This is a genomic window from Actinosynnema sp. NPDC037264 (assembly GCF_055603705.1).
Map to the genome: position 1 here is coordinate 1 of NZ_JBVJVK010000036.1, position 56,549 is coordinate 56,549.

Sequence of the window (56,549 nt, forward strand, 5' to 3'; positions counted from 1 at the left end):
GCTTTCGCTTTCCCAAACGAGGGGTTCGTGTCATCCCGCCGACCTGGCTTTGCCCTACCGCGCGTGTCAAGGGGGCTGTGCGTCCTTTGCCCGGTCGTTCACTGATGTCCGCCCCCTTGATACGTGTGGTAGCCCGGAGGGAGGTCGGTGGGATGACACGGAGCCCGGACCAACGACGGACCCGGAACAGGACCGCAAAACCAGGGGTCATCCTGCTGATCTGCCCGTCCGGCGAGGACGCTTTTAATCTTTTGAAGCATTCGCGCTCAGACGGATCAGACGGGTAGGACGAATCAGGTATCAGACGGTCAGCACCAGCTTGCCGAATACCGCACCGCCCTCCAAAGCCCGGTGGGCGTCGGCGGCACGGGCGATCGGCAGCACGTCGTGCACGACGGGCTTGACCTGGCCGGACGCGATCAGCGGCCACAAGTGCTCCCGCACCTCGGCCACCACGCGACCCTTCCCGCTCGGCCCGTCCACGGGCCGGAACCGCAGGCCCGTCGCGGTCACGCTGCCGCGCTTGGACAGCAGCTTGCCGATGTTCAGCTCGCCCTTCACCCCGCCCTGCATCCCGATGATCACCAGCCGGCCGTCCGGCGCGAGGACGTCCACGTTGCGGCCCAGGTAGGCCGCGCCCATGTTGTCCAGCACCACGTCCGCCCGACCGACCTCGGCCACGAAGTCCTGCTCGCGGTAGTCCACCAGGACGTCCGCGCCCAGCTCGGCGCACCGCCGCAACCGCTCCGCCGACCCCGCCGTGACGGCCACGCGCGCGCCGAGCGCCTTGGCGACCTGGATGGCGTGCGTGCCGATGCCACCCGCGCCACCGTGCACGAGGAACGTCTCACCGCCGCGCAGACCGGCGACCATCACCACGTTCGACCACACCGTGCACGCCACCTCCGGCAGCGACGCCGCCGTCACCAAGTCGACGCCCTCCGGCAGCGGCAGGAGCTGGGCGGCCGGGACGACGACCCGCTCCGCGTAGCCACCACCGGCCAGCAGCGCGCACACCTCGTCACCGACCCGCCAGCCCGTGACGCCGTCGCCGAGCGCCGCGACCGTGCCCGAGCACTCCAGCCCCAGCACGTCCGACGTGCCCTCCGGCGGCGGGTAGTGGCCCTGGCGTTGCAGCAGGTCGGCCCGGTTCACCGCGGTCGCGGCCACGTCCAGCAGCACCTCGCCGGGCCCCGGTGCGGGATCACGAACCTCCGCCCAATCCAGCACGTCCGGACCGCCTGGTTCACGAATGGTGATCGCGCGCATGGCCCGACGGTAATCCGGTCGCACGCCGGACGCGCGGTCGCCACCATCGACCGGCATGGACCACTGGCCGTTGCACGACCTGGTGCTGCGCACCCCGCGCCTCGAACTGCGCCCTGACGACGACGAGAGCCTGACCGAGCTCGTCGACCTGGCCCTCGACGGCGTCCACCCGCCCGACCGGATGCCGTTCGGCGTGGCGTGGACCGACGCCCCGCGCGAGCGGCTCGGCATCAACACCCTCCAGCACTACTGGCACGTGCGCTCCACGCTCTCGCCGCAGCGGTGGACGGTGAACTTCATCGTGCGCCTGGACGGCCGCGTGGTCGGCCAGCAGTCGCTCGGCGCCGACGACTTCCCGGTCCTGCGCGAGGTCACCAGCGGCTCGTGGGTCGGGTTGCGGCACCAAGGGCGCGGCATCGGCACGGAGATGCGCGCCGCCGTGCTGGCGTTCGCGTTCGACCACCTCGGCGCGGTGGCGGCGCGGTCGAGCGCGTTCGACGACAACCTCGCCTCGCACGGTGTGAGCCGCCGGCTCGGCTACCGGCCGGACGGCACGTTCGCCCAGGTCAGGCGCGGCGAACCGGCGCGGCAGACCCGCCTGCTGGTCACCCCGGGCACGTTCCGGCGACCCGACTGGGCCCTGGCGGTGACCGGCGTCACGCCGTGCTTGCCCCTGCTCACGGGCTGCGAACCCACCGAGTGACGGATTGCGCTCGTCGCGGCGGCTTGTGAGGGTTCGGCATCCGAGTGAAGGGGAACTCGATCATGTCAGCAAGAACCGGGATCCGACGCGCGGCGATCCTCGCGGCGTCCGCCTCCCTCGCACTGGTCGCCGTTCCGGCCGTCAACGCCGCGTCGGCTTCGACGCTCGACGGGCCGAGGTTGGCCGAGAACCTGACCAGGAACGTCACCGCGGAAGGGGTCAACCGCCACCTGATCGCCTTCCAGCGCATCGCCGACCGCAACGGCGGCAACCGCGCCGCGGGCACGTCCGGCTACGACGCCAGCGTCGACTACGTCGCGGGCAAGCTGCGCGGCGCGGGCTTCCACGTGACCACGCCGGAGTTCACCTACCCGGTGCAGATCACCGACGCCGCGATCGCGAAGGTCGGCTCGACCACCTACGAGAACATCCCGCTCGAGTTCTCGCCGCAGACGCCCGTCGGCGGCGTCACCGGCCCGCTGCGGGTCGTGCCCGAGGACGCGACCCCGGGCTGCGAGGCGAGCGACTTCGCCGGGCAGGACTTCACCGGCGGCATCGCCCTGATCCGCCGCGGCTCGTGCACGTTCGACGTCAAGCACCGCAACGCGGCCGCCGCGGGCGCCATCGCGGTGATCATCTCCAACAACCGCGAGGGCACGCTGGCGGGTGTCACGCTCGGCGCGCCGGGCGTCGTGCCCACCGGTGGCGTCACCCAGGCCGACGGCAACGCGCTGGCCCAGCTCGGCGGCCAGGCCGTGACCGTCGACCTGCGCTACCACGAGGAGGACCGCGTCTCGCGCAACGTGATCGCGCAGACGAAGACCGGCCGCACGGACAACGTCGTGATGGCGGGCGCCCACCTCGACAGCGTCGAGAACGGCGCGGGCATCAACGACAACGGCACCGGTTCCGCGGGCCTGCTGGAGACCGCGCTGAAGCTCGGCGGCTCGCCGAAGGTCAACAACGCCGTCCGGTTCGGCTGGTGGGGCGCGGAGGAGCTCGGCCTGGTCGGCTCGACGAAGTACGTGCAGTCGCTGACGTTCGAGCAGCAGCTCGACATCGCGCTGTACCTGAACTTCGACATGATCGGCTCGCCCAACGCGGCGTACTTCGTCTACGACGGCGACGACTCCGACGGCGTCGGCGCGGGCGCGGGCCCGTACGGCTCCGCGCAGATCGAGCAGGCGTTCGTGGAGTACCTGACGGTGGCGAAGGGCGTGCAGACCGAGGGCACCGACTTCACCGGCCGCTCGGACTACGGCGAGTTCATCCTCCAGGGCATCCCGGCCGGTGGTCTGTTCACCGGCGCCGAGGGCGTCAAGACCGAGGCGCAGGCGGCGAAGTGGGGTGGCACGGCCGGTGTCGCCTACGACCCGAACTACCACGGCTCCGGTGACACCCTGGGCAACGTGGACCGCGTCGCCCTCGACCGCAACTCCGACGCGTTGGCGTGGGTGACGGCCTCGTACGCGATCAGCACGGAGAGCGTGAACGGCGTGCCGGCGCGGTCGGAGCGCGCTGCGGCGCGTGCGGCGTCCACGCGTTCGCTGCACGTGGAGGAGCACCACCACTCGCACGCCGACGTGGCGTAGGTCACAGCCGAGCGGGTAACGGAGACCGGTCTCCCCCACGGGAGGCCGGTCTCTTCCCGTCCACCCGGGAGTGTCCACAAACGACGAACGGGTGCGTCGGTGATCGACGTCGGTTAGGTTGCGGCCACCCGAATCCACCACTCAGGGGGGCTGGTCTTGACTCTCTCGAAGCGCGTGGTCGCGCGAAGATCCCTTGCCTTCGTCGCGGCGCTCGCGGTCACCGCGACCCTGTCCGCCGCCGCCCGGGCCCAGGACCCCGGGACGTCGCCGGTCGCGGCCGAGCCCGTCCTCACGACCTCCAGCCCCGAAGCGCCACCGGTCCAGGCCCGGCCGGCCACCGCCCAGCCGACCGGATCGCAGCAAGCAGCCGCGCCCGCGGCCTCCTCTCCGACGGCCGCCGCCGCGAAGCTCGCCATCTCGGCCACCGTCGGCGCGGGCCCGTTCCTGGTCGGCGAGCAGATCCCGGTCGAGGTGACGCTCTCCAACACCGGTGACGCCGACGCCACCGGCGTGAAGGCCGACGGGTACTCGAGCTCCGGGTCCACCTTCTTCATCCAGTCCTCCGAGTGGGGCGACCTGGCCCTTTCCGGCCCCGGCGTCATCCTGCCCGCCGGGCGGCAGCGCGGCCTCACCGTCCGCGGCGAGGTCCAGGGCTGGAGCGGCGCGCCGGTGGCGAAGTTCTCGATCTGGCAGGGCAACGCCTCGGTCACCGAGGTCAAGCTGCCGCTCCCGGTCCGCGACCCGTCCTCCGCCGCGGACACCCTGGCCGGCCTCGTCTACGGCGACCGCAACGACAACGGCGCGCCGGACGCCGGCGAGGCCCTCCAGGGCGTCCGGGTGACCGCCACCACGAACGGCCCGCCGTGGACGAGGCTGGAAGCGACCACCGGCGCCGACGGCCGGTTCCGGTTCGCGGACCTCCCGGTGCAGGTCTACGGGCTGTACACGGACAACGCGCCGGACGGCTGGGTCATCGAGCAGCCGAACTCCTCCGTCGCGGTGGACGGGAGCGGTTCGGCCGCGAACCTGCTGCTGCGCGGTCAGCGCCCGCTGACCGACTACCTGTCCGCGGCCATGCGGTTCACGCAGGACGTCTACCGGGTCGGTGACCGGGCCGAGGTCGCGGTGACGCTGACCAACATCGGCACCGCGGACCTGACCGGGATCAAGGCCGACTGCCAGCGGGCCAACGACGGAGGGCCTGAGCTGCGCGACCTCACCTTCGGCGACCTGGCTCTGGGTGGGCCGGGCGTGACGGTGCCCGTGGGCCAGTCCCGGGCCTTCACCATCAGCGGCACCGTCTCCGAGGTGGCGGCCGAGTACGGCGCGGCGGACCACCTGTGCGAGTTCGGCCCCGGCGACGGCCGCCGCGAGGGTCTCCCGCGGGCCTACGCCGTGGCCAAGGTGCCCGGCCCGGCCGTGACGCTGCGCATGGCCTTCTTCGAGGACCGCGACGGCGACGGGATCGGCGAGACGGGCCGCATGCTCACCGGCGCGGCGATCATCCTGAGGGACGCGGTCACGGGCGAGGTCGCGGCCCAGGCCCGGACCGACGCGCAGGGGCGCGTGCGCTTCGAGAACCTGCCCTCCGGGCCGTACAAGGTGCGCGTCTACGGCGCCTGGAAGCAAGGCGGCTACGACGCTGTCGTGTTCGCGGGCACGTGCCGGAGCTGCCAGGAAGAGCTGTGGACGGGTGCCGTGCCCGCCCCGGACGTGACGAACACGCGTCGTACCGGCGGGTGACCCGGCGCACCGCCTGACCTGGTGATCCGACCCTTGTCCCGCCCGGCGGGACAGGGGTCGGGCAGCACGCGCGGTGACCGGGTCGACGGGGGTCAACCCCACGGTGGTGGTGTCAGGGGTCTCAGCGTCGGCTACCGTACGACCGTGGACAAGACTGACGGTCAGGACTACACCGACCGGCTCGCGCGCCTGCAGAACCTGCCCTGGAAGCGTGTCCTGAACGTCCAGGCCCCGTACCGGTGGAACGTGCGCCGCATCTTCGGCGAGCGGGAGGTGCTCGACGTCGGCTGCGGCATCGGGCGCAACCTCAAGCACCTGGAACCCAACGGCGTCGGCGTCGACCACAACCCCCACTCCGTGCAGACCTGCCGGGACATGGGGCTGACCGCGTTCACCACGGACGAGTTCTTCGAGACCGAGTACGCCAAGCCCGGCCGCTTCGGCGGCATCCTGGCCGCGCACCTGGTCGAGCACATGCCGCGCCCGGAAGCCGTGGAGATCCTGCGCGGCTACGTCGACTTCCTCGCGCCGGGCGGCCTGCTGGTGCTCATCTGCCCCCAGGAGCGCGGTTACGCGTCGGACCCCACCCACGTGGCGTTCACCGACCTCGACGGCCTCGCGGACGTGACCTCCCAGCTCGGGCTGGTCGAGCGCGACCGCATGTCCTTCCCGTTCCCCAGGGCTGCCGGGAAAGTGTTCACCTACAACGAATTCGTGCACGTCGCGGTGAAGCCGGAGAACTGAGAAGCCGACCGCATTTCACTTTCGGCTGTCGTACCCCTGAGGTAGTGTCCGGCCCGTTCGGTCGAGTCGGGGGCTCGTCCCACAGGGGGGTCGCGCTGTGCGCTGCCGACGTCCGCGTGTCTCTGTCACGGACTGGCTGGTAGACCGACGCCTTCCATTCGTCTTGCAGTCAGGAAAGAGGATCATGCGTCGTTCCGCAGCGCTGCTGGTCGCCACCGCGGCGACCGCCGCCGTGGTGGCGGTCGCGGCTCCGGCCACCGCCGAGCCCGCGTCCGTCCACAATGGAGACCAGGTCGCCCGGGCCGAGCTGTCGCTCGACCGCGCCGGCCGTTCCGCCCGCCCGTACGGCACGAAGGCGACCGAGGCCAACGGTCAGGAGGCCAACGGTCAGGAGGCCGGCGCCGAGGAGTACCTGGGCACGCGGTTCATCCCGTCCGCGCCCAGACGGATCCTGGACACCCGCAGCGGCCTCGGCCGCGGCGGCAGCACCGCGCCGGTCGGCCCGGGCGGCAGCATCGTGGTGCCCGTCACCGACGCCCCGGTGTACACCCTGGCGGTCGTGCTGAACGTGACCGGCACGTCACCGACCGGGAACACGTACGTGACCGTGTGGGAGGGTGGCGCCGACATCCCCCGGCCGGAGGTGTCGACCCTGAACCTGGTGCCCGGTGAGACCCGCGCCAACTCGGTCACCACCTGGGTGTCGATCGACAACACGATCAGCATCTACAACAACGCGGGCAGCACGCACCTGATCGCCGACATCGCGGGCTACTACGTCCACGACAACCCGGGCGTCGCGATCACCCCCGCTCGGTACTTCGCCACCGGCCCGACCCGCGTGTACGACTCGCGCAACACCGGCGGCGCGTTCTACGGCGGCGAGTCCCGCTCGGTCGACTTCAGCTCCTACGGCGTGCCGGCCGGCTCGACCGCGGTGGCGCTGAACGTCACCGGTGTCGACGCGACCGCGAGCACCTACGTGACCGCGTGGCCGTCCGGTTCGTCCAGGCCGACCGCGTCCAGCCTCAACGTCGTGCCCGGCGGTGCCACCCCCAACGGCGTGACCGTCGCGCTCGGCGCGGACCGCAAGGTCAACCTGTACAACAACGCCGGCTCCGTTCACCTGATCGTGGACATCACCGGGTACTACCTGCCCACCGACAACGGCGGCGCGGACTTCTACCCCGTCACCCCCGGTCGCGCGTACGACACCCGGTGGGAGGGCGAGCCCGGGCCGATCTGGCCGAGCCAGGCGATCACGCTGTACTTCGACGACCCGAACCTGTTCCCGGGCAACAGCCTGCTGCTGAACCTGACCGGCACCGAGCCGACCGACAACACCTACATCACGCCGTTCCCGGCGGGCCAGAGCCGGCCCGGCACCTCGGCGCTGAACCTGGCGCCCGGCCAGACCGCGCCGAACATGGCCACGGTCCGCCTCGGCAGCTTCGAGACGGGCGGCAGCGTCTACCCCGCGCACCAGTACTACAACAACTCCGGCTACACGCACCTGGTCATCGACGTGTTCGGCATCTTCGCCTGATCACGGCGCCCGCCGGGTGAGCACCCGGCACGGCGGCAGGACGTGCGGGGTCCCGACCACCGGGGCCTCGCACGTCCGTCTTCCAGGGGCCTTCCGGCGGCCGTGCCGCGGCGAGCGACCGCCCGCCGCCGACGCCCGTCGGCTAGGCTCCTGCACCGAGGTAGCGTGCCCGAGCGGCCTAAGGGACACGTCTTGAAAACGTGCGAGGGTTGATCCCCTCCGTGGGTTCAAATCCCACCGCTACCGCGCTCCACGCGCCCTCACGCCCCTCACCGGGCGTGGGGGCGCTGCCGCGTCACGCGCCGGTCACCCGTCCGCGTCCCGCAGGTGGGTGATGATCCGGTCGAACACCTTGGCCACCACCGCCTGCTCGTCGCGCGAGAGCAGGTCGATCATGTGCTCGCGCACGCCCTCGACGTGGGTCGGCGCGGACGTCTCCAGCAGCGCCATGCCCTCGTCGGTCAGCTCGGCGAACACGCCGCGACCGTCCTCGGGGCACTCCCGCCTGCTCAGCAGCCCTTCCCGCTCCATCCGCGCCACCTGGTGCGACACCCGGCTCTTGGACGACGCCACCTCGTCCGCGAGCTGCGACATCCGCATCCGCCGCCCCGGCCGCTCCGACAGGCGCACGAGCACCTCGTAGTCGGCCAACGACACGCCGTGCCCGTCCTGCAGCTCCCGGTGCAGGCGGTCGGCGAGCATCGAGGCCCCGACCACGTAGTTGCGCCAGGCGCGCATCTCCCCATCGTCGAGCCAACGCGGCTCCTGCTCAGTCACCCCACAAGGTTAGGCCGCACATATCCGTTAACGGACGATCCACCGACATGTCTGGTGCAGGTCAGCTCCGCCAGGCAAACTCCTGCGCCGTACCGCGCCCTCCTACCGGGGCGCCGCAGGGAGGAACCCACCCCATGACCTCGTTCAGACGCACCGCGCGGCGATCCGGCGCGCTCGCGGTCACCGCGGCGGCAGCGCTGGCGGTCACGCTGGCGCAGAGCCCCGCGACGGCCGACAAGGACGACCGCCCGGCGCGCACCGTCGACGTCCGCCTGATCGGCATCAACGACCTGCACGGCAACATCGAGCCGCCCTCGGGCTCCTCGGGCCGCGTCACGCTGTCGGACGGCACGCAGGTCGAAGCGGGTGGCGCCGCGTTCAACGCGACCCACATCCGCAACCTCCAGGCCGAGGTGCGCAACTCGGTGATCGTCGGCCAGGGCGACCTGATCGGCGCGTCCCCGATCGTGTCGGCGCTGTTCCACGACGAGCCGACGATCGAGGTCCTCAACCGGGTCGGCATGGACACGACCGCGGCGGGCAACCACGAGTTCGACGAGGGCTACCAGGAGCTGCTGCGCATGCAGCGCGGCGGGTGCCACCCGGTCGACGGCTGCCAGTTCCGCGAGACCTACGAGGGCGCGGACTTCCCGATCCTCGGCGCGAACGTGACGCTGGCGAAGAACGACCGGCCCGCGCTGCCGCCGTTCTGGGTGGAGTTCCGCGACGGCGTCCCGATCGGGTTCATCGGCATGCCGCTGAAGGACGTGCCGATCCTGGTCGACCCGAACGGGATCAAGGAGCTGGAGTTCGGCGACGAGGTCGCCGCCGCCAACCGGTACGCCGACCTGCTCAACTGGCTCGGCGTGAAGTCGATCGTGCTGCTGATCCACCAGGGCGACAACACCTCGGGCGGCGGCCCGGACGAGTGCCGCACGGTCGCGGGCGGCCCCGGCCGCAAGATCGCCGAGCAGGTCAGCCCGAAGATCGACGCGGTGTTCTCCGGCCACAGCCACCAGCACTACAACTGCACGGTCACCGACCCGGCGGGCAACCCGCGCCCGTTCATCGAGGGCCTGGCGTTCGGCCGCGAGCTGTCCGTGGTCGACCTCAAGATCGACAAGCGGACCCGCGAGGTCGTCCGCTCGGCCACCGTCGCCCGCAACCACGTGGTGACCAGGAACGTCACCCCGGACCCCGAGGTGCAGGCGATCATCGACCTGGCCAAGTCGAAGTCCGGCCCGATCGCCAACCGCCCGATCGGCACCATCGCCCAGGACATCCTGCGCGCGCAGAACCCGGCGGGCGAGTCCGCGCTCGGCAACCTGATCGCCGACTCCCAGCTGGCCGCCACCGCGGGCAACGGCGCGGTGCTCGCGCTGATGAACCCGGGCGGCGTGCGCGCCGACCTCACCCACGCCTCGTCGCCCGCGGGCGAGGGCAACGGCGTGGTGACCTACGGCGAGGCGTTCACCGTGCAGCCGTTCGGCAACATCCTGCAGACGGTCACGTTGACCGGCGCGCAGCTCAAGGCGGCGCTGGAGCAGCAGTGGCAGGTCGTCAACGGCCAGCAGCGGCAGATCGTGCTGCAGCCGTCCAAGGGCCTGACCTACACGTGGTCGGCGTCCGCGCCGATCGGGTCCAAGGTGTCGGACATCGTCCTCAACGGGACGCCGTTGGACCCGGCCGCGAGCTACCGGGTCACGATCAACAGCTTCCTGCAGGGCGGCGGTGACGGCTTCAGCGCGTTCACCGCGGGCACGGAGATCACCGGTGGCGGCATCGACCTGGACGGCTTCACGGCCTACCTGACCGCCAACCCGAACACCGTTCCGCCGGCCCTCGGCCGCATCACCACCACCCCGTGATGCACGCGCTGTGAGCGGGCACCCCGGCGCCCGCTCACAGCGCGCAACCACTGTCCCGCTGAGCCGGAAATCTCATTTCACCAGTTCAGGGGCTTCTCCTCGAGTTGTGCATCGGGCCGAAGAGGCGCATGCTCGACACAGGACCTGCCACCGGCGGAACCCGAGCTGACCCGCCGGCGGCACGCCCGGAAGGGGTAGGTGGTGCGGTGCAGGTAAGTCCTCGCGGTGACGAGCCGCGTTCGAGCCGCAACCCCGCGGGCGGAGCGGTCATGAGACCGGCCCGATCGCGAACGTGAGCGGCTCCGACGGGGTTTCGAGCGCACGGCGCCACCGGCGCCATCGCCGCGCTTGACGATGTTGACCCGGTAGGTCATCAGGGTGCCGTCTCCACCGTCGGCGCCGACCGCGGTCCACGCCGACCCCGTCACGCAGGTTTCGTCACTTCCACATGGGAAAACCCGGGTGCGGTGCCCCGACGTCGGGCTCCGCACCCGGGGCTTGTCTTGTCCGGGTCGGCTTCGGGTTTGTCTGGGAGGACGCGCGGTGCAGTTCAACGAGAACGCCGAGCTGGACACGTCACAGGTCTCCGACCAACGCGGTGTCGGCGGCCGGGTCGCCCTCGGTGGCGGCGGGCTGGGGATCGTCGGCTTGATCCTGTACTTCGTGCTGTCCCAGATCGGCGGCGGCGTGCAGCTGCCGTCCGGATCGGGGTTCTCCGACGTGGGCCAGGGGCAGCAGGTGGGCTCCGAGGCCATCAAGGAGAAGTGCCGGACCGGCGCGGACGCCAACCGCGAGTCCGACTGCCGCGCGGTCGCGTTCATCAACTCGATCCAGGCCTACTGGGGCGACCAGTTCGCCCGATCGGGTCGCACCTACCAGCCCGCGCAGACGAACTTCTTCTCCGGCGGGGTGTCGACCCGGTGCGGCAACGCCACGTCCGCCGTGGGGCCGTTCTACTGCCCGGCGGACGCGCAGGTGTACATCGACCTCGGGTTCTTCCAGGAGATGCAGCAGAAGTTCGGCGCCACGGGCGGTCCGTTCGTCGAGGCGTACATCCTGGCCCACGAGTACGGCCACCACGTCCAGCACCTGCTCGGCACGTCCGACCGGGTCGGCTCGGGGTCCGGGCCGACGTCCGGCTCGGTGCGGCTGGAGCTGCAGGCCGACTGCTACGCGGGCGCCTGGGCCAACCACGCGGAGACCGTGCCGACGGCCTCCGGTCAACCGCTGATCACCGGCGTCACGCAGGACGACGTGAACGCCGCGCTGGACGCCGCGGCCCGCATCGGCGACGACTTCATCCAGGGCGAGCTGGGCGGCGGCAAGGTCGACACGACCAAGTTCACCCACGGCACGTCGGCGCAGCGCCAGAAGTGGTACACGACGGGCTACGAGACCGGCGACCCGGCCCGCTGCAACACCTTCGACACCGACAACCTGGGCTGAAGCTGCGTTGGATTGCCCCTGCTCCGCAGATGGCGGCTCGGTCGCCGGGAAGTCGGCCGCTCGCGCCTGATTTCCCGACGATCGAAAAGCGTGATCGCCGGGAAATGAGTCGCGAACGACCGACGCGACCTCGCGGAGGGGTGTCAGGGTTGCCCGGCTAGGGCTAACGACCGACGCGACCTCGCGGAGGGTGTCAGGGTTGATCGGCTAGGGCTTTCGAGCACCGTGCCAGCAGGGCGCGGAGGGTTTCCCGCTCCGCCGCGCTGAACTCGTCGGCCAGTCGCCGCTCGACGGCGGACGCCCGCTCGTCGGCCACCTCGAACGCCGCGCGCCCCGCCTCGGTCAGCCGCGTCTCCAGCACGTTGCGGTGAACCTCGTGCGGCACCCGGGCGATCAGCTCGGCCGCCTCCAGGTTGCGCAGGATCGTGGTCATCGTCTGCGGCGTCACGCGGCAGCGCCGGGCCAGCTCGGCGGCCGACACGCCGGGGTGGTCGTTGAGCACCAGCAGCGCCGCGTACTGGGCCACGGTCAGCCCGGCCGGCCGCACGGCCTGCTGCTTCACCAGCATCAGCTCGTGCTCGACCCGCTTGATGTCGCCGCCAAGGCGCTCCTCGACCGGCATGCCCATGCCCCGATCGTAAAGTGCGTTGACGGATATCAGAGCTCTGATCTAACTTCGTGCACGTACTCACACAAGTGGACGGAGCATCATGCGTTTCCTGATGGTTCTCGTGCTGGTCGTCCTCACCGCCACCCCGGCCGCCGCCACGGCCGCGCCGGGCGTGATCACCGGCCGGTCCGCCGCGCTGCACCCCGAGGGCATCGCCTGGGACCCGCTGCGGCACACGTTCCTGCTCGGCTCGATCCGGCGCGGCACCGTCGAGGTCGTCCGCGACGGCACCACGAAGACCCTGATCAGCGACCCCCGGATGGTGTCGACGTTCGGCGTGCACGTGGTCGGCGACCGCGTCTACGTCGCGTACGGCGACATGGGCCTCGGCGCCCGGTCCACCCCGGACACCACCTACCGGGCCTCCGGGCTCGGCGTGTTCGACCTCGCCACGGGACGGCCGGTGCACGTGGTCGACCTGGCCATCGGCCCTGGCCGGCACAGCGCCAACGACGTCGCCGTCGACCACGCGGGCAACGCCTACGTCACCGACCCCGCCTCCGACGCGCTGTACCGGGTCGACCGCGACGGCCGCGCCGCGGTGTTCGCCCGGGACCCGCGGTTCGGCAGCGACACCATCGGCCTGAACGGGATCGTCTGGCACCCCAGGGGTTTCGCGCTCGCCGTCCGCTACGACACGGGCGCGTTGTTCAAAATCACCCGATCGGGTCGGGTCTCGGAGGTCGCCCTCGACCGGCCGCTGGTCGGCGGCGACGGCATGGACCTGCGCCCGGACGGCACGCTCGCCGTGGTCACCAACTCCCTCGGCGCGCCGGGCGAAGCGGCCGTCAGCGTGCTGCGGTCGGCCGACGACTGGGGCGCCGCCCGCACCGCCCACCGGGTCGCGCCGTGGGGCGACGACGAGCCGACCACGATCGCCCGTTCGCCGCACGGCAGCTACGTGGTCGACGGCGACCTCGGCGTGCTGGTCGGCGGCACGGGGCTGTCGGACGCGCACACCTTGCGGAAGTTCCGCGAAAGCCGGGCACGGCACGGCGGCGAAGCGGTAGCTTCCGGCCTGATCGTGTAAGGGCCCTGCCCGGCGGCGGCTCGGGGGACGTCGGCAACCCGCGGTGGGCAAGGACCTACTTACGGGGGACACCCGATGTCCGGCACCACCAGCACGGGGCGAATCGTGCGGGCGGTCACGGCGGGCGCGCTGGCGCTCGCCGTGGCGCTCGGCGGACCGGTCGCGTCAGCGCAGGAAACCACGACCACGGCACCCACCACCACCGCGCCGTCCGAGCCGCCGACGGAAACACCCGTCGAGCCGCCGACGACCACGACGACCACCACCGAGCCGCCGGTGGAGACCTCGTCGCCGCCCGCCGAGCCCGATCCCACCACCGCGCCGGCCGAACCCGAGCCGGCGCCACCGGCCGTGCCGCGGGCCGAAGCGGCGCCCGTGCCGCGGGCCGACCTGAAGGTCTCGCTGGCCTTCGACCGCGCCGAGTACCCGCCGGACTCCGACATCGGCCTCACCGTCACGGTCCGCAACGCCGGGGCCGCGCCCGCGGTCGACGTCCGGTTCACCCACGGGGGCGACCTGCGGATCACGACGGGCGCGACGGAGCTGCGCCGCGTCCCCGGCGCGACCATCGCGCCAGGCGAGGCGAAGACCTACCGGCTCGTCGGCCGCCAGCAGATCCCGCTCTACGACCGCGTCGAGTACTCGGTGACCGCGCACACGGGCCCGCAGACGCTGCCGGACATGGACCCGACGCCGGAGGACAACACCGGCCGGGCCGCCACCCGCGTGCCGCTGACCTGGGGTTCGGCCCGCGGCGTGCTCTACCGCGACGCCGACGGCGACGGCGCGTTCGACGAGGGCGAGGGCGTGGCGGACGCGCCGGTCTACGCCGACGGCGGCCTGCCCACGACGTGGCTGAGCGGCCGCACGGACGCCACCGGCCGGTTCACCTTCGGCGGCGAGGTGCCCACCGGCCGCTACCGCGCCTCCCTGATCGAGCACGGCAACCCGTTCGTCATCGCGCCGGGCCACGCCGAGTTCACCGTCGAGCAGGGCGTCACCACCGAACTCGCGCTGCCGATGACCTCACCGGTCCTGGAAGTGCTCCGGCCGAAGCTGGAGTTCGACCGCGAGTCCTACCGGCCCACCGACCCGGTCGGCATCGACGTGACCCTCACCAACACCGGCGCGACCGCGTTGACCGGGGTCGTCGCGGTGTGCGATGAGGAGCCGGACGAGGGTCGGCTGACCGGCAACGGCCCCGGGTGGGCCGCGCTGAGCCCGGACGGACCCGGCGTCACGCTCGCCGCCGGCGAGACGAAGGTGCTCAGGGTCACCGACACCGTGCCCGCGGACGCGGCGGCCGTCGGCCGGATCGGCGTCGCCTGCAACTTCGGCAACAGCGGTCGCAGCACCGCGGGTTACATCGGCTCGTCCGACTTCGCCGAGGTCGGCTCGTTCGGCGCGGTCGAGGGCACGCTGAGGCACGGCGACGGGCGACCGCTGGACGGCGTGCAGCTCGTGGCGCTGCAGCGCGGCGGCCTGCCGGTCGCCGAGGCCCGGTCGCACGACGGCGGCGCGTTCTCCTTCGCCAAGCTGCCGGCGGGCCGCACGGAGGTCCTGGTGCTCGGCGAGTACCGGGACGAGGCCACCGGCGAGGGCTGGTTCACCGTCGACGTGGTCGCCGACACGACCACGCGGGTGGAGTTCGTGGTGGTGGCCGGGCCCGAGGTCGTCGAACCGGTCGAGGTGGACCGGCTCGAGGTGACGGCGTCGTTCGACAAGGCGGCCTATGACATCGCCGAGCCCGTGACGGCCCGGATCAAGGTCACCAACACGGGCGTCGGGGCGAGCATCCCGGTCCGGTACGTGCCGGAGTGGGTGCCGTCCACGATGACCCACGACTTCGACCAGTGGGGCCCGCTGTACCCGTACGCGAACCCGACCAAGGGCCTGTACCTGTGGCCGGGCGAGTCCTACGAGGTCACGGTGGTCGGCGAGCCGCGGCCGTGGATCGGCGACCTGGTCTCGCTCAAGGGCCGGATCACCTTCGGCACGCGCGGCGCGTCCGTGCCGCTCGACCTGTCCGCTCCGGTGAGCCACGCCGCGGGCGGCGCCACCGTCCTGGTCTACGGCGACGCCAACGCCAACGGCGCGTTCGACCAGGGCGAGGCGCTGCCGAACCAGACCGTGACCGTCGAGGGCGGCATCCCCACGACGTTCCACGAAGGCATCACCGACGCCGCCGGCCGCTACCGGATCGAGGGCGCCCCGGCCGGCAACTACCGGGTCCGCGTCTGGCACTCCTCCCGCTGGGCGCCGCCGATCGACTTCTACGACCGGTTCACCGTCACCGGCGGCGGCGACACGACGTTCGAGGTCGGCCTGGTCCGGCCCGCGAACACGCTGACCGCCGTGATCGCCTGGGACAAGGCCGAGTACCGGCCCGACGAGCGGCCCAGGCTGAACGTCACGATCACCAACAACGGCCTGGCCGACCTCACCGTGCACGCGGTGTGCGGCGGCACCGGCACGCCGTACCAGATCGAGAACGGCGAGGAGTGGGGTCCGCTGAGCGAGCTCGGTTACGGCGTCCCGGTCGCCGCCCGCAGGTCGTGGTCGACCACGGTGGAGGAGACCATGCCCGTCGGGTCGCCCGACCACGGGCTGATCACGGCCACGTGCGCCTTCGGCACGCGTGACGCCGACGGCCGGTTCCGCGAGCTGGCGCCGATCGCCAGGGCGAAGGCCACGGTGCCGGGCGCGGTGTGGACCACGACCGGCCGGGTGGTCGAGTGCTGCGGGAGGCAGTGGGTCGGCGTGCCGGACGTGACCGTGGTCCTGCTCGACCCCGACACGAACGAGACCGCGGCCCGCGCCACGGCCGACGCCCACGGCATGCTCACGTTCCCCGACCTGGCCGTCGGCCACTACACGCCGGTGGTCCTCGGTCCGTGGCAGGTGGTCCCGTTCCACGAGGGCCCGCTGTTCGCGGCGGTCCGCGGTGCGACGGAACCCCAGCTGATCGCGGTCAAGCCGGGACCGGTCGTCGTCGACCCGGACGCCACCGCACCGGGTGACACCCCGGCCGGTGGCGGCGGTCCGCCCCGGGACGCCCTGGCGACCACCGGCGCGAGCGTGCTCGGGCTCGGGGTGGTCGGCTTGGTGCTGCTGGCGTTCGGCATCGGCGCCCGGGCGCTGGCGCGGCGCACGACGTAGCCCTCCCAAACCCCTGGCGGGCGGGGCGCCGTGTCGCGATCACCACACCGCGCCCCGCCGGACGCGGTGTTAGCGTCGCTGGCGAACCGCGAGAACCAGGGAGAGTGGCCGTGACGACGGTGGAGGCGATCGTCGTCGTCCTGGCCGGCGTGTTCGCCGGTGGGATCAACACGGTGGTGGGCTCCGGCACCCTGGTGACGTTCCCCGTGCTGCTGGCCGTCGGCTACCCGCCGGTGGTGGCCAACGTGTCCAACAGCCTCGGCCTGGTGCCCGGCTCGCTCAGCGGCGCGTGGGGCTACCGGCGCGAGCTGACCGGGCAGGCGGGCCGGGTGAAGCGGCTGCTGCCCGCCTCGGTGCTGGGCGCCGTGGTCGGCGCGATCCTGCTCGTGGTGCTGCCGGAGGACGCGTTCTCCGCGATCGTCCCGGTGCTGATCGCCATCGCGCTGGTGCTGGTGGTCGCCCAGCCGTGGCTCAACCGCAAGCTCGCCGAGCGGGAGCGGCACGAGCACGGCGGCGTGGCGCTGTGGATCGGCGTGTTCTTCGCGGGCATCTACGGCGGCTACTTCGGCGCGGCGCAGGGCGTGCTGGTGATGGGCCTGATGGGCGTGCTGATGAGCGAGCACATCCAGCGGATGAACGCGCTGAAGAACGTGCTGACCGCGTTCGTGAACCTGGTCGCGGGCGTGCTGTTCATCTTCATCGCCGACGTGGCGTGGCTCGCCGTGCTGCTGCTGGCGGTCGGCTCGGTCGTCGGCGGGCAGCTCGGCGCGAAGGTCGGCCGCCGACTCCCACCGACCGCGCTGCGCGCGGTGATCGTGGTGGTGGGAGTCGTGGCCATCGCTCAGATCCTCACCCGCTGAACGGCTCAGCCGGCGAAGGACCGGGCAGCCTTCAGGAACGCGTCGTTCTCCTCGGGCTCGCCGATCGTGACGCGCGCGCCGTCACCGACGAACGCCCGCACGACCACCTTGTGCGCCAGGCAGTGCTCGTTGAACGCCGCGGTCCGCTCGCCCAGCGGCAGCCACACGAAGTTCGCCTGCGACTCGGGCACCTCGAACCCGGCGGCCAGCAGCTCGCCGCGCACCCTGGCCCGCTCGGCCACGATCGCCCGGCACCGCGCCATCAGCTCGGCCTCGGCGTCCAGCGACGCCAGCGCCGCGACCTGGGCCAGGGCGTTCACGCTGAACGGCACGTAGACCTTGCGCAGCGTCTCGGCCACCGCGGGCGACGCCACCGCGTACCCGACGCGCAGCCCGGCCAGCCCGTACGCCTTGGAGAACGTGCGCAGCACCGCCACGTTGTCCCGGCCCGCGGCCCACTGCGCCTTGGCCAGCTCCACGCCGTCGGGCACGTCGGGGTCGTCGACGAACTCCTTGTACGCCTCGTCGACCACCACCAGCACGTCGGACGGCACCCGCTCGATGAACCGCTCGATCTCCGCCCTGCGCAACGCCGTCCCGGTCGGGTTGTTGGGGTTGCACACGAACACCAGGCGGGTCGCCGGGGTGATCGCGTCGGCCATCGCGTCGAGGTCGAGCCCGTGGCCCGGCGTCAGCGGCACCCGGGTCTGCCGCGCGCCGACGACCGCGGTGATGATCGGGTACGCCTCGAACGAGCGCCACGGGAACAGCGCCTCGTCGGCCTCGGTGCACGTCGCCTGCACCAGTTGCTGGCACAACGTCACCGAGCCGCAGCCGACGGCCACCTGCTCCGCGGGCACGCCGAGCTTGTCCGCCAGGCGCGCCACGAGCTCGGTCGCGGCGGTGTCCGGGTAGCGGTTCACGGCGGTGGCGGCGTCCGCGATCGCCCGCACCACGCTGGGCAGCGGTCCGGCCGAGACCTCGTTGCTGGCCAGCTTGATCGCGCCGGGGATCGTCTTGCCGGGCACGTATCCGGGCAGCGCAACGAGGTCGGCACGGGTTCGCACGGTCATCCAAGGACTCCCTTCGGGGTTCTGAGCCGGACGTTATCCGGTGAAAGACCCGGATGGGGCATACCTGCCGTACGGATGCTCACGTTGACTGCCGTTCACCCCCTCGTGGAAGGGTTGGGCCATGACTCCTACCCGCACCGAGACGCTCTCCCTCACCGACGGCCGCGAGCTGCGGCTGACCGTCGCCGAGCCGGAGAACGCCGTCCGCGGCGGCCTGGTCGTGCTGCACGAGGCGCGCGGCGTGACCGACACCGTCCGCGGGTTGGTGAGCGGACTCGCCGCCGAGGGGTGGTTGGCGGTCGCGCCCCACCTCTACGACGAGGTGTCCGGCGACGAGGCGCCGGCGATGGTGAGCGGGTTGTCCGGCGACGCCGTGCTGGCCGACACCGACGTCGCGTTCGTCTGGTTGGCCCAGCGGGGCGTCAGCCAGGACCGCATGGGCGTGATGGGCTTCGACCTGGGCGGATCGGTCGCGATGGTGGTTGCGGGAAGCCGAACCGTCGGCGCGGCGGTGACCGTCGGCGGTGGCGGGATCCTGGAACCGCTGGCCGCGGGGCTGCCGTCGCTGGTGGAGGTCGCGGAGGAGCTGACCTGCCCGTGGCTCGGCCTGTACGGCGATGACGACGACGAGATCCCGTTCAGCGACGTGGAGAAGTTGCGCGACGCGGCGGCGGCCGCGCCGGTGGCGACCGACGTGGTCCGGTTCGCCCACACCAGCCACCGGTTCGACACCACGCCGGAGGTCAGCGCCGAGGCGTGGCAGCGCGCGTTGAACTGGTTCGACTCACATCTTCGCTAAGCCTCTGGTCGGCGGCTTGGAACCGAACGGGCTTCCCGGTACATCTAAGGAAGGCGTCCGGAACGCCTGATTTCGGTCGTCGTGGGCTAACGCGCGGCGGGCCCGCGGCGAATCGCAGTGCAGGGGGTAGTGATGAGCGACGGGAACACGGTCCCACTCGCGGGTGCACAGACGGTGCAGATCCCGCCCGGCTTCACGCCGTCCGCGGCGGTCCAGCCCGCGGTCGTGGCGGACGCGCCGGTGGCCGTCGTGCCACCGGTTCCCACGTCGGCCGCTCCACCGGTGTCCGCTCCACCGACTTCCGCGCCACCGACCGCCGCTCCGCCGACCGCCGCGCCGGCCACCGACGCCACCGTGACCCTGCCCGCCGCGGCCTCGGCCCCGGCCGAGTCCGACGCGGTCAAACCCGTGGCGGAGAGCTTCGCGAAGGCCGCGCAGACCGACCTGGACAAGGCCACCACCGCGCTGGACGCGGTGGACAAGGGGTCCGTCCAGCTCGACCTGGACAAGCAGGGCGTCGACGACCTGCTCAAGCTGGTCACGCAGGCGCGCAACCTGGTCGACACCGTGCACGGCCGCGCGGTCGACAACCTCGACGTCGAGCTCAAGTTCGGCAACAACTGGGTGAGCGACGCGATCAGCAGGCGGCTGCGCGAGGTCGCCGTGGGCAACGAGGAGTCGGCGGTCAACGTGATCGGGGACTTCATGCAGGTGCTCTTCGAGGTCGAGGAGACCATCCGCGAAGCGGCGCGGAACCTGGAACGGGCCGACGACGAAGCGGCGGACGCGTTCGGTTCCGCCGGGGAGGCCAAGGGCTGATGGGCGACAACAAGCACGGCAGCGGTCAGGGCCACGGCCAGGGCGGCGGTCACAACGGCGGCGGCCACGGCGGCAACCACGGTGGCGGCCAGGGGCACGGCGGTGGTCACGGCCACGGCCACGACAAGCCCACCGACCTCGGCCAGAAGGTCGACTGGATGACCTACAGCCACCAGGAGCTGTGGGAGATGATCAACACCGGCGTCGACCTGAAGGCCGCGAGCAGCGCCCAGGCCGACTGGGCGGCCGTGAGCAAGGCCCTCGGCGAGGTGCAGGGGTTCCTGGCCAAGGCGATCGGCCAGTCCAGCCAGGCGTGGACGGGCGAGTCGGCCGAACGCGCCCGCGAGGCGCTGGAGTCGGTGGAGAAGTGGGCGCTGAACACCAGCGAGCACGCCGACAACGTGGCCAAGTGCATCGCCACCGAGATCGACCACGTGCAGACGGCGCGCGAGATGATGCCGCCGCCCGCGCCCGCGCCGCCGGTCGTCACCCCGGTCGCCAGCGTGTCCTCGACCCCGACCGCCACCCCGACCCCGATCGCCACGCCGCGGTCGCCGCTGGTCGACAACCGGCTGACGGAGGACGCCGGCTTCCGGTCGCCGACCCTCTCGTCGCACGACGGGCTGACCGCGGGCTCGACCTCGCCCGTCCGCACGCCCGGCGCGTTCACCGGCATCGACACCATCGCCGGGCCCGCGATCGACTCGGTCGTCACCGCGGACGCGACGCACCGCCAGGCCGCCGAGGTCATGGCGATGTTCCAGCAGAACTCCTACGAGGTCGACCGCACCGTGCCGTCGTTCAGCCCGCCGACCAACCCGGTCGCGCCGCCTCCTCCGCCGCCGGTGGTCGTCACGCCGAACCCGACCGTCCCCGACGGTGGCGGCACCGGCGGTGGCGGCGGCAGCCAGCCGGTGGTGGGCACCCCCGGCGGCGCGTCGAACCAGCGTCCCGGCGGCACGTCGCCCCAGTTCGGCCGCGGCGGCTTCGCCGGTGGCCGCGGCGGCTACGGCGGTCGCGGCGCCATGCCCACGCCCGTCGGCATGGGCGGTGGTGGCGGCGGTCCGGTGGCCGGTCCCGGCGGCGCGACGGGCGCGATCGCCGCCGACCGCGGTTCCGCCAACCCCGGCAGCGTGACCAGCCAGTTCCAGGCGCCCAAGTCGGTGACGCCGCAGTCCGGCATGATCGGCGCCGCGCCGATGGCCGCGCCGCCGCCCGTCGCCGGCGGCGGTGAGAAGGACCGCAACCGGCCCGGGTACCTGGAGGACGACGACAACGTCTTCGGCGTCGACCGCAAGGCCGCACCACCGGTGATCGGCCTGTGACCGAGCGCGTCTTCCGGCTCAGCGAACTGGAGTTCTTCCTGCTCTGGCAGGCGGTCCACCGCGACGCCCACCCGGTCCCGCTCGGCGTCCGGCACTTCGGGCACACCCAGCGGGAGCGGGACGCGTTGATCGAGAGCGCGTCCCGCGACCTGGCCGCCCGCGGTCTCGGCACCGTGCGGCGGCCGGACGAGGAGCTGTACGGGCTGCTGCGCGGCCTGGCCGAGTTCGAGATCGGCCTGGAGGTGTTCTTCACCGTGCGCGGCGCGCAGGCGCGCGGCCTGGCCACCGCGGCGTGGCACGGCGCGTTCGCGGGCAGGCTCGGCAACCAGGTGCAGGTGGCCGGGTTCCGGCCGACCGCGCTGGCCGCCACCACGGTCAACACGCTGCCCGCCGCGCCACCCGGCAGCGGCCGGTCGGTGAACGTGCGCTGGGACGACTACCTGGCCGCGGGCCGGGCGGGCGAGCACGACGGCAGCGAGGGGTTCCTCGACGCGCTGCGCGCCGTCGGCCTGCGCGAACCGGAGGCCAACACCCTGATGCGCGCCGTGACCACGCGCAGCGGCGGCGGCCAGGTCGGCGTGATCGCCCGCAACCGGGCCGGCTACCTGCACCCGACCGGCGCGGTCGTGTCGTGGCTGGACACCGCCGAGGGCCGGTACCTCGTGCGGCGGGACGACGGGTGGCTGGTCGTCGCGCCGGCGGACGCGCCGAGGCTGATCTCCGCGGTCGAGGGACTGGTGGCGAGCGCCGGCCGGAACTGATCCGGTGTGTGGGTGCCTGCTGTGGTTCCGGGCCGTCCGATCGGCTAGGAACTTCAGGTATGACCGAGATGCGTGCCGGCGCCGCCGCCGGCGAGGCGGAAGTCCTGTGGCGCCCCGACCCCGATCGGGTCGGCGACACCAGGATGGCCGCGTTCCGCTCCTGGCTCGCCTCGACCAAGGGCCTGGACCTCCCCGACTACGAGTCGCTGTGGGAGTGGTCCACCTCCGACCTGGAGGGGTTCTGGGGCGCGATCGCGGAGTTCTTCGAGGTGGTGTTCCACAGCCCGCCCACGCGCGTGCTGGAGGCGCCCGTGATGCCCGGGGCGGTCTGGTTCCCCGGTGCCACGCTCAACTACGCGGAGCACGCCCTGAAGGGCCCGGACGGCGACCTGGCGGTCGTGTTCCACCGCGAGGACGGGCTGTCGTCGCAACTCACGTACGGCGAGCTGCGCCGCCGGGTGGCCGCCGTGCGCGCCGGGTTCGTGGAGCTGGGCGTGCGGCCCGGCGACCGCGTGGTGGCGCTCGTGCCGAACTCGCCGGAGGCGCTGATCGCGTTCCTGGCGGCGGCGTCGCTCGGCGCGACCTGGTCGTCGTGCTCGCCGGACTTCGGCGCGCGGGCGATCACCGACCGGTTCGCCCAGATCTCGCCGACCGTGCTCGTGGCCGTCGACGGGTACCGGTACAACGGGCGGGCGTTCGACGTGCGGCCGACCGTGGAGCGGCTCAGGTCGGAGATCGGGTCGCTGCGCGCCACCGTGATGATCGACTACGTGGGCGGCACCCCGTTGCCCGGCGCGGTGACCTGGGACTCCCTGCTGTCCGCGCACGCCGACGCCGAGTTGGCCTTCGAGCCGGTGCCGTTCGACCACCCGCTGTGGGTGCTGTACTCGTCGGGCACCACGGGCCTGCCGAAGGGCATCGTCCAGGGCCACGGCGGGATCGTGGTCGAGCACCTGAAGATGTTGGCGCTGCACAGCGACCTCGGCCGGGGCGACCGGTTCTTCTGGTTCACCACCACCGGCTGGATGATGTGGAACTTCCTCGTCTCCGGCCTGCTGGTCGGGTCGACGGTCGTGCTGTTCGACGGCAGTCCCGCGCACCCCGACCTCGACGTCCTCTGGCACCTGGCCGAGCAGCACCGCGTCACGTACTTCGGCACGTCGGCGCCGTACATCCAGTCGTGCCTGAAGGAGGGCGTGCGCCCGGCGGAGCGCTACGACCTGACCGGGCTGCGCGTCGTCGGCTCCACCGGCGCGCCGCTGACCCCCGAGGGCTTCCGCTGGATCGCGTCGGCCGTGAGCCCGGACGTGCAGATCGCCTCGGTCTCCGGCGGCACCGACCTGTGCACCGCCTTCGTCGCCGCCGCACCCGACCGGCCCGTGTGGCTCGGCGAGCTCTCGTGCCGCGCCCTGGGCGCCGCCGTGGAGTCCTTCTCGGAGGCCGGCGAGCCCGTCGTCGACGAGGTCGGCGAACTGGTGATCACCAAGCCGATGCCGTCCATGCCGGTGTGGTTCTGGGGCGACGAGGACGGCACGAAGCTGCGTGAGGCGTACTTCGACACCTTCGAGGGCGTCTGGCGGCACGGCGACTGGATCAGGATCACCCCGCGCGGCTCGGCCGTCATCTACGGCCGCAGCGACTCCACCCTGAACCGCGGCGGCGTCCGCATGGGCACCAGCGAGTTCTACCGGGTGGTCGAAGGCATGCCGGGCGTCGCGGACTCGCTCGTGATCGACACCTCGGGCGCCGGCCAGACCGACGGCGAACTGCTGTGCTTCCTCGTCCTGGACGAGGGGGTCCACCTCGCCGACCTGGAGCCCCGCCTCCGCTCGGAGCTGCGCACCAACCTGTCCCCGCGCCACGTCCCGAACCGCTTCGTCGCCGTGGCCGAGATCCCGAGGACCCTCAACGGCAAGAAGTGCGAGGTCCCGGTGAAGAAGATCCTGGCCGGCACCCCACCCGAGCGGGCCGTCAGCCGGGACGCCCTGCGCAACCCGGCCTCACTGGACCCATTCCTCGCCCTGGCCCGAGACCTACCTCACGTCCCCACCGCCTGAGGCCGCTCCAGCGCCCCCCTCCACCCCCTCTGACCAGGTCGGATGCGGTAAAGAGGGGGGCGTTTTGCTAGAGCGGCGGGGGCATGTGTAATCTATGCGTCGTAGCCGAGGGCTCCGGGAGGCTTCGCCTAGTCTGGTCTATGGCGCCGCACTGCTAATGCGGTTTGGGTTTATCGCCCATCCCGGGTTCAAATCCCGGAGCCTCCGCAACACCCGGCTTCGGCCGGGTGACAACTGAAGAACGATGCGCTCGTAGCTCAACGGATAGAGCATCTGACTACGGATCAGAAGGTTGCAGGTTCGAATCCTGCCGAGCGCGCAAGTGCAGGTCAGGGCCTCGTTCCGGGTAACGGAACAGGGCCCTGATTTGTTGTGCACTGCTGCTCGGGCATTGAGCTCGTCGAGCGCCTCAATGCCCGGGTGGAGATCCTCGTCACTCACGTCGAGTCAGGTCCAGTACGTGAGGCGGGCACACAAGTTGCCTCAGCTTCGGTGCATGGTCCAGTGCTTCGCGATCCAGTCCTGTTGGCGATCGGTGAGTTCCACGTGCAGCTTCTCGCCTTGGAGCCGGTGGTACTCGGGGTAGTCGCGGATGGTCTCGGAGACGTCGATGGTGTGGGCTCGCGGGTCCACGGCGAGGTGGCCGAGGTCGAAGAGGCGGTGGACGTCGCGTCGGAGGAGGAGTCCGCCCTGGTCGTGGTGTCGCCCGTCGGCGGCGAAGCTGTTCAGGTGGGCGGCTTCGAGGGCGGAGTGCGGGGTGCGGCCGGTGAACGCGCAGGTGTCGTCGTACTTCTCCAGGAGCAGGCGGCGGAACGTTCCCTGTCCTCGCCGGACGCGCACGACCGCCGTGGTGTGGCCGCCCTTCAACGTGGTGGTCAACGCGGCCTCCACCGGCGACAGGGACGGCCGGCCGGGCGCCGCCCGCACGGCCTCCTCGAACCTCGCGTAGTCGAGTTGGCGGATGCTGAGCTGCGATTTCGGCAGCGTGCACAGCCCGCGCAACCGGTCACCGGTCAGCTCCCCGGTGAGATCCACCCAGGCGACGTCGTGGTGCGACCGGTAGGTGGTGACGACTTTCCGGGTGGTGACCACCTCCGACTCCTCGAACGTGCCGGTGCACTTGAAGCAGCGGTACGGCGGGTTCTCCGTCTTGCGCAGCTTGATGCCGGCCTTGCCGCAGTGCGGACAGCGGTGGAGGGCCTTCTCCTCCTCACCGACGACGATCTTCTCGATCACCGACGCACCCAGCAGGACTTTCTTGTCCCACAGCACGATCACGTCACCGGCCTGCGGTAGCTGGTGGTTCGGGACCGAGCTGTCCCAGCTGTAGTGGGCCGCCGGCGCGTCGTCGTAACCGTCGTTGCTCCGGCGCGGCCGGTCGTCCCCGACCGCGAGCATCAGCCACGCGCCCCGTTGTGCGTCCGTCCGCATGATCCCCCCACCACGATCCAACCGTTCCCGCGAAGGTCATCGCCACGCACTCGTGTTGCGTTAGGCCAGGTAAGTGGTCGCGCCATCGTGCTCGCGGGCCGGCGAGGCGATCGTTACCGTTGACGTGTGGACGGCGGATGCCTGATCTGCGCGAAGCACCGGGGTGACGGGCCCCTCGTCGGGCCGGTGGTGTGGCAGGACGACTTGGTCGTGGTGTCCCACCGCCCGGTCGCCGCGGACGGCGTGGGCGTGCCCGGGTACCTGTTCGTCGAGACCCGCAGGCACGTGCCGTGGCTCGACGGGTTGGAGCCGGACGAGGTGGGCGCGGTGGCGCGAGCGGTGTGGTCGGCGGCTCGGGCGCTGCGTGCCGAGCTCGCGCCCGACTTCGTGTTCTCCGCCGTGGTCGGTCGGGCCGTGGCGCACTTCCACCAGCACGTCTTCGTCCGCCACGCGGGCACGCCCGAGGACGTCGGCTGGACTGACGAGTGGTCGGGCGCGCCGCGCGTGGCGGCGGACGGCCTTCTCGACCTCTGCGCCCGGCTGCGATCGCACTTCGCCTGACCGATGTCAAAGATGCTTGACATCACGTCAAGCAGGGCCGACACTCCTGATGTCAAGTTTCCTTTACATCGGAGGGTGGGCGATGTCGTACGAGGAGAAGGGGATCTTGGTGTACCTGGTGGTCAGCGCGCTGACCTACCTCGGGTACGTCGTGGTCGTCCTGGGCCGCGCCGGTGACGGGCCGGTGGCCGAGGTGCCGTACGTGGCACCCATGTTGTGGGCCGTCGGGATCGCCGTGGGGCTGGCGGTGGTCGGCCGGGTGGTGCTGGAGATGGCCAAGCCGAGCGAGAGCCACCGGGCCGACGCCCGCGACCGCGACATCAACCGGTTCGGCGAGCACACCGCCGGGGTCGTGCTCGGGGTCGGCATGGTGCTGCCCTTCGCGTTGACGTTGGCCGGGGCGCCGCACTTCTGGATCGCCAACGCGATCTTCCTGGTGTTCAACGCGTGGGCCGTGTTCGGCGCCGCGGTCAAGCTCGTCGCGTACCGCCGGGGGTTCTGAGTGGGCAAGCCGACCAGGATCACCAACTCGATCCGCGCCCTCCGCTTCGCGCACGGCGAGATGACGCAGGCCGAGCTGGCCCGCCGACTCGACGTCACGCGCCAGACCGTCATCGCCATCGAGCAGGGCCGCTACTCGCCCTCGCTGGAGATGGCCTTCCAGATCGCCCGGGTCTTCAGGGTCCCGCTCGGCGACGTGTTCCAGTACCCGGAGGACGACTCATGAGAGCGATCACCCAGGACGCGTACGGCGTCCCCGAAGAAGTGCTGCGGCTCGACGACATCGCCAAACCGGAGGTCGGTGACGGCGAGGTGCTGGTCCGCGTGCGGGCCGCCGCGGTCTCCGGCTCCGACTGGCACCTCCTGCGCGGCCTGCCCTACGCGGCACGGCCGGTGGTCGGGGTGCGGCGACCGCGCAACCGCGTGCCCGGCCTGGAGCTGGCCGGCACGGTCGAAGCGGTCGGCCGGGGCGTGACCGGCACGAAGATCGGTGACGAGGTGTTCGGGTGGTGCTCCGGCGCGTTCGGCGAGTACGCCGCCGTGCCCGAGGGCCAGGTGACGGCCAAGCCCGCCAACCTCACGCCGGAGCAGGCGGGCGCCGTGCCGATCGCCGGGTTCACCGCGTTGCAGGCGGTCCGGGACGCGGGACGCGTCGGCGCCGGACAGAAGGTGCTGGTGCTGGGCGCTTCGGGCTGCGTCGGCGTGTACGCCGTGCAGCTCGCCAAGCACTACGGCGCCGAGGTGACCGCCGTGTGCAGCGCGGCGAAAGCGGACCTGGTCAAAGGGCTCGGCGCGGACCACGTGCTCGACTACGCCGCCGGGCCGTTGACCGCGAGCGGCTTCGACGTGGTGATCGACCTCTACGGCAACCCGTCGCCGCGGACCCTGAAACGGCTGCTGAAGCCCGGTGGGACGGTCGCGCTCGTCGGCGGCACGGGCGGTCGGTGGTTCATGGGCGTCGACCGGTGGCTGCGCGTGCCGCTCGCGGGGCTGTTCCTCGGGTTCAAGGCCCGTCCGCTGGTGCACAAGGACCGCCTCGACGACCTGGTGCTGCTCCGCGAGCTCGTCGAAGCCGGCGCCGTCACGCCCGCGCTGGACCGCACGTACCCGTTGGCGGAGGCCGCCGCCGCGATCGAGGACGTGCGGCGTGGCCGGGTGCGCGGCCACGCCGTCATCACGCCCTAGTCACCACCGCGAGGGCGCGGGTGGCGGCACGACCTGCGGGCGGTCGTCGCACGTGATCGTGTTCGGCAGCAGCCAGGGCGCGAGCCAGCCGTCGTTGCCGCCGAGGTCGGTCAGCGCGAACTCCGAGCCGGTGGCCGGGAAGTTGAACGAACCGCAGTTGTTCACCGGCACCGCGCCGACGTTGCGGGCGTCCACGTTCGCGAACGTCGCCGAACCGGCCGCCCGCGCGCTGACCACCGAAGTGCCCGTGCCGTCGACGCGGACGTCCTCGAAGTGCACGCCGGTGATCGAGTGGAGGTCCTTCACCGACCACTCGCTCACGAACATGATCGCGTTGTAGGTGTTGTCCAGGAAGTGGTTGCCCACCACGCGCACGTCCGCGTCGATGTCCCGCTCCAACGCGTAGAACCAGATCGCGCCGAGCCCGATGTTCCAGTTCAGCTCGTGCGTGCCGGCCCGGACGGTGGTGTTGTCGGTGATCAGGACCTGCCCGGCGAACGGCTGCGCGCCGAACCGCGACCCGAGCTGGATGCCGCTGCCCTCCCGCACCGGGTCGGCGATCAGGTTGCCCACCACGGCGTTGTCCGCGCCGCCGTACAGCGCGATGCCGTTGGCCAGCACGGGCGACTGCACGGTGTTGCGCTCGAACCGGTTGCGCGCGTCCTGCCGGTGCTCCGACCACATGGCCAGGCCGTCGTCACCGGTGTTGCGGATGAAGTTGTTGCGCACCACCGAGTCCGTGACACCGGTGTGGAAGTTCAGCGCGTCCGCGACCTGGTCGACCACGATGTTGTCGGTGACCGAGACGTTCGACATCGGACCGTCGAACCACAGGCCGACCTTGGTGTGGTGGAGGTACAGGCCGTGGACGGTGGAGTCGCTCAGCGCGCCGCCGATGCCGTTGACCTGGTCGGTGTCGACGCGCTCGCGCACGTCGCCCTCGATGGCGAACCCGCGCAGGTGCACGTTGCGGCTGCCGCCCGCCGCGGCCGGCTTGCCGTAGAAGCCGACTCCCGTGTGGACGGAGCCGTCCGGCGCTGGGGTCGGCAGGGCGACTTCACGGCCCTTGATCACGGTGTGCCAGTTGCCCGCGCCTTCGATGGTCACGTCGTCGACGACGATGTGCCGGTTGACCTGGAACGTGCCCGGCGGGAGGTGGACCGGCAGCCGGTGGCGCTTGGCGAAGGCGATGGCGCGGTCGAAGGCGTCGGCCGAGTCACGCCTGCCGGTCGGGTCCGCGCCGAACAGCAGCACGTTCGCCGCGACCGGGTTGACGCGCGGCGGTGCGACCAGCTCGGTGTCCAGCAGGTCGATCACGGTCCACGCGGCGTTCGTGCCGATGGGCGCGGTGAGGCGGACGCGGTCGCCGGCGCGGTGCGTCCGGCCGAGCTTGAGGCGCTGCTCGTCGTAGAAGTGGCTGGGGCGGAACGGCTTCCGGATGACGGGGGCGGGCGTGGTCTGGGACGGCACGCACGCGCACTCGGCGATCCACCAGTCCGGGTGCAGCAGGTCGGCGTCCGGGTCGTTGGTGAACGGGTACTGGTTGTAGAGCCACGCGTACTGCGAGGTGAGCGTCATCGTCTTGCGGTGCTTGCCGTTCACCGTCACGTCCAGCGGCGCGGTGATGCCGCCGCCGGTCGGCGCGTCCGGGATGCTGTAGCGGACGGTGATCGCGTTGGCGGCTTCCGGCAACGTGAACTCGACGTGCTCGCCGGGCGCGAGCCGGACCGCCCGCCGACCGGACGCCTCGGACGGCAACGTGTACGCCGTCCGGTCGGGCCCGATCACCGTGCCGGTCGTGGTGGCGTTCTCCGCTTCCTGCTCGACGAACGCGACGTCCGCGCCCCGCCCCGCGACGAGCTCGGGGTCGAGGGCGGCCCGGGTGACGACGGGCGCGGGCGCGGCGCCGGCGGCGACGGGCACCGCGAGCCCCGCCGCCACCACCGCCACGACCAAGCCGAACCTGGCAGACATCCGCGGCATCGAGCACTCGTTTCTCTCGCGTCGGCAGGGCGACGTGACCCTAGGCGGGTTGTGCGCTGCATCACAAGAGGTTGTTGAGTAATTGCGTTATTTCGTCAGCCAGTTGCGTGGACTTGCGTCGGCTTACCGGGAACCGCCCAGCTCCGCCAACACCCCGTCGGTGAACGCGGGCCACGCCGCCGCGGCCCACTCGCCGAACGGCCGGTCGGTCAGCGCCACGCACGCGACCCCGGCGTCCGGGTCGACCCACAGGAACGTGCCGCTCTGCCCGAAGTGCCCGAACGTCCGCGGCGAGCTGGCGCTGCCGGTCCAGTGCGGCGACTTCCCGGCGCGGATCTCGAACCCGAGGCCCCAGTCGTTCTCCTTCTGCGACCCGAAGCCCGGCAGCACACCGCGCAGCCCCGGGAACGCCACCGTCGTCGCCTCCGCCACCTGCTCGGCCGACACCAGCTTCGGGGCCTGCACCTCCGCCGCGAACCGGACCAGGTCCGACACCGTGGACGTGCCGCCCGCGCCCGCCGAGCCGTCCAGCGCGGACGACGCCATGCCGAGCGGCTCGAACACCGCCTCCGCCAGGTACCGCGCGAACGGGATCCCGGTCGCCTCTGCCACGAAGTCCGCGAGCACCTGGAATCCCGTGTTGGAGTAGATCCGCCTGGTCCCCGGCGCGGCCTGGACGTCGGCCGAGTCGAAGGCCAACCCGGACGTGTGCGCGATCAGGTGCCGCACCGTCGACCCCTCGGGCCCGGCCGGCTGGTCCCACTCGACCGCGCCCTCCTCCACCGCCACCAGCACCGCGTACGACGTCAGCAGCTTGGTCACCGACGCCAACGGGAACCGGCGGTCGACCGGCCCGTGCGTGCCGAGCACCTCGCCGCGCACGTCGACCACGGCCGTCGCCGCGGTGTCCACCGGCCACGACGACACCGCCTGCAAGCTCTCCATGCCGCAGACTCTGCCACGTGTCACCACGAGAGCTGGTCGTGCTCGGGACCGCGAGCCAGGTGCCGACCCGCACCCGCAACCACAACGGCTACCTGCTGCGCTGGGACGCCGAGGGCTTCCTGTTCGACCCGGGCGACGGCACGCAGCGGCAGATGACGCGGGCGGGCGTCGCGGCCACCGACGTGACCAGGCTCTTCATCACCCACTTCCACGGCGACCACTGCCTCGGCGTGCCGGGCGTGGTGCAGCGCATGTCGCTCGACCGGGTGGCGCACACCGTGCACGCGCACTTCCCCGCGGAGGGTGCGGAGTACTTCGAACGGCTTCGGCACGCCAGTTCGTTCCACGACGTGGCGGACGTCCGCGCGCGGCCGGTCACCGGGCCGGGCGTGCTCGCCGAGGGACCGTTCGGCCGGCTGGAAGCCCGGCGGCTCGACCACACGCTGCCCGCGTACGGCTACCGCCTGGTCGAGGCGGACGGCCGCACGATGATCCCCGAACGGCTGGCCGCCCGCGGCATCCGGGGCCGCGCGATCCGCGACCTCCGGCCGCCGCTGCTGGACGAGGTGAGCGTGCCGCGCCGGGGCCAGCGGTTCGCCTTCGTGATGGACACCCGGCTGTGCGACGGGGTGTTCGAGCTCGCCGACGGCGCCGACATGCTGGTCATCGAGTCGACGTTCCTGCACGTGGACGAGGCGCTGGCGGTCGAGTACGGCCACCTGACCGCCCGCCAGGCGGCGCTGGTCGCGGCCGAGTGCGGCGTGCGCAAGCTCGTCCTCACGCACTTCTCGCAGCGCTACACCGATCCCCGGCTGTTCCACGACGAGGCGGCGGAGGTCTTCGACGGCGACATCGTGGTGGCCGCCGACCTGGAACGGGTGCCACTGCCCCGCCGCCGCGCGTGACCCCCGGGTCTCGCACGCCCGGGTTGCCCGAGCGGCACGGTTGCCGCCCGCCGAGCAATCCGACCGCCCGCTTCGACCGCCTCGCCGTTGACCACCCGGCCGTTGGCCCGCCTCGCTGTTGCCCACGGTGCGGTCGACCGCCCGCTGCCGACCACCGAGGTTGTCGCCTACCGTGCTCGCGACCTCCGGAATTGTTGGACCCCGTCGGTAGAATCACTGCAAGGGTTCCCCTTGGCGGGGACGCTTGCGAAGCCCTTCGGTCCGGCCCGGGAGGGTCTCGGCCGCCCACTGGTCGCGGACCACGGTGTCGAGGTCGGAGCAGGTCGGCGACCAGCCCAACGCGCGCAGCCCGGTCGTGTCCGCGCGCAGCACGGGCGCCTCGCCGGGGTGCGCGGGCCGCCGCACGACCGGCACCTCCCGACCGCTCACCCGCCGCACCGACGCCAGCACGTCGGCCACGCTCGCCGGTGTCGCGCCCACGTTGAGCGCCACGTACCCGTCCCCGCCGCGCTCCACCGCCGTCACGAACGCCCGCGCCACGTCCCGCACGTGCACGAAGTCCCGCACCGCGGACCCGTCGCCGAACACCTCCATCGACGGCAGCCGCCCGGCCGCCACCCCGCACGCCTTGGTGATCAAGCGCGTGTCGTCCACGTCCCCCTCCCCGGCGACGTTGAACAGCCGCAGCGCCACCCCGCTCACCCGACCCGCCGCGGCGGCCCACGCCAGCACGTCCTCGGCGGCGGCCTTGGAAGCCGCATAAGGACTGCCCGGCGCACGCGGGCACGACTCGCCGATCGTCGCGACGCCGGCCGACCCGTACACGCCGGCCGTGGACGCCAGCACGAACCGGGGCGGCGGCGAGCGCAGCAGGTTCACCGTGCCGCCCACGTTCACGTCGTAGTACCGCACGGGATCGTCGAACGACTCGCGCACCCGACCGAGCCCCGCCAGGTGCACGACCGCGTCCACCGGCCCGTCGAACGACCCGACCCGGACATCACCCGAAAAGGGGATGGGTGTGTGGCCCGCGGCGGACAGCTCCGCCGACACCACCCGTCCGACGTACCCGGTCGACCCGGTGACCCCAACGCGCATGGCGACATCCCAGCACGTCCAGCGCGTCGTCCACCTCTTCGAACTCGGTGCAAATTCACCCTAAAGGTGGGGACAGGTGGGGCCGATACAACCCAAGTGAGTTACCCGCATCCAGCCATGCGCACGAGCATCGAGGGCGTTCTCGCCGAGCACGCCGTGCAGGAGGCCAAGCGCCAGCGGTTCCTGGAGACCGCCGCCGCGATCGTGGCCGCCGCACCTCCGTCGGTGGACGACACGCTGCTGGGCCTGCTGCTCCCGTTCCCCAAGGCCCGGGGTCCGCGTGCCTTCCTGAACCGGGTTGACCAGGTACTTCGCGACGCCGCTCGATGATCTCGCGCAACCGCCCCTGATCCCATCGGCAAGTTTCATCGCCCGTTGCCGGACCGTGCTGGGCCGATCCCGTCGCCTGCCTCTACAGTGCGTGGCACCGGCGCTCGCCGGCTGTCTCGTCTGCTTCTCATAAAGCGAGTTCTCGGCGATGGATGACGTCCTTTCCGCGCTTCAAGCGCGCCTCGGCACCCTGTTCGGCGACCGGTTGGTCGTGCTCGCGGGCGGCACTCGGTTGAGTAGTCGCGTCGGCGAGCTCCACCAGCTCGGCGCCCGCCATACGCTCGTGCTGTCGACGGACGACCACGCGCCGCTGCACGACTCGGACGTGGCCCGCTGGGTGCCGCTCGGCATCGCGGGCGGCTTCGTCGCGGTCGAGCAGAACCGGCTCACCAAGCTCCTGAACTCGCCCGGCCGCAAGGTCCGCGCGGTGCTGGAGGACTTCGACCCGCGCGGCGAGGCGCTGGTGATCAGCACGCCGTACGCGCACACGCCGGAGTTCGCGGGCCGTCCCGTGCTCAACGCCCGCCGCCCCGAGTGGGTGGAGCTGGAGAACAAGACGACGATCGACGGCCTGTGGGACGAGCTGTCCGCGCCCCGCGCGCCCGCCGTCGTGCTCGGCCTCGACTTCGACGGCCTGTGGGCGGCGACCCAGCGCCTGGACCGCGGCGCGGGCGTCGTCTGGTCCGGCGACGGCCCGGCGATCAACGGCGGCGCGAACTTCGTCCGCCGCGTCCGCGACCGGCAGGAGGCGCGCGACGCGTTCGACGTGCTCGCGGCCAAGTGCGAGTTCGTCCGGGTCATGCCGTTCCTGGAGGGCATCCCGGTGAGCGTGCACGGGATCGTGTTCCCGGACGGCACCGCCGTGCTGCGGCCGATCGAGATGGTCGTGCCGCGCCGCGCGGGCCAGGCCCGGTTCCTGTACGCGGGCTGCGCGTCCTACTACGACCCGCCCGCGTGGATCCGCGAGGAGATGCGCAACCTGGCCCGCCGGGTCGGCGAGCGGCTGCGCGAGACGGTCGACTACCGCGGCACGTTCACCCTCGACGGCATCGCCACCGCGGACGGCTTCCTGCCCACCGAGATCAACACCCGCTACGGCGGCGCGATGGTGTGCTTCGAGGACGCCCTGCCGCAGCTGCCGCTGTCGCTGGTGCAGGTCGCGCTGGTGGCCGGGCACGACCTCGGCGTGTCGTCGATCGAGTTCGAGGAGCTGCTGGTCTCCGCCGCGGACGACTACCGGCACGGCTCGGTCGGCGCGAACGTCCGCGCGGTTCACCCGACCGAGGTGGTGGAACGCTCGATCGTGTTCACCGAGTGGTCGTGCCGGTTCGCGCACCCCGAGGAGGTGCCGCACGGCGTGCTGCGCCTGCGCCCGTCGCCGCTCGGCGCGCGGCTGGAGCTGGACTTCTACGCCGACCAGCTGCCGCCGGCCCGTCCGGTGGTGGCGCTGACCGTGGCCGCGTTCGCCCTGGCCGACCAGGAGTGGGGCACGGGTCTCGGCCCGCTGGAGCCGGCGGTGCCGGTCGCCGACGTCCAGGCCGAGGCCGCCGCGGTCGTGGAGCCGACCGCCGTCACGGCGTGATCGTCCGGTCTTCCTCGCCGTCGTCCGGACGGTGCTCGCCGTGGGGCGCGTGCTCGTACGCGGCGAGGAAGGCGTACCGGTAGCCCATCAGCTGCAAGGTCACGTGCGGCGGCTGGTTGGCCGGGTAGGCCTTGTCCCGGTAGGCGCGCAGCAGGTCCTGGTTGCACTGCGCGGTGGCGCGCAGCAGCGTCGGCGTGATCGGCGTGTCGCTCACGAGGTGCAGCGCGACCCGGGCCGCCAGCGCGAGCAGCCGCGGCGAGCGGTCGGCGGAGGACAGGGCCTCGGCCACGGCCACCACGTGCCGCGGCACGGCCTCGGGCACCGCGATCGCCAGCGCCATGGAGCAGGCCACCTCCGCGCCCGCCAGCGCCTCGAACACCTTCGGCGCGCCCTTGGCCACCTCGTACCGGGTCTGCGTGATCCAGTCCGGCGGCCGGCGCGGCAGCTCGCGCCCGAGCGCGTTCCAGCGGCGGCGGGTGCGCTTGCCGTCGTCGGTGAAACCCGCGCCCGCCAACGCCATCGCGGCCAGCAGGAAAATCACCCGATCGCGGCTGTCCGCGGGCACCCGGTAGCTCGCGCCCATCTCGACCAGGAAGGGCACGGCCCACACGCTCGCCTCGGACACCGTGTCGTCGACGAGCAGCCGGTCGACCAGCGCCTGGCAGGCGACCTCGCGGGTCACGCGCTCGCCGTGCACCACGCGGCGCATCAGGTCGTCCACGCCCGCCCCGTGGGCCAGCACCGACCAGGGCATGTCCTCCAGTCCACGCAACGGATCCGGCCGTTGCCACGCAGGTGGGAGCTCCATGGCGCGCAACGTACGCGATCGTGGGGATCGGTACCGGTGGGATCACTCGCCTGTGGGCGGTGCCCCCACCGTACGATCACGCGGTGCGCGGACCCACCTTCAAAGTCGTCGACCTGTTCTCCGGCGCCGGTGGCATGAGCCTCGGCTTCCAAGCGCACCGCGACTTCACCATCGTCGGCGCGGCCGACGCGCAGATCGGCAAGCCGTCGTCCCGGCTGGGCTCGTTGCGCTGCAACGGGATCTACCGGGACAACATCGGCGTCGACCCGCTGCAGGTCGACCTGGGCCGGCTCGACCCGGCCGTGCTGCGGCAGGTGTGGAACCTCGCGCGCGGCGAGCTGGACGTGCTGGTGGCGTGCCCGCCGTGCTCGGGCTTCACCCGGATCGCGCCGGCCAACCACCTGCGCGACGACCCGCGCAACTCGCTGGTGGGCCGGGTCGCGGCGTACGTGGCCGAGTTCCGGCCGCGGGTGCTGGTGCTGGAGAACGCGCGCGAGCTGGTGAAGGGCAAGCAGCGGCACCACCTGGACGGGCTGGTCGAGCAGCTGCTGGAGCTCGGGTACGAAGTGGACGCGAGCACGCACATGCTGTCGCGCTTCGGACTGCCGCAGCTGCGCGAGCGGGCGATGGTGGTGGCGGTGGACTCGGGCGTGCCGCTGCGGACGCTGGAGGACCTGTGGCAGGGCTGGGAGGTCCGGCCCGGCGCGGTGACCGTGCGGCGGGCGATCGGCAAGCTGCCGCCGGTGGAGGCGGGCGAGGCGCACCCCGAGGACGCGATGCACGTGTCGCCGTCGTTCCGCCGCGACCGGTCGCTGGACCGGATGCGGGCCATCCCGGCCGACGGCGGGTCGTGGGGCGACCTGGTCGGCTCGCCCGCGGAGCAGCTGCTGAACCCGGCCCAGCGCAAGATCATCGAAGAGGGCAAGTGGGGCTCGCACCCGGACGTCTACGGCCGGCTGTGGTGGGACGAGCCGGCGCGCACGATCAAGCGGGAGTGCGGGCACGTCGGCAACGGGCGGTACGCGCACCCCGAGCAGCACCGGCTGTGCACGGTGCGGGAGATGGCGCTGCTCCAGGGCTTCCCGCGCCGGTTCCGGTTCGACGTGTCGGTGATCGGCAACGCCTACCGGCACCTGGGCGACGCCGTGCCGCCGCTGATCTCCTACCAGCTGGCGTCGCTGGTGAAGTGGATGCTGAGCGGGCAGCCGCCGACGGCCCGCGACCTGTGCCTGCCGGGCACGTCGTTGCGGGTCGGCGACATCCGCCCGGTCACGCCGTCCGCCCTGGTCGCCTAGATCACCGTTTGGCAACGGTGTGGCGTCGAAACCGGGTCGGCACCTATTACGTGCAATCCACTGTGGACCGTCTGATCTGCGGGAACGCGCGACTTCGGTGGTCCGCGCCCGTTTCGCGCTCCGTCGAAACAGACCCCCGGTGATCGGTCGCCGACGGTCCGTCGACTATTCTCGATCATCCATTGTGGATGGACGACGCCGGTCTTGGCTGCTGGTAGGCGGTTTCACGGTCGGTGTCAACCCATCCTCGATCGGGCAAACACGATCGGCTACTGTTCGGTTGATTCCTGTCGTCTCGGTGTCGGAGCGCTCTGCCAAGTAGCTCCCCGGACGGCACGGACCGCCGCCTTGAACCACACCAACGGGCTACCCTCGCGAGCCTCAAGGAGACAAATGGCATCCCGGTCGACTGTGAAGCGCTTCGGCGCTGCGATCCTCGGCGCCGGCCTCGTGCTGATGTCGGCCCTCCCCGCGGCCGCCGACAAGCCGAAGGTCGAGCCCTACGACGGCGCGAACGAGTCGGGCATGGGCATCTACCTGGAGCGTGACGGCCAGGAGCTCGACAACGACAAGGACAAGCCGGGCATCCAGGCGTTCAACGCGAGCCTCATCGGCCTCCGCCTCCAGGAGGGCAACGACTCGCAGACCGCCAAGGCGTACTGCGTCGAGCTCCCGACCCCGCTGCAGGACGGCAAGCCGCTGGTCGAGGTGCCGTGGGGCGAGCACCCCAACCCGGACACCAAGTTCAAGGAGAACGCCGCCAAGGTCAACTGGGTGCTGCAGAACAGCTACCCGGCGCTGGACGTGGAAGACGCCTACGAGCTGTACGGGCTGGACCCGAAGAACAAGCGCAGCATCCTGATCGCCGCGACCCAGGCGGCCGTGTGGCACTTCAGCGACGGCGTGGACCTGCGTGAGGACGACTCCACCACGGAGAACGAGGACGTCCGCGGCGGCACCGTGGACGGGCTCGTCTACAAGGTCTACGAGTACCTCACCACCAAGGCCGAGGACCTGGCCGAGCCCAAGCCGACCCTGTCCATCGAGCCGGGCGAGCTGACCGGCAAGGCGGGCGAGAAGATCGGCCCGTTCGTCGTCTCCACGACGGCGACCGAGGCCGTGCTGACCGCGGAGCTGCCCGAGGGCGTCACCGTCGTCGACGCGAACGGCAACCCGCTGCCCATCGCCGACCCGGACGCCATCGGCGTCGCGGCCGCGTCGAACGTCGCCGAGGTGTGGGTGAAGGTCGACGCGGGCGTCGAGCCCGGCGAGGTCGAGTTCACCGTCACGGCCAGCGCCAAGCTGCGCAGCGGCCGGCTGTTCGTCTCGAGCGACCGCAACCAGAAGACGCAGTCGCTGATCATCGCCAAGTCCGAGGTCTTCCCGGTCAAGGCGAAGGCGAAGGCGAAGTGGGTCGAGGGCACCGTCGTGACCACGACGACCGAGGCGACCACCACCACGGCGCCGACGACCACCACCACGACCGAGGCGCCGGTCACCAGCACCACGGTCCCGGCCGGTGGCGGCAGTGACGACGACCTGGCCAACACCGGTGCGTCCATCTTCGTGCCGCTGCTGATCGGCATCGGCCTGCTGGGCGCGGGCGCCGGGGCGCTGCTGTTCCTGCGTCGCAAGCGCACTGCCTGATCCTGATACGTCCGGAACGGCCCTCTGGGACTCCCAGGGGGCCGTTCCGGCGTCCGGGGGCGGTTGCCGCTGGGGGCGTGGCGTCGATTCAGGTAGCCTGCGTCAGGAGTGCGAAGGAGCACGATGAACTTCGACGAGCAGGTCACATCGGCGGCCGAGCAGGCCAAGGACGTCCTTCCGGGTGGAGAGTGAACTCGTTCAACACGGCTGAGCGGGCGACCCCGTCCGGGGAGAGCACCCGTTCCGCAGCCGCGCAGATGGTCACCTGGCAGGGCTACGACGTGCCCAGGCTGGAGCAGGTGCGGTTCCTGCTCTCGGAGCGCAAGCTCCGCGCCTCGGGCAGGTTGGTGACCGCCGGTCCGGCCGAGCAGTTCAGCGGGTCGTTCGAGGTGTCGGTCGGTGAGACCGGCGCGGTGAAGAGGCTGCTGCTGCGGACGGCGACGGTGTCGGAGGAGCGGCAGATCTCGGTGAGCCGCTCGCCGGAGGGCGTCTGGCTGGTCGACTCCGGCCAGGGCGCGGAGCGGGCCGACTTCGACGGCGCGGTGGACGTGGACGTGCAGTTCGCCGTCCTGTTCAACGCCATCCCGATCCGCCGCCTCAACCTCCAGTTGGAGGAGGGCGAGCACGAGATCCCGGTCGTCTACGTGACCCTGCCCGACCTGTCGGTCCAACTGGTCCGCCAGCGCTACCGCACGGTCTCGATCGGCGAGGACCGGGCGGTCGTCTCCTTCACCCACGGCGAGTTCGAACAGGACATCACCGTCGACCGGACCGGCCTCGTCGTCGACTACCCCCGCATCGCCTACCGGATCTGAGCGAGGCCGGGGCACCGCCCCAGCCGGGCGTTCGGTCATCAGATCGGGCGAGCAACCGTTTGCGTGCCGTGCGAGCGCGCAACGATTGTTGGGTGCACACCCACGTCTTCGTCGACGAGTCCCGTCGATCCAGCTACCTGCTCGTGGCCGCGTTCGTGGAAACGCGTGAGCTCCCGGGGGTCCGGACGCTGATGCGCCGGCTCCGCGTGGCCGGCGAGCGCAGGCTGCACTTCAAGAGCGAGAGCGACACCGTCCGCAAGGACGTCATCGGGCGGCTGGTCGACGCCGGTTTCCGCAGCCGCATCTACCTGGGGCGCGGGCCGTCGGAGGCCGTCCGGCAGAAGTGCCTGGCGAGGTTGGTGGTCGACCTGCTCGAAGAACGGGTCAAGTGGTTGGTGCTCGACTCGCGCGGTCCGGCGCAGGACAGCGTCGACCGTCGCGTCATCTTCCAGGCGCTGTGCGACTGCGGCGCACCGGTTGACTCGTTCTTCTACGAGCACCTGAGCTCGCACGGCGACCCGGCCTTGTGGGTGCCCGATGCGATCGCCTGGTGCCACGGTGCCGGGGGTGAGTGGCGCAAGCGCGTCGCGCCGCTCGTGGAAGAAGTGATCGACATCGGCGTCGTCACCCGGCGGCAGCAGTTGCGGTGAAAAGCGCGAAGCCCTGGCTCCCGCCGTCCGACGGGCCTACCAGGGCTCACTTCCTCGGCCTAGCGGCCTCGGCTGTGGCCAAGCTTAGCAAGCCGTCGACGGCGGCGCTGTCGCTCGATCAGGCGATCTTCACACCCGGACCGCGATCGCCATGCCCTGGCCGACGCCCACGCACGCCGCCGCCACGCCCAGGCCGCCGCCGCGCGCCCGCAGGTGCCGGCACAGGTCCACGATCACGCGCGGGAACGAGGCGCCCAGTGGGTGGCCGTACGCGATCGCACCGCCGTGCACGTTGACCTTCTCCCGCTCGACCTCCGGCAGGTGGTGCAGCACCGACAGCGCCATCGCCGCGAACGCCTCGTTGATCTCCCACAGGTCGACCTGCGACGACTCGATCTTCAACCGGCCCAGCAGCTTCCGGATCGCCGACACCGGCGCCAGGGTGAACCGCTGCGGGTCCTCCGCGGTCACGGCCGAGCCCAGGAACTCGCCCAACGGCGTGATCCCCAACGAGGTCGCGACCTCCTCCGACCCCATCAGCACCGCCGTCGCGCCGTCGTTCAACGGCGACGAGTTGCCCGCCGTCACCGGCCCGCTCTCCGAGAACGCCGACTTCAGCTTCCCCAGCTTGTCCGCCGACGTCTCCGGCCGCACGGACTCGTCCCGCCGCACGGGCGCACCGTCCCGCAGCTGCACGGGGAACGCGAACCCGTCGTGCACCCCGGCGTCCCAAGCCGCCGACGCCCGCCGGTGCGACCGCAGCGCGAACAGGTCCATCTGCTCCCGCGTGATGCCCAACGACACCGCGACGTCCTCCGCCGCACGCCCCAGCGGCACGGTCCACTCGGCCTTCATCCGCGGGTTCACCAGCCGCCACCCGAGCGCCGTCGACACCGACTCCAACCGGTCGGCGAACGGCTTGTCCGGCCGCGGCACGACGAACGGCGCCCGCGTCATCCCCTCGACACCACCGGCGACGAGCAGCGAGGCGTCCCCGAGCGCCAACGCCCGCGCCGCCTGCACGATCGCCTCACCGCCCGACGCGCACAGCCGGTTGATCGCCACCCCCGGCACCGAGGTCGGCAACCCGGCCAGCAGCGCCGCCATCCGCCCGATGTTCCGGTTCTCCTCGCCCGCGCCGTTGGTGTTGCCCAGCAGCACGTCGTCGATCGACGCGGGGTCCAGCGAGGCGTGCCGCCGCAGCAGCTCCACGATCGGCAGCGCGGCCAGGTCGTCCACGCGCACCCCGGACAGCCCACCGCGGTAGCGGCCGAACGGGGTGCGGGCGGCGTCGAGGATGAGGGGGCGCGACATGCGCCCCATCCTCTCACCGGCCGACGAAGAACGGGATGTAAGCCGAGGTGGGACGGGTCTCACCGGACGTGCCGAACAGCCGCACCTCGATCAGGTGCGGCCCCGGCGACATGCCGCTGGTGTTCAGCGCGAACCGGTACCGCCCGGCGATGCCCGGCCCGCCGGACGCGGTCGGCACGACGGCCACGCGGTCGTCGTCCACCCGCACGCTGAACCCGGCCAGCCCCGCCAGCAGCACGCCGGTCCGCCCCTCCAGCGCGAGGTCGAACACCATCCGCCCGGGCTGCACCGCCGCGCCCTCCGGCACGGTCTGGCCGCTCGCGTCGAGCACCGTGCCGTTGACCCGCGGCAGCTCCGGCACCCGCGCGATCACCGGCGGCTTCGCCGTGCTCGGCGGCGTGCCCGAGGACGACCCGCTCAGCTCCAGGTCCACGTGCGTCGCCTGCACCCGCAGCCCGGTCAGCAGCGTGACGCCCAGCTTGCCCGTCGACCCGACCCGCAACGCCTCCGCCGGCAGGTCAGCCACCAGCGGGTACGCCACACCGGCCCGCCACGGCGCACCGGTCGCACCGGGCCGCGCGGGCACCGCCACCCCGCCCACCGACACGCTGAACGACGGCGCTTCCGGCGACGCGTCGGTGTGCAGCAACGCCAGCCGCAGCTGCCCACCCGTCACCCCGGGCAACGCCCGCGTCTCCGCCACCGCCGCCTCGGCCGCCACCGACACCTCGACGTCCGGCCCCGGCACCCACGGGGGCGCGGTGGCCTCCGCCGCGCCGAACGCGATCAGGCTGATCGCCACCCGCTGCCCGGTCGGCCCCGCCACGGACACCAGCGCCGTCGCCTCGCGCCACCCGGGCACCGCCGGACTGGTCGCGACCAGCTCGCCGTCGAGCAGCACCCGCGCGCCGTCACGCCTGAGCACCAGCTCCCACCGGTGGCTGAGCCCGGCCTCCAACGCCGGCACCGCGCGCACCGCCGTGGTCGGCGTCCCGGCGGGCACGAGCACCTGCACGGACGTCGTGCCCGCGCTCGTCGCCACCCGCAGCCGCACCGCGTCCGGCGGCAACGCGTCACCGCTGACCAGCGACACCGGCCCCGGCACGAGGTCGAGCACGAGCTCGCCGTCACCGCCGGGCGCGTCGGTCTCCACCACGAACCGGCCGAGCTCGTCGGCGTCCCGCAGCACGAACGGCGTGCGCGAGCGCAACGTCGCCGGAGCCGCCGCGCAGTTGTTGGTGAGCACCAGCCGCCGACCGTCGTCGTCCTGACCGGGCACGGCACGCGCGCAGTTGGCCCGTGACGCCAGCCGCCACCGGGTCGGGTCGGGCGCGTCCGGCTGGTCGAACCGGTCCTCCAGGGCGTAGTCGCCCGCGGGGCTCGCGTGCGGCGTCCCGGTGGACCTCGCGGGCGAGGAGCGCTGCCCGAACGCGTCCACGGCGTACACCGCGACCTCGTACATCCGCTCGTCCTCGAGCCCGTCGAGCTGCGTCGCGCGCTCCGTGATCAGCTTGGCGCGGTCGAGCCGGCCGACCTCGCCCCACCGCACCTCGTAACCGGGCGCGTCACCGGTCCACCGCAGCTGCAACCGACGAGGCCCGGACGTCACGCGCACCTCGCGCGGCGACTCCGGCGGCGGACCGGCCGTCGGCACCAGCACGCCCTCGGCGGCGTACGCCTCCAGCGACGTGGGCGGCGGCGCGGACGCGCTCGTCCTGGCGACGGGTTCGCCGACGCCCTCCGTGCGCAACACGGTGATCACCCCGGCGAACAGCACCGCACCGACGGCGATGAGGGCGATCCGACGACGTTCCATTGAGTCAAGCTAGGTCGCGTGGTGACCGCGGTCACCAAGTCGTTGCGCACCCGATACCAAGAAGGGCCTAGAGCGGCCGGATCTCGAAGGTCTGCTCGTACGACTGCACGCCCCGCCGTTCGTCCACCGGGAGTACCCGCACGTCCAGCTCGTGCCGACCGCCGGCCAGCCCGGCGAGGTCGATCAGGAACTCGTGCCGCCCGCCGGCCGAGCCGTTCGTCGGCAGCACGGCGATCCGCTCGCCGTCGAGGTCGACCTCCACGCCCTTGACGGCGGCGACCTCGCGCGCCCGCGTGTCGGCGAGCTCGACCGTCAGCCGCACCTCGCCCTCGTGCGGGAAGAGGGGGAACGACGAGTCGCTCACGGACTCGTGCACCACCGAAACCGCTGGTGGGGGCACCAACGGGTCGGGCAGCGGGCGCTTGACGAGCCGGGGGAGCGGGTGGCGCGCGTCCTGACCGTCGGCGATGACGAGGTGCGCGTTGTAGGAGGTGAGGCCGCCGTCGGAGCGCAGCCCGACCTTCGGGTTCGAGTCCGGCGACGGCAGCGGGAAGTCGGCGTAGACCACGGACGGGCGGTACTGGTCGAGGCCGTGGTCCGACGGCATGAACACCGCGGGCGCGGACCGCGCGCCGAACTCCACGGTGATCGGCGCGGTGCGTTCGGAGACCACGGACGCGACCACGCGCACCGAGGACGCGCCGGCCAGCTGGGAGTTGGCCACGTTGCCCAACGACACCCCGCCGTCGCGCTTGTCGGCCGGACCGAGCGGCGCCACGGAACCCGGCGCGGGCGTGCCCGGCACGCCGCCGATGCCGAACGTGTCCAGGTGGGTGCCCTGCGCCTGCCGGAACGCCAGGCGCACGCGGGCGGACGTCCACGGCAGCCGGACCGGCGCGGACGCCACCTCGACCCCGTCGCGCAACGCCACCACGGAGCCGGGCAGCACGCGCAGCTCCCAGCGGTGGCGGACGCCCGGTGTCGGCGGCGGGTACGTGCCGAAGGTTTCGCCCAGCGGCGCGTCGTGACCCAGGACGAACTGCGCGCCGAACGGCGTGATGCGCAGGACCAGGACGTCCGGCGGGAACGGTTCCTCCAGGTGGCCGAGGTCGTGCACCGGGTCGGGCAGCAGGGCGATCAGCACCGCGCTCTCGTCCGGCCGGTAGCCGATCGGGCCGTCGGTGGTGAGGGAGACCTCGGCGACCGCGCCGTCCGGGGCGGGCGCGCCGAACCGCAGCGGCACGTTGGACTGGAGGTCGACGCGGTCGCAGTCGATCTCCAGCCGCTCGCCGTTGAGCGGGCGGAGGCAGAGGCAGTCGGTGTTGCCGCGGTCGAAGACCCGCCACCGCCGCGGGTTGAGCGCTTCCGGGCCGTCGAACAGGTCCAGGGGCGTCATCAGGCCGTCGAGCCACGTCTCGTCGTACGCGAGCCTCGGCACGGCCTTCGCGGTGGCGGGGTCGGAGCGGTTGCCCATCGCGTCCAGCGCGCGGACCTCGACGGTGACGTCGGCGTTGGCCTCGAGGTCGGTCAGCTCGGTCTCGGTGCCGCGGACCAGGCGGGTCCGGCCGTTCCAGCGCACCTCGAAGCCGCCGTGGCCGATGCCGTCGGTGGCCGTCCAGGTGGCGCGCAGGCTCGTGCGGTCCACGGCGGTCAGGCGCAGGTCGGTGGGCGTGGCCAGGTGTTGGGTGTCGGGGACGTACTCGACCTTCTCGTCCAGGAACCGTTCGAAGGCCTGCGGGGGAGGGGGAGCGGATTCGTTGCGCAGGACCGCCACCGCGCCGCCGAGGAGTGCGAGACCCCCTACGACGGCGATGAGCTTGCGACGCTCCACCGATGCACCTTATGGGGTGCGTGCGAGCGCGGTTGTGCCGTTCAGCGCAACGACCCGGCCTCCGCGTGACCCCAGGTCGCGCAGGGCGCGCAGGGCGTCGGGCGCGGTGAGGTCGATGGTCAGGTCGGTGCGCGTGGTCTGGTTCTGCAACGCCACGCGTGCGGCGTGACCGGCGTCGATGGTCTTGGCCAGGCCGCCGGTCGAGGCGAGCGAGCCGCGGGCCGCGCCGAGCCGGCCCAGGGCGTCGTCCACGGCGTCGAGCAGCGCGCCGCGGTTGCCCTCGCACATGGCGCGGACGAGTTCGGGACGGCTGCCCGCGACGCGCGTGCCGTCGCCGAACGAGCCCGCGGCCAGGGAGAGCGCGAGCGGTCCGCCGTCCGCGCCGACGCTGGCCAGCACGGCGGCGAGCAGGTGCGGCAGGTGGGAGATGCGGGCCACCGCGGCGTCGTGCTCCAGGGCGGTGGTCGGCACGACGTGCGCCTTTGCGGCGAAGGCCAGTGCCATGACGTCGGTGAGGACGTCCGGGTCGGCGTCGTCCTCGGCGGTGACGACCCAGGCGGCGTCGTGGAAGAGGTCGGCGCGGCCCGCGGACCAGCCCGAGGAGGAGGTGCCGGCCATCGGGTGGCCGCCGACGTAGCGGGCGTGCGGGGCGACGCGGCGGACCAGGTCGGCGACCGGGCCCTTGACGCTGACCACGTCGGTGAGCCGGACGCCGTCGGGGAGGGCGCGGAGCACTTCTTCCACAGCCGGCAGCGGAACGGCCACGACGACGAGCGCGTCGTGTACGCGCGCGCGTTCGAGTGCCCCGGCGAGGTCGACCACGTCGTAGCCGTCCTGCCGGGCCGCCTCCGCGTCGGCTGTCGAAGCGGTCGCGCCCCAGGTCACGCACCCCGCGGCGGCTGCCGCGCGCAACACCGAACCACCGATCAACCCGAGCCCGACCACGCAGACGCTTCGCACGGCGCTCATCCTGCCGGCGCGGACGGGCAGCCCCTACTTGTCCACAGGACAGGAGTTGTCCACAGATCGGCGATCACCGATCGCACCACCCCGCGCCGGACGGCAAAGTCGAGGCCATGACCACCACAGCCCCGACCTCACCTCACGTCCGCCTTCGGCCTACCGCAGTCCTTACTGCCGCAGTTCGTTCCGCCGCCGACCACCGTGCCGCCGACTGTTCTGTCGCCGACCGTCCTGCCGACGGCTGTGCTACCGCGACTTGTCCTGCCGCCGACCGGCCTACCGGAGGGCGTCCAGCGCGAACGCGGTGTAGACGACGACTCCGTGCTCCATGGCCGCCTCGTCGAAGAGCACCCGGTTCGAGTGGTTCGGCTCCGCGCGGTCCAGTTCGACCCCGCGCGGGCAGGCGCCCAGGAAGGCGATTGCGCCCGGCACCCGTTGCAGCACGTACGAGAAGTCCTCGGCGCCCATCAGCGGGTCGTCCATGGGGGAGGCCCACCGTGAGCCGAGGGCCGCCGCGGTGATGTCGACGACGTGCGGGCCGACCGCGTCGTCGTTCACCGTGACCGGGTAGCCGGGGACGATCTCGACCTCGGCCGTGCAGCCGTGCGCGGCGGCCACGTGCGTGACGACCTGCTGGAGCTCGCGGTGCACCAGGGCCCTGGTGTCCTCCGAGAGCGTCCGGATGGTGCCCTCGACCAGCGCGGTCTCCGGGATGATGTTGGTCGTCGTGCCCGCGGTGATGTGGCCGATGGTGACCACGGCCGGGTGGTGCACGCTGACCCGCCTGGCGACCATCGTCTGCAGCGCGCCGACCATGGCGGCGGCGGGCGGCACCGGGTCGATCGCGTCGTGCGGCATGCCGCCGTGCCCGCCGCGGCCCTTGACGGTGATGTGGAAGGTGTCCGCCGAGGCCATCGTCGGCCCGGGGCGGCAGACGACGACGCCCGACTGGAGCGTGGAGGTGATGTGCAGGGCGAACGCTTTCTCCACCGGGGTGCCCGCGGCGTCGAGCACGCCCTCGTCGAGCATGTGCCGAGCGCCGTGCTGACCCTCCTCGCCGGGCTGGAACATGAACACGACCTGACCGGCCAGCGCCTCGCGGCGTGAGGAGAGCAGGCGTGCCGCGGAGGCGAGCATGGCGACGTGCGTGTCGTGGCCGCAGGCGTGCATGGAGCCGTCGATCTCCGAGGCGTACGCCAGGCCCGTCTCCTCCTGCAACGGCAGCGCGTCCATGTCGCCGCGCAGCAGGACGGTCGGCCCGGGCTTGCCGCCGCGCAGCACCGCGGTGACCGAGCTGCTGGACCCGCCGGTGGTCACCTCGACCGGCAGGCCGGACAGCGCGTGCTGGATCGCGGCCTGGGTCGCGGGCAGGTCCAACCCCTGCTCGGGGTGCCGGTGCACCTGCCGTCGCAACGCCACTGTCCTGGGCTGGAGGGCTCGGGCGGCTTCCACCAGCCCGGTGAACCTGGGCTCGGGGGCGGTCGTCCTGGCGTTCGGCAGAGTTGTGCTCATCCCTCGATAGTGGCATCGGTCGGCCCCCCGTGCCCGTGGCCGAGGCCCCCGTGCTACCGGGTGCCGAGGTGTGGCCCTACGGTGTGCACATGGCACACCAGGAGCCGGTCAACGGCTTCGCTGTCGCGGTCGTTCGTGAAGACGGCCGCTGGCGGTGCAGCAAGATGGACAGCTCGGCGCTGTCCGAGCTCGACGCGGCGATCACGGAACTGCGCCAACTGCGCTCGACGGGTGCCGTCTTCGGGCTGCTGGCGGTGGACGACGAGTTCTTCATCGTCCTGCGCCCGGTGCCGGGTGGGGTGTCGCTCCTGCTGTCCGACGCCGCGGCCGCGCTCGACTACGACATCGCCGCCGACGTCCTCGACCTGCTCCGGGTCGACCCGCCGGACGAGGAGGACGACGAGCTGTGGCCCGAGGGCGACCTCGCCGTGCTCGCCGACCTCGGCATGCCGGAGCACGAGATGCAGGTGATCGTGGACGAGGTCGACCTGTACCCGGACGAGCAGCTGCAGATGATCGCGCAGCGCTGCGGGTTCGGCGACGAGTTCACCAAGCTGCTGGACAGCCTCCAGGCGTGATCGCGTGATCAGCGAGGCGTCCGACGAGGCGATGGTCGAAGCCGCCCTGGAGGTCGCCGCCGAGGCGCCCGGGACCGGCGACATCCCCATCGGCGCGGTCGTCTACGGACCGGACGGCGCCGAGCTGGCGCGCGCCTGCAACGCCCGCGAAGCCCTGGGCGACCCGACCGCGCACGCCGAGGTCCTGGCCCTCCGCGCCGCCGCCGCGGCCTACGGCGACGGCTGGCGCCTCACCGGCTGCACCCTGGCGGTGACCGTGGAGCCGTGCACGATGTGCGCGGGCGCGCTGGTCCTGGCCCGCGTGGACCGGGTGGTCTTCGGCTGCTGGGAACCCCGGACCGGCGCTGTCGGCTCCCTGTGGGACGTGGTGCGCGACCGCCGCCTGAACCACCGACCGGAAGTCGTCGGCGGTGTCCTGGCCGAGCGCTGCGCCGCCCTGATGGAGTCGTTCTTCGCGGACCTGTGACCCTCTGCCGCTCTGACCAGCGCAGATCCGATCGACCACCCCCTGTTGGGTGCAAGCGCGGCGGTCTTGTATTGTTCTCGGCGGTGGCGTGTCCGAGCGGCCGAAGGAGCACGCCTCGAAAGCGTGTGAGGTGAAAGCCTCCGTGGGTTCAAATCCCACCGCCACCGCAGGTCAGAGCCCCGGTTGCCGATCATGGCAACCGGGGCTCTGACGTCTGGTGGCATTCCTGGTGGCAATTGCCCTGTCAGGCGGCCGGTACGGGTGCTCCGGTGGCGTCTCCCTCGTCCCCGTCGTCCGCGGTCTCAGACGGCTCCTCAGCGGGCTTCCAGAGCAACCCTCCGACCCGCTCGGCCACGTCCCGACGGATTGCTGCGGTGATGTGCTGGTACCGGGCTGCCATCGCTGTGTTCGACCAGCCCATGATGCCCATCACGGTCCGCTCGGCGACCCTGAGCAGCAGCAGCACCGTTGCCGCGGTGTGTCGAGCGTCGTGCAGACGGCCATCCGGCACCTTCGCGGCTTCGACCAGTCGTTTCCACTCGTCGTAATCCGAACGCGGGTTGAGCGGTGCGCCGGTCGGCGTGGTGAACACATAGCCGGTTTCGGTCCACAGGTCAGCCGCCTTCTCCCGTTCCCGGTTCTGTTCGGCCTGGTGAAGCTTGAGCAACCTCACCAACTCGTCCGGCAGGCCGATTCCGCGCTTACCTGCGGCGGACTTCGTCCCTGCCGTCTCAGCACGTACCGGCACTCTGTCCGGGCAGTAACCGCCGTACTTCTTGCCGCACGGCTTGGCGCACCCGTGCTGCCACTTCGGGCGCAGCCTGTTCCGACGGACTGTGAGCGTCCCAACCTCCAAATCCACGTCCGACCAGCGCAAGCCGAGTGCTTCCCCCTGCCGAAGTCCGAGTGCCAACGCGATAGCCCACCGCGCACCGTTGCGTCGCTTCTGGGCGGTCTCCAAGAGCGCCTTGACCTGGTCCACCGTGTACGGTTCAACCTCGATTTCCTCGACCTTCGGTGCCTTGGCTTCCAACGCCGGATTCCCTGTCAGATGCTTCCGCCGCACTGCGACGTTCAGCGCGGCTCGGATGGTCCGATGGACTTGGTGCACGGTTGCCGCGCTTGTGGTCGGCCCGAACTTCGTCTTCTGCTTCAGGATTTTGCGGTAGAGTTTTTCGAGGTGCTCCGGCTGCAACTTGTCCAACCGGTGCGCACCGATTCCGGGTACCAAGTGGACGCGTACCGCCACTTCGTACGCGCTGTAGGCGTTCTCTGTGACGACCGGCGGAGCGACGATGTTGTGCAACCAGTGCTTGAGCCAGGTTTCGACGGTCCAGTTCTGGCCCGCCTTCCGAACGCGCCCCTCGTCCCGTTCCTTCTCCAGCCTACGAACCTTGTCAGTGACTTCGGACTGGTTCTGACCACGGACGTGCCTGCGGTCCGGCCTGCCGTTGTCCTTCACTCCGACCGTGACATAGCCGTGCCAGCACTTGTCTTTCTCGCTGTAGTAAATGCTCGATCGACCGTTGGAGTTTCGGGTCTTCTTCTCGCGTGGCACCTGGTCTCCTACGCAGCCGGACGGGTAGAGGTCTGCTCGGCAACCAGCCGAGCGGCGTAGCGACTGATCGCGTCTACGTGAATCCGCCGCAAACGGCCGATCTGCACCGATTCGAGCTCTCCTGACTTCACCAGGGCATACGCCTTGGTCTTGCCGATGTTCAGCCGCTCGGCGGCTTCTTCGACGGTGAGTAGCACTCGTTCTGGAGTCGGACGAGGTGAGGGAAGTTCGACTGCTGCCGGTTGTGTCGTCATGAGGACGGTCAACCGCGCGATCAGTTCAGCGATCTCCGTATTGCGAGCGTTTGCGCTCATGCCGCGCCCTCCGGAGTTTCGACAGGCAGGTAGCGTGCCCAGGCGTCCGCCAAGCCGACCTGATCGACCTGCGTGTCGGTGGGGTAGGTGACGTAGCCCTTAGCAACGGTGTTGTTGTGCTTGAACGTGAGCGGTGCGACCTGGTAGCGGCTCAGTTCCCGCGCAAGTCGTCGTGCGTCCAATGATTTGCCGTGCAGGTCGGACCACGGCGCGTCGTCCATCGCGCGGAGGCGTTCCACGATGTCGGTGGTGTGCATCCGGTCGGTACCGGCGGTGGTGAACAGCGTGCGGAGGTCGGCCAGAAGTTGGATTCCGAGCGATGGGGTGGGCTTGTTGGCGCTGAGCACGAAGTGCACGCACGCGGCCCGTGCGGTCTCGGGCCAGTGGCCTCCGGCCGCGTCGGCGATGGCCAGCAGCGGTTCCCAGATTTCGGCGGACCGGTCGTGCACACCGGTCGGCATGGTCGGTTCAGCGTCACCGAGCTGTTCCCCGATGCCGGTGATCCAGGTGGCCAGCGCGTCGCGGATCGGCGCGGCGTCACGTTCGGCGCGGCGTTCCAGGTAGCCGTCCACGTGTTCGTCGTGGCGGCGCTTGCGCAGGTTGACCGTGATGGCGCGGGTGGTGAGGGTGTCGGGCATGGAGCCGACCAGTCCGGCCAGCGCGGCGGGCGCGAAGATGGGGAGACGTTCGACCACGAAACCGGCCCCGGCGTCACCCTTGACCTTGGGGATGGTGGCGGTGCGCTTGTAGCCGAGGTTGAGCATCCCGCGCACGTCCTCGTTACCGCCGCCGCCCGCGGCGAAGATGGTGTCCACCTCGTCCAACAGGATCGTGATGGGACCGGCGGCGACCATGCGCACCAACGCCGCGGCGGACCCTGAAGCGGTCATCTCCGGTGCCAAGGTGAGGTGCTTGGCGACTTCGAGCACGCGCGTCTTGCCGGACCCCGGTTCGGCCGACGAGAGGATCAGCCGGGGCGTGACGTAGAAGTGCTCCGCGGCCCAGGTGTGCGCGTACCAGAGGGCGAGCATCGGGGCGCAGTGTTGCGAGGGGAACGCGGAGAACCGCGCGACGAAGTCGCGGACCTGGTCGAGGATGACGTGGCCGGGCAGGGGCGGAGCGGTCGGGACGACACGCAGTGCGGCGGTCATGCTGCGGTTCCTCTCGTGCGTTCGCGGTAGGCGGCTTGTCGGCAGGCTTGGGAGCAGTGGCGTGGCCATCGGCCGGTGGCGGGGCGGGTGAGTGGGGTGCCGCATCGGCAGTGACGTTTTCCACCGGCGCCGGTGGCTTCCGTCATCGGAATGGCGCGGCGGGGTGACGTTTGCGCCCTGGGCGCTTGCGTCACGGGCGTGGCGTGGTGGCGTGCGTGGCCGATGAGCTGCACGCCGATCCAGAACGTGTAGGGCGGCGGGATGGCCTGGGTGAGGTTGGGCCAGGGCATCCAGTCGATGCCCATGGCCGCGCGTCCGACCTCGGTCGGTGTGCCGGGTGACGCTTCCCCTTCGACGGGGTTCCGTGACGCTTCCCCGCCGGCTGGGTTTCGTCTCCCGCGCTGGCCGTAGGAGCCGTAGACGGGAACGGCGGGTGCGCCGCGGTCGTGGTGGCAGGGTGTGCCGTGCAGGTCGAGGTTGGACTCGAACAGGCGGTGTCGGCGCACGCCGAGGCGCAGCGTGTCGCCGCAGATGGTGATCGGGTCGTGCAGGGGTGATCCGGGGACGTTCTCGATGACGTAACCCCACACGTCCCCTCGGGCGACGGCGTCGCGCAGCCGCTGACGGATCGGGTCGACAAGGTCGGGGTGGTCGTCGCGCCGGTCTGCGGGGGTGGCCGCGGAGTAGCGCTGGCACGGCGGTGACGCTGCGATCACGTCGTAGCCGGACAGGTCGACGGTGAGGGCGTCGGCTTGGATGAACGGGAACGGGTAGTGCGGTTGTGGCTCGATGTCGACGCCGGTCACGTCGAACCCTGCCGCGTGGTACCCGGCGGACGCGCCGCCTGCGCAGCAGAACAGGTCCAGCAGACGCGGGCGGTTCATGCCGCACCCCGCCGTGGGGTGCTGGCTCCGGCGCGGAGTCCGTCGCTGATGGTGCGGCGGACCTTGGCTTCGGTGCAGTCGCAGCCGGGGCCGATCATGTGGGCCGCTGCGGTGAGCAGGTGGTGCTCTGCTGTAGTCGGAGAGAGATTGCCCTCCCCGACGTGGCGGCCGAGCGCGACGGCTGCGATGAACAGGGTCTTGCTGTGCTTGCCTCGTTGGGCCGCTGCGACCCTGTCGCACTCGGCCCTGACTGCGGCGTCCACGTAGGCGTCGCGTCGCTGTGTGGGCAGCACAACGGGCGCTGAGATGGCCGTACGCGGCTTGGGGGACAGTGCCTGGACCAACCACCCCGGCGGGTCGGCGGGTTCGCGGTCGTCGGTGGTCGTGTAGGTGCCGTCCGGGGTGGTCGATCCGGGTGCGACGACGTAGCCACCGGCCGCGCGGGTGTCGATCAGCGTCCCGAGTGCGTCCTGGGTGTTGCGCAGCTCCACATCGGACGGGGCCCGGTAGTACAGGTGTTCACCGCCGCGCGGGGTGGCGACGGCGCGGGTGTCGAACATCTGCTCGACCGGGTGACCGCCACGCACGCAGAGGTCGGTGAGCACGTCACGTCCCCACTCGATCCCCTGCCGACTACAGCCGTTCTTGTCCTGTGCGGCGGGTGTCTTCGGGGTGTCGAGGTCGACCACGAGCAGCCCGGACGGGCCGGTGGCGATGCCGATGTTGAACGCTCCGGCCGACCAGCAGCGTTCGATGACGGCCGGGTCGGTGGTGGCGCGCTGCTCCCAGCCGACGTGACCGGTGGTGCAGGTTCCGTTGCGGGGGCAGGACTTCGCGCCGTGCAGGGCGGGGATCTTGGTGCCGGGACGCAGTGGGAAGACGTGGAAGCCGAGGGCTGCGGCGGCCAGGGCGTGGCGCTTGAGTTCGTCGCGGGAGTCCATGACTGTCTCCTGTGGACGCTGTGACAGTGGTGGCTGCTTGCACTCGCACCGGGGACGGGGAGTGGTCACGTCCCCGGTGCGAGCTGCGGTGATGCGGATCAATCCGTGCCGCGCCGGTCGGTGCCGACGTGGCTGCCGGTGTCCGGTGTGGTCACGTCCCCTGCGTGCGGCGCTGTTCGCGCTGCTGTCGTGCCTGCTCCTTGAGCACGGCGACGGCATCGTTCACGGCGTCGTCGATCTCGAACTTGCCGCTGTCCCCGAGGCTCTCGTGACGCTTGTTGCGCAGCCGCTTGACCTCGTCGCCCATCAGCGCGCGGGCGAGCTTGTCCCCTGCCGCGACACGACCACAGATCTCCAGCAGGGGCTGTAGCTCCTTGTCCGGTTCGCGGCGGACCATCGGAACGGCGTGCAGCGTGCGCACCAGGTCGCGCAGGACCTCGGGCGTGCCGTCCGGGACCTGCGGGACGGGCGTGTCCGGGCCGTCCATGTCGCGGACCGCCTGCGACAGGCACGTCTTGGCGCGGCTGCCCTCGGGGAGCCGGTCGCGCAGCTGCTTGAGGTCGTCGACGGCCTGTTGGGCCGTGGCCTTGCGGCGCACGACGTCGGTGGCGATACGGCCCACGACGTTGGCCAGCGGTTCGCCGTCGATGTCCATCCGGGCGTCGGGCCCCATGTACTTGACCGCCGTCCCGACCGGGCCGTCGTCGTGGTAGTGCACCGGGCTGGTGTTGCCCAGGTCTCCCCAGGTGTTCTCCAGCAACGGCTTGTCGGACAGTTCGCCCGTCACCGGGACGGTCACCGGGGTGGGGTCGGTCACGTCCCCGCTGTGACCTGCGGCGTTGCCGTTGTCGTCGCTGTGCACGATGTTCTCCTTGGCCGCTTGCACGGTGGCGTCGGCTTGCGCGAGTCGTTGTTCGGCCCTGGCGATGGCATCGCCGTCCCCGGCGGCCTTGGCCCGGCGCAGCGCTTGCCGTGCCCGGGAGCGCTGCTTACGGGCGGTTTGGGTGGCGCGGCTGCTGGCTTGGCTGCCCTTGCAGCGACGTCCTCCGGCTCGACACATGTCACGTCCCCCGGTTGTCCTGCGGCTTCGGGCGGCGGTTGTTGGCGGCGGCGCGGCGGTCGCGGCGGGTGCGGGTGATCGCGTTCCACGCCTTGCGGCCGGTGCGCAGCCGCATTCCGCTGCCGTCGCAGCGGCGGCAGGGCCGGTAGGCCACGGCCAGCGGGGACCGGTGCTTGCCCGCGCCTTTGCAGGTGCGGCAGGGCTTGAACGGGTGGGTGGCGTACAGGCCGATGTGGACCACGGCCAGCAGCAACAGTCCGACGATGCCGACCGGCTTCACATCGGAGTGGTCACTTAACGTGAGCAAGAGGAGAGTGGTGAACGCGACGCGTGAGGGGGTCACGATATGGCCTTTCGGGCTGTTTCAGGGTGTGCGGCACCGACGCCGCTAGGAACTAGGGCGCTGATCAGGCAAGTGATGGGGTGCTAGCGGGGGCGCTAGGTCTAGCGGGGTTGGGTGCTAGACCCAGCGCCGTTCCGGGCTAGCCGCCCGACCTACTTTCCGTCACGCTTCGTGATGGCGGTGGTGATGTGGTCGCGGTCGACGCCGCGCCGGTTGGCTCCCTTGCCGGTGGCGGGGTCGGTGCCCCACACCTGCACGGTGGTGATGCCGTAGGGCTTGAGGGCGGAGGACAGGCGGGCGGCCTTGTCCTTGCCGTCACGGGGCCCGTTGTCGTCGGTGGCCCACGGGCCGTAGACGGCCGGTCGCAGCTCCGCCAACCGGTCCACGATGGACTCAGACCACGCCTTGTCGGCGTTGCCCATCGCGGTCAGCACGTCCGGTAGCAGGGTGTCGGCCGCGATGTCGTCGACTTCGACGTCCAGCCCGGCCGCGTAGCCGGTCAGCAGCCCGGCGGCGGTGCGCAGCGCGCGTGCCCGTGCGGCGATGGTCTCAGCGCCGGGGCCGTCGATGTAGACGCCCTTGACGGTGGTGGTCTCGTCGGTGACGCCCTTGAGCAGCCCGATCCCCTTGTCGGACAGGGTGAACTGGGTGGCGCGCTCACCGTTCTTGTACGACGAGGTGCCCAACACCATGTCGTTGGCCATCTGCCCGGTCACCTTGAGGCAGAACCGCAACACGGCGTTGTCGCTGATCTGGGTCGGGATGGACTTGGAGTCCGGCCGCTGGGTGGCCAGGATCAACACGATGCCGGTGGCCGGGCCGCGCTTGACCAGGTCGGTGCAGATCTCCTCGAACTCCGCACCGTGCTGCTCGTGCTCGAACCACACCTGGCACTCGTCCACCCCGATCACGATCGGGTGCAGCCCCAACGACCGCTTGGACGCCAACTCGGTGGTGACCTTGTTCTCGGGGCAGAGGTCCTTGGGCAGTTCCCGGATCACCTTGGTACGGCGGCGCATCTCCTCCCGCAGCGCCCGCAGGTCGACCAAGGCGTACTCCAGGTCTTCCGGGTCGTCACCGGCCCGGTAGCGGTGCGACACGGGCGCGAGTGGGGACAGGTCGCCGGTGCCCTTGAGGTCGTAGCTGTGCAGCTCCGCCCGGACGTCGAGCCCGGCGATGATCAGCAGCTCGCGCAACGTGAACGTCTTGCCCATACGCGGGACCGCGCCGATGATCCCGGACACGAACATCAGCACGATCTCGACCCACCGGCCACGGACGTCGGTGCCGAACGGCTGCGGCGTGAACAGGTCGATCGCGGCACCCTTGGCCAGCGGCCAGGCGGGCTGCTTGGCCTTGGACATGTCCCGGTCACCGACCCACAGCACGAGCTGGCCGGGGTGGCCGGTGGTGTTGTGCTCGGGCCAGACGCACCCGAGTGGACGCCCGAGTCCGGAGGCGAGCTTCTCCCGCTTCTCGATGACCTCGGTGGCGGTGACACCGCCGGGCAGCTCCACGTCCGCCCGCCAGCCGGGCCCGTCGCGGGTGATGGGCGCGGTGAACCCGATGGCACGCTCACCGGTCTTGGCCACCGCCTGGTTGATCCCACCGATGCCCAGGCTCGACAACGCCCGCACCACGACGTCCGAGGTGAGCTTGGCCGCCTGCGCACCGATCACCGCACGGCCAGCGACGGGCTTGTCCGCCGGGGTGCCGAGCTTGCCGAGAATGCCCAGCGCAACCATGCCGCAGACCCAGGTGACCCACCCCGGCGTGACCGAGGGCAGCACCATGAACAGCACCACCCCGAGGGTGGACCCCACCAACAGCAGGATCGTGCG

Annotated in this window: 50 protein-coding genes and 4 tRNA genes (1 of these 54 running past the window's edge); 32 read left to right on the forward strand and 22 right to left on the reverse strand. The window is 71.7% G+C overall.

Features of this window, described 5'->3' with window-relative positions:
• Positions 1-300: 300 nt before the first annotated feature.
• The gene (locus tag ACZ7GX_RS30330) at positions 301-1,269 is read right to left on the reverse strand and encodes an NAD(P)H-quinone oxidoreductase (RefSeq protein ID WP_498781584.1); all 969 of its coding nucleotides are present in this window, start codon (positions 1,267-1,269) and stop codon (positions 301-303) included.
• Between the two features lie 55 nt (positions 1,270-1,324).
• Between ACZ7GX_RS30330 and ACZ7GX_RS30335 the strand changes: the two genes are divergently transcribed.
• From ACZ7GX_RS30335 to ACZ7GX_RS30360, 6 genes are all read left to right on the forward strand, one after another.
• Positions 1,325-1,972, forward strand: coding sequence for a GNAT family N-acetyltransferase (locus tag ACZ7GX_RS30335; protein ID WP_498781585.1), 648 nt, complete (start codon positions 1,325-1,327; stop codon positions 1,970-1,972).
• 62 nt (positions 1,973-2,034) lie between these two features.
• Positions 2,035-3,564: a M28 family metallopeptidase gene (locus ACZ7GX_RS30340; protein WP_498781586.1), complete on the forward strand. Its 1,530-nt coding sequence runs from the start codon at positions 2,035-2,037 to the stop codon at positions 3,562-3,564.
• Between the two features lie 156 nt (positions 3,565-3,720).
• Positions 3,721-5,307: a carboxypeptidase-like regulatory domain-containing protein gene (locus tag ACZ7GX_RS30345; protein ID WP_498781587.1), complete on the forward strand. Its 1,587-nt coding sequence runs from the start codon at positions 3,721-3,723 to the stop codon at positions 5,305-5,307.
• Between the two features lie 144 nt (positions 5,308-5,451).
• Positions 5,452-6,051, forward strand: a complete 600-nt coding sequence (locus tag ACZ7GX_RS30350) for a class I SAM-dependent methyltransferase (protein ID WP_498781589.1) — start codon at positions 5,452-5,454, stop codon at positions 6,049-6,051.
• 184 nt (positions 6,052-6,235) lie between these two features.
• Complete coding sequence (locus tag ACZ7GX_RS30355; protein WP_498781591.1) at positions 6,236-7,597, forward strand: hypothetical protein; 1,362 nt, start codon at positions 6,236-6,238, stop codon at positions 7,595-7,597.
• Positions 7,598-7,756: 159 nt separating this feature from the next.
• Positions 7,757-7,843, forward strand: a tRNA-Ser gene (locus ACZ7GX_RS30360).
• Between the two features lie 60 nt (positions 7,844-7,903).
• Here ACZ7GX_RS30360 and ACZ7GX_RS30365 read toward each other — a convergent pair.
• Positions 7,904-8,374, reverse strand: coding sequence for a MarR family winged helix-turn-helix transcriptional regulator (locus ACZ7GX_RS30365; protein ID WP_498781593.1), 471 nt, complete (start codon positions 8,372-8,374; stop codon positions 7,904-7,906).
• 134 nt (positions 8,375-8,508) lie between these two features.
• On the opposite strand from ACZ7GX_RS30365, the gene ACZ7GX_RS30370 reads away from it, so the two are divergent.
• Entirely contained in the window at positions 8,509-10,242 is a 1,734-nt protein-coding gene (locus tag ACZ7GX_RS30370; protein WP_498781595.1) for a bifunctional metallophosphatase/5'-nucleotidase, read from the forward strand.
• A gap of 543 nt (positions 10,243-10,785) precedes the next feature.
• Positions 10,786-11,688, forward strand: a complete 903-nt coding sequence (gene ypfJ / locus ACZ7GX_RS30375; RefSeq protein ID WP_498781596.1) for a KPN_02809 family neutral zinc metallopeptidase — start codon at positions 10,786-10,788, stop codon at positions 11,686-11,688.
• Positions 11,689-11,881: 193 nt separating this feature from the next.
• On the opposite strand, the gene ACZ7GX_RS30380 is transcribed toward ypfJ, so the two are convergent.
• On the reverse strand, positions 11,882-12,316 hold the full coding sequence (locus ACZ7GX_RS30380; protein ID WP_498781598.1) for a MarR family winged helix-turn-helix transcriptional regulator: 435 nt from the start codon (positions 12,314-12,316) through the stop codon (positions 11,882-11,884).
• An 82-nt stretch (positions 12,317-12,398) separates the two neighbouring features.
• Here ACZ7GX_RS30380 and ACZ7GX_RS30385 point away from each other — a divergent pair, with 82 nt between their 5' ends.
• From ACZ7GX_RS30385 to ACZ7GX_RS30395, 3 genes are all read left to right on the forward strand, one after another.
• Entirely contained in the window at positions 12,399-13,388 is a 990-nt protein-coding gene (locus ACZ7GX_RS30385) for a hypothetical protein (protein ID WP_498781600.1), read from the forward strand.
• A 75-nt stretch (positions 13,389-13,463) separates the two neighbouring features.
• Positions 13,464-16,547 carry a carboxypeptidase-like regulatory domain-containing protein gene (locus tag ACZ7GX_RS30390; RefSeq protein WP_498781602.1) on the forward strand — a complete coding sequence of 1,028 codons (3,084 nt, stop codon included), beginning with the start codon at positions 13,464-13,466 and terminating at the stop codon, positions 16,545-16,547.
• Positions 16,548-16,657: 110 nt separating this feature from the next.
• Positions 16,658-17,407 carry a sulfite exporter TauE/SafE family protein gene (locus tag ACZ7GX_RS30395; protein ID WP_498781604.1) on the forward strand — a complete coding sequence of 250 codons (750 nt, stop codon included), beginning with the start codon at positions 16,658-16,660 and terminating at the stop codon, positions 17,405-17,407.
• Positions 17,408-17,412: 5 nt separating this feature from the next.
• On the opposite strand, the gene hisC is transcribed toward ACZ7GX_RS30395, so the two are convergent.
• Positions 17,413-18,480: a histidinol-phosphate transaminase gene (hisC, locus tag ACZ7GX_RS30400; protein ID WP_498781606.1), complete on the reverse strand. Its 1,068-nt coding sequence runs from the start codon at positions 18,478-18,480 to the stop codon at positions 17,413-17,415.
• A gap of 121 nt (positions 18,481-18,601) precedes the next feature.
• On the opposite strand from hisC, the gene ACZ7GX_RS30405 reads away from it, so the two are divergent.
• The 7 genes from ACZ7GX_RS30405 to ACZ7GX_RS30435 all read left to right on the forward strand — a co-directional run bounded on the left by ACZ7GX_RS30405 (position 18,602) and on the right by ACZ7GX_RS30435 (position 24,560).
• Positions 18,602-19,279: a dienelactone hydrolase family protein gene (locus ACZ7GX_RS30405; RefSeq protein ID WP_498781607.1), complete on the forward strand. Its 678-nt coding sequence runs from the start codon at positions 18,602-18,604 to the stop codon at positions 19,277-19,279.
• Between the two features lie 132 nt (positions 19,280-19,411).
• A complete protein-coding gene (locus ACZ7GX_RS30410) occupies positions 19,412-20,098 on the forward strand; it encodes a hypothetical protein (protein WP_498781608.1) in 687 nt (228 codons plus the stop codon).
• The gene (locus tag ACZ7GX_RS30415; RefSeq protein WP_498781609.1) at positions 20,098-21,423 is read left to right on the forward strand and encodes a PPE domain-containing protein; all 1,326 of its coding nucleotides are present in this window, start codon (positions 20,098-20,100) and stop codon (positions 21,421-21,423) included. Before ACZ7GX_RS30410 ends, ACZ7GX_RS30415 begins: the two co-directional genes overlap by 1 nt.
• A complete protein-coding gene (locus ACZ7GX_RS30420) occupies positions 21,420-22,184 on the forward strand; it encodes an ESX secretion-associated protein EspG (RefSeq protein WP_498781610.1) in 765 nt (254 codons plus the stop codon). Before ACZ7GX_RS30415 ends, ACZ7GX_RS30420 begins: the two co-directional genes overlap by 4 nt.
• 59 nt (positions 22,185-22,243) lie before the next feature.
• Positions 22,244-24,241 (forward strand): acetoacetate--CoA ligase, encoded by a 1,998-nt coding sequence (locus ACZ7GX_RS30425; RefSeq protein ID WP_498781611.1) that lies wholly within the window; start codon positions 22,244-22,246, stop codon positions 24,239-24,241.
• Between the two features lie 117 nt (positions 24,242-24,358).
• Positions 24,359-24,448 (forward strand) — tRNA-Ser (locus tag ACZ7GX_RS30430).
• A gap of 39 nt (positions 24,449-24,487) precedes the next feature.
• Positions 24,488-24,560, forward strand: a tRNA-Arg gene (locus ACZ7GX_RS30435).
• 164 nt (positions 24,561-24,724) lie between these two features.
• Here the strand turns inward: ACZ7GX_RS30435 and ACZ7GX_RS30440 are convergent.
• Complete coding sequence (locus ACZ7GX_RS30440) at positions 24,725-25,672, reverse strand: HNH endonuclease (protein ID WP_498781613.1); 948 nt, start codon at positions 25,670-25,672, stop codon at positions 24,725-24,727.
• 126 nt (positions 25,673-25,798) lie between these two features.
• Between ACZ7GX_RS30440 and ACZ7GX_RS30445 the strand changes: the two genes are divergently transcribed.
• From ACZ7GX_RS30445 to ACZ7GX_RS30460, 4 genes are all read left to right on the forward strand, one after another.
• The gene (locus ACZ7GX_RS30445; protein WP_498781614.1) at positions 25,799-26,233 is read left to right on the forward strand and encodes an HIT family protein; all 435 of its coding nucleotides are present in this window, start codon (positions 25,799-25,801) and stop codon (positions 26,231-26,233) included.
• An 82-nt stretch (positions 26,234-26,315) separates the two neighbouring features.
• Positions 26,316-26,735, forward strand: a complete 420-nt coding sequence (locus tag ACZ7GX_RS30450; protein WP_498781616.1) for a hypothetical protein — start codon at positions 26,316-26,318, stop codon at positions 26,733-26,735.
• A complete protein-coding gene (locus tag ACZ7GX_RS30455; RefSeq protein WP_387484386.1) occupies positions 26,736-26,960 on the forward strand; it encodes a helix-turn-helix transcriptional regulator in 225 nt (74 codons plus the stop codon).
• Entirely contained in the window at positions 26,957-27,919 is a 963-nt protein-coding gene (locus ACZ7GX_RS30460) for an NAD(P)-dependent alcohol dehydrogenase (protein ID WP_498781618.1), read from the forward strand. Before ACZ7GX_RS30455 ends, ACZ7GX_RS30460 begins: the two co-directional genes overlap by 4 nt.
• Here ACZ7GX_RS30460 and ACZ7GX_RS30465 read toward each other — a convergent pair whose 3' ends face one another.
• Positions 27,920-29,902, reverse strand: a complete 1,983-nt coding sequence (locus ACZ7GX_RS30465; protein ID WP_498781619.1) for a glycosyl hydrolase family 28-related protein — start codon at positions 29,900-29,902, stop codon at positions 27,920-27,922.
• A gap of 123 nt (positions 29,903-30,025) precedes the next feature.
• Positions 30,026-30,847 (reverse strand): serine hydrolase domain-containing protein, encoded by an 822-nt coding sequence (locus ACZ7GX_RS30470; RefSeq protein ID WP_498781621.1) that lies wholly within the window; start codon positions 30,845-30,847, stop codon positions 30,026-30,028.
• Between the two features lie 17 nt (positions 30,848-30,864).
• Here ACZ7GX_RS30470 and ACZ7GX_RS30475 point away from each other — a divergent pair, with 17 nt between their 5' ends.
• Complete coding sequence (locus ACZ7GX_RS30475; RefSeq protein ID WP_498781623.1) at positions 30,865-31,752, forward strand: ribonuclease Z; 888 nt, start codon at positions 30,865-30,867, stop codon at positions 31,750-31,752.
• A 213-nt stretch (positions 31,753-31,965) separates the two neighbouring features.
• Here ACZ7GX_RS30475 and ACZ7GX_RS30480 read toward each other — a convergent pair whose 3' ends face one another.
• Positions 31,966-32,850, reverse strand: a complete 885-nt coding sequence (locus tag ACZ7GX_RS30480; protein WP_498781625.1) for an NAD-dependent epimerase/dehydratase family protein — start codon at positions 32,848-32,850, stop codon at positions 31,966-31,968.
• Between the two features lie 117 nt (positions 32,851-32,967).
• Here ACZ7GX_RS30480 and ACZ7GX_RS30485 point away from each other — a divergent pair, with 117 nt between their 5' ends.
• Positions 32,968-33,180 carry a hypothetical protein gene (locus tag ACZ7GX_RS30485; protein ID WP_498781626.1) on the forward strand — a complete coding sequence of 71 codons (213 nt, stop codon included), beginning with the start codon at positions 32,968-32,970 and terminating at the stop codon, positions 33,178-33,180.
• Positions 33,181-33,328: 148 nt separating this feature from the next.
• Entirely contained in the window at positions 33,329-34,762 is a 1,434-nt protein-coding gene (locus ACZ7GX_RS30490) for a hypothetical protein (RefSeq protein WP_498781627.1), read from the forward strand.
• Here ACZ7GX_RS30490 and ACZ7GX_RS30495 read toward each other — a convergent pair.
• Positions 34,752-35,570: a hypothetical protein gene (locus tag ACZ7GX_RS30495; RefSeq protein WP_498781628.1), complete on the reverse strand. Its 819-nt coding sequence runs from the start codon at positions 35,568-35,570 to the stop codon at positions 34,752-34,754. The genes ACZ7GX_RS30490 and ACZ7GX_RS30495 overlap by 11 nt on opposite strands.
• Positions 35,571-35,653: 83 nt before the next feature.
• On the opposite strand from ACZ7GX_RS30495, the gene ACZ7GX_RS30500 reads away from it, so the two are divergent.
• From ACZ7GX_RS30500 to ACZ7GX_RS30515, 4 genes are all read left to right on the forward strand, one after another.
• Positions 35,654-36,865: a DNA cytosine methyltransferase gene (locus ACZ7GX_RS30500; protein WP_498781629.1), complete on the forward strand. Its 1,212-nt coding sequence runs from the start codon at positions 35,654-35,656 to the stop codon at positions 36,863-36,865.
• 393 nt (positions 36,866-37,258) lie between these two features.
• Positions 37,259-38,512, forward strand: coding sequence for a thioester domain-containing protein (locus ACZ7GX_RS30505; RefSeq protein ID WP_498781631.1), 1,254 nt, complete (start codon positions 37,259-37,261; stop codon positions 38,510-38,512).
• Between the two features lie 188 nt (positions 38,513-38,700).
• Entirely contained in the window at positions 38,701-39,327 is a 627-nt protein-coding gene (locus ACZ7GX_RS30510) for a putative glycolipid-binding domain-containing protein (protein ID WP_498781633.1), read from the forward strand.
• Positions 39,328-39,419: 92 nt separating this feature from the next.
• Complete coding sequence (locus tag ACZ7GX_RS30515; RefSeq protein WP_498781635.1) at positions 39,420-39,977, forward strand: hypothetical protein; 558 nt, start codon at positions 39,420-39,422, stop codon at positions 39,975-39,977.
• Between the two features lie 129 nt (positions 39,978-40,106).
• On the opposite strand, the gene ACZ7GX_RS30520 is transcribed toward ACZ7GX_RS30515, so the two are convergent.
• The 5 genes from ACZ7GX_RS30520 to ACZ7GX_RS30540 all read right to left on the reverse strand — a co-directional run bounded on the left by ACZ7GX_RS30520 (position 40,107) and on the right by ACZ7GX_RS30540 (position 47,413).
• A complete protein-coding gene (locus ACZ7GX_RS30520) occupies positions 40,107-41,291 on the reverse strand; it encodes a thiolase family protein (protein WP_498781637.1) in 1,185 nt (394 codons plus the stop codon).
• Positions 41,292-41,304: 13 nt separating this feature from the next.
• A complete protein-coding gene (locus tag ACZ7GX_RS30525; RefSeq protein ID WP_498781639.1) occupies positions 41,305-43,107 on the reverse strand; it encodes a fibronectin type III domain-containing protein in 1,803 nt (600 codons plus the stop codon).
• A gap of 67 nt (positions 43,108-43,174) precedes the next feature.
• Positions 43,175-44,938: a fibronectin type III domain-containing protein gene (locus tag ACZ7GX_RS30530; protein WP_498781641.1), complete on the reverse strand. Its 1,764-nt coding sequence runs from the start codon at positions 44,936-44,938 to the stop codon at positions 43,175-43,177.
• 9 nt (positions 44,939-44,947) lie between these two features.
• Positions 44,948-45,898, reverse strand: coding sequence for a prephenate dehydrogenase (locus ACZ7GX_RS30535; RefSeq protein ID WP_498781642.1), 951 nt, complete (start codon positions 45,896-45,898; stop codon positions 44,948-44,950).
• Between the two features lie 279 nt (positions 45,899-46,177).
• Complete coding sequence (locus ACZ7GX_RS30540) at positions 46,178-47,413, reverse strand: M20 metallopeptidase family protein (protein ID WP_498781643.1); 1,236 nt, start codon at positions 47,411-47,413, stop codon at positions 46,178-46,180.
• Positions 47,414-47,502: 89 nt separating this feature from the next.
• On the opposite strand from ACZ7GX_RS30540, the gene ACZ7GX_RS30545 reads away from it, so the two are divergent.
• The 3 genes from ACZ7GX_RS30545 to ACZ7GX_RS30555 all read left to right on the forward strand — a co-directional run bounded on the left by ACZ7GX_RS30545 (position 47,503) and on the right by ACZ7GX_RS30555 (position 48,624).
• The gene (locus tag ACZ7GX_RS30545) at positions 47,503-47,991 is read left to right on the forward strand and encodes a tRNA adenosine deaminase-associated protein (protein WP_498781644.1); all 489 of its coding nucleotides are present in this window, start codon (positions 47,503-47,505) and stop codon (positions 47,989-47,991) included.
• A gap of 31 nt (positions 47,992-48,022) precedes the next feature.
• The gene (locus ACZ7GX_RS30550; RefSeq protein WP_230570133.1) at positions 48,023-48,457 is read left to right on the forward strand and encodes a nucleoside deaminase; all 435 of its coding nucleotides are present in this window, start codon (positions 48,023-48,025) and stop codon (positions 48,455-48,457) included.
• 82 nt (positions 48,458-48,539) lie between these two features.
• Positions 48,540-48,624: transfer RNA gene (locus ACZ7GX_RS30555), tRNA-Ser, on the forward strand.
• Positions 48,625-48,701: 77 nt separating this feature from the next.
• On the opposite strand, the gene ACZ7GX_RS30560 is transcribed toward ACZ7GX_RS30555, so the two are convergent.
• From ACZ7GX_RS30560 to ACZ7GX_RS30595, 8 genes are all read right to left on the reverse strand, one after another.
• On the reverse strand, positions 48,702-50,015 hold the full coding sequence (locus ACZ7GX_RS30560) for a tyrosine-type recombinase/integrase (RefSeq protein WP_498781645.1): 1,314 nt from the start codon (positions 50,013-50,015) through the stop codon (positions 48,702-48,704).
• 8 nt (positions 50,016-50,023) lie between these two features.
• Positions 50,024-50,329, reverse strand: a complete 306-nt coding sequence (locus ACZ7GX_RS30565) for a helix-turn-helix domain-containing protein (protein WP_498781646.1) — start codon at positions 50,327-50,329, stop codon at positions 50,024-50,026.
• Positions 50,326-51,480, reverse strand: a complete 1,155-nt coding sequence (locus ACZ7GX_RS30570) for a DUF3631 domain-containing protein (RefSeq protein ID WP_498781647.1) — start codon at positions 51,478-51,480, stop codon at positions 50,326-50,328. Before ACZ7GX_RS30570 ends, ACZ7GX_RS30565 begins: the two co-directional genes overlap by 4 nt.
• The gene (locus ACZ7GX_RS30575; protein ID WP_498781648.1) at positions 51,477-52,286 is read right to left on the reverse strand and encodes a hypothetical protein; all 810 of its coding nucleotides are present in this window, start codon (positions 52,284-52,286) and stop codon (positions 51,477-51,479) included. The genes ACZ7GX_RS30570 and ACZ7GX_RS30575 overlap by 4 nt, the downstream gene beginning before the upstream one ends.
• Positions 52,287-52,360: 74 nt before the next feature.
• Positions 52,361-53,305 carry a bifunctional DNA primase/polymerase gene (locus tag ACZ7GX_RS30580; protein WP_498781649.1) on the reverse strand — a complete coding sequence of 315 codons (945 nt, stop codon included), beginning with the start codon at positions 53,303-53,305 and terminating at the stop codon, positions 52,361-52,363.
• A 151-nt stretch (positions 53,306-53,456) separates the two neighbouring features.
• Positions 53,457-54,365, reverse strand: coding sequence for a hypothetical protein (locus ACZ7GX_RS30585; protein WP_498781650.1), 909 nt, complete (start codon positions 54,363-54,365; stop codon positions 53,457-53,459).
• Position 54,366: 1 nt separating this feature from the next.
• Entirely contained in the window at positions 54,367-54,672 is a 306-nt protein-coding gene (locus ACZ7GX_RS30590) for a hypothetical protein (RefSeq protein WP_498781651.1), read from the reverse strand.
• Between the two features lie 188 nt (positions 54,673-54,860).
• Positions 54,861-56,549, reverse strand: partial view of a cell division protein FtsK gene (locus ACZ7GX_RS30595; protein ID WP_498781652.1) — the 3' portion only. It continues 603 nt past the right edge of the window; the window shows 1,689 of its 2,292 coding nt (coding positions 604-2,292); its start codon lies off the right edge, out of view; the stop codon is at positions 54,861-54,863.

Bases quoted from the DNA above. Each gene is read 5' to 3' on its own strand.
- ACZ7GX_RS30415 (WP_498781609.1), top strand. From the start codon at position 20,098: ATGGGCGACAACAAGCACGGCAGCGGTCAGGGCCACGGCCAGGGCGGC.
- ACZ7GX_RS30330 (WP_498781584.1), bottom strand. From the start codon at position 1,269: ATGCGCGCGATCACCATTCGTGAACCAGGCGGTCCGGACGTGCTGGAT.
- ACZ7GX_RS30525 (WP_498781639.1), bottom strand. From the start codon at position 43,107: ATGGAACGTCGTCGGATCGCCCTCATCGCCGTCGGTGCGGTGCTGTTC.
- ACZ7GX_RS30585 (WP_498781650.1), bottom strand. From the start codon at position 54,365: ATGTGTCGAGCCGGAGGACGTCGCTGCAAGGGCAGCCAAGCCAGCAGC.
- ACZ7GX_RS30390 (WP_498781602.1), top strand. From the start codon at position 13,464: ATGTCCGGCACCACCAGCACGGGGCGAATCGTGCGGGCGGTCACGGCG.
- ACZ7GX_RS30370 (WP_498781595.1), top strand. From the start codon at position 8,509: ATGACCTCGTTCAGACGCACCGCGCGGCGATCCGGCGCGCTCGCGGTC.
- ACZ7GX_RS30405 (WP_498781607.1), top strand. From the start codon at position 18,602: ATGACTCCTACCCGCACCGAGACGCTCTCCCTCACCGACGGCCGCGAG.
- ACZ7GX_RS30505 (WP_498781631.1), top strand. From the start codon at position 37,259: ATGGCATCCCGGTCGACTGTGAAGCGCTTCGGCGCTGCGATCCTCGGC.
- ACZ7GX_RS30490 (WP_498781627.1), top strand. From the start codon at position 33,329: ATGGATGACGTCCTTTCCGCGCTTCAAGCGCGCCTCGGCACCCTGTTC.
- ACZ7GX_RS30465 (WP_498781619.1), bottom strand. From the start codon at position 29,902: ATGCCGCGGATGTCTGCCAGGTTCGGCTTGGTCGTGGCGGTGGTGGCG.
- ACZ7GX_RS30540 (WP_498781643.1), bottom strand. From the start codon at position 47,413: ATGAGCACAACTCTGCCGAACGCCAGGACGACCGCCCCCGAGCCCAGG.
- ACZ7GX_RS30570 (WP_498781647.1), bottom strand. From the start codon at position 51,480: ATGACCGCCGCACTGCGTGTCGTCCCGACCGCTCCGCCCCTGCCCGGC.
- ACZ7GX_RS30385 (WP_498781600.1), top strand. From the start codon at position 12,399: ATGCGTTTCCTGATGGTTCTCGTGCTGGTCGTCCTCACCGCCACCCCG.
- ACZ7GX_RS30550 (WP_230570133.1), top strand. From the start codon at position 48,023: ATGGTCGAAGCCGCCCTGGAGGTCGCCGCCGAGGCGCCCGGGACCGGC.
- ACZ7GX_RS30340 (WP_498781586.1), top strand. From the start codon at position 2,035: ATGTCAGCAAGAACCGGGATCCGACGCGCGGCGATCCTCGCGGCGTCC.
- ACZ7GX_RS30425 (WP_498781611.1), top strand. From the start codon at position 22,244: ATGACCGAGATGCGTGCCGGCGCCGCCGCCGGCGAGGCGGAAGTCCTG.
- ACZ7GX_RS30355 (WP_498781591.1), top strand. From the start codon at position 6,236: ATGCGTCGTTCCGCAGCGCTGCTGGTCGCCACCGCGGCGACCGCCGCC.
- ACZ7GX_RS30485 (WP_498781626.1), top strand. From the start codon at position 32,968: ATGCGCACGAGCATCGAGGGCGTTCTCGCCGAGCACGCCGTGCAGGAG.
- ACZ7GX_RS30460 (WP_498781618.1), top strand. From the start codon at position 26,957: ATGAGAGCGATCACCCAGGACGCGTACGGCGTCCCCGAAGAAGTGCTG.
- ACZ7GX_RS30520 (WP_498781637.1), bottom strand. From the start codon at position 41,291: ATGTCGCGCCCCCTCATCCTCGACGCCGCCCGCACCCCGTTCGGCCGC.
- ACZ7GX_RS30580 (WP_498781649.1), bottom strand. From the start codon at position 53,305: ATGGACTCCCGCGACGAACTCAAGCGCCACGCCCTGGCCGCCGCAGCC.
- ACZ7GX_RS30440 (WP_498781613.1), bottom strand. From the start codon at position 25,672: ATGCGGACGGACGCACAACGGGGCGCGTGGCTGATGCTCGCGGTCGGG.
- ACZ7GX_RS30410 (WP_498781608.1), top strand. From the start codon at position 19,412: ATGAGCGACGGGAACACGGTCCCACTCGCGGGTGCACAGACGGTGCAG.
- ACZ7GX_RS30565 (WP_498781646.1), bottom strand. From the start codon at position 50,329: ATGAGCGCAAACGCTCGCAATACGGAGATCGCTGAACTGATCGCGCGG.
- ACZ7GX_RS30450 (WP_498781616.1), top strand. From the start codon at position 26,316: ATGTCGTACGAGGAGAAGGGGATCTTGGTGTACCTGGTGGTCAGCGCG.
- ACZ7GX_RS30545 (WP_498781644.1), top strand. From the start codon at position 47,503: ATGGCACACCAGGAGCCGGTCAACGGCTTCGCTGTCGCGGTCGTTCGT.
- ACZ7GX_RS30495 (WP_498781628.1), bottom strand. From the start codon at position 35,570: ATGGAGCTCCCACCTGCGTGGCAACGGCCGGATCCGTTGCGTGGACTG.
- ACZ7GX_RS30380 (WP_498781598.1), bottom strand. From the start codon at position 12,316: ATGGGCATGCCGGTCGAGGAGCGCCTTGGCGGCGACATCAAGCGGGTC.
- ACZ7GX_RS30470 (WP_498781621.1), bottom strand. From the start codon at position 30,847: ATGGAGAGCTTGCAGGCGGTGTCGTCGTGGCCGGTGGACACCGCGGCG.
- ACZ7GX_RS30480 (WP_498781625.1), bottom strand. From the start codon at position 32,850: ATGCGCGTTGGGGTCACCGGGTCGACCGGGTACGTCGGACGGGTGGTG.
- hisC (WP_498781606.1), bottom strand. From the start codon at position 18,480: ATGACCGTGCGAACCCGTGCCGACCTCGTTGCGCTGCCCGGATACGTG.
- ACZ7GX_RS30335 (WP_498781585.1), top strand. From the start codon at position 1,325: ATGGACCACTGGCCGTTGCACGACCTGGTGCTGCGCACCCCGCGCCTC.